Below are 55,347 nucleotides of genomic sequence, written 5' to 3'. Positions count from 1 at the left end.
ACCACCTTTTTGGCGCACGCTTCCGGCATGGCAACAACCACCAGATTGTCGTCGTCGTAGAAGTCGATGGCAGTATAAAACGTCGGGTCGTAGACGCCGAAATGAAGATCGCCGTCGAGCGCCAGCACCTCCGCCGGCCGGGATTCGAACACGATCATCAATTGCTGGTTTTCGAACATTGCGACGATGCTCTCGGGCGCGTTCATCGCGATGTCCTTGCCGTCCGCCGTGACGAACTGGAAATAACCGAACTCGGCGAGCGATTCGTGGATTACCGAACCGACCATTTCCAGCTCTTCGTGGTCGAGTTTCAGGTCGCGGTTCTGATCGAACTCGAACAGGACGGTCGAGGAAAACAGATCGTCGAAGCGCCAGACGTGGCGCAGCGCCTCGACGTTTCCATCCTTGACGGCCACTTCGAGACGCGCCTCGGCGAAGACATGCGGATGGGCATCAGCGTGCGAGGTCGCGGCCGCCAGCAGGCCGCCACCAAGCAGGAAAGATCTGAACCGGATCGCCATCGTGCCCCGCAATGATTTGCTCGCAAGGAGTCTAGCAGAAACGCGGCGAGATTGGGGAGGCGCGGTGACGCAGATTTCAGCCGGCGCGTTCATGCTCCTTGAACCAGCGTGCCAGAAAGTCGACGAACACGCGGATTTTCGCCGGCAGGTAACGCCGGTGCGGATAGACCGCGAAGATGCCGCCGCCCTGCGGCGCAAATTCGTCGAGAACCGCGACCAGTTCGCCGCTCTCCAAGGCGGACGCGGCAATGAAATCGGGCAGTATGGCGAAACCCAGTCCGACGCAGGCCGCTGCGCGTGTCGTCAGCGGACTGTTCGCCTCGATCGGTCCGGACACCGGAACGCTTACGATCTCGCCGCTTTCGCGCTGGAACTGCCAGTTGGAAAGCCAGCGGCCGTTGGTGTCGATGATGCAAGGCATCTTCGAAAGATCCTGCGGCTTTTTCGGGGTGCCGACGCGCGCGATCAGCTCGGGCGATCCGCAGACCCTGACGCGGAACGGCGCGAGGCGTCGTGCGATCATCGAGGAATCGGCCAGTCGCGTGATGCGGATCGCAAGGTCGAACCCCTCCTCGACAAGATCGACGAAGCGATCGTCGAGGTTGATTTCGAGCGTGATGTCCGGGTGTTCCTTGGCAAAATCCACCAGCGAGTGGCCGATTTGCGCATCCCCGAATGTGCGCGGCGCGGTCAGCTTGATGCGGCCCTTCACATCGCTTGCGGATTCGCGAACCGTCTCGGCGAGCGTATCGATCTCGCGCACGAGTTCGGTCGCGCGCTTGTAATAGGTGTGGCCGGTCTCGGTCAGCGAGAACTGCCGCGTCGTGCGGTTGAGAAGCAGCGCGCCGAGCTCGTCTTCCAGTTCGCGAACATATTTCGACAACAGCGCCTTGGAACGGCCGATCTTGCGCGCGGCGGCGGAAAAACCTTCCGCTTCGACCACATCGATAAAGGCGCGCATGCGGGTGAGGGTGTCCATTCACGCGTCTCCGAGAATGCGGGAGGCGAGCCTTACGAGGCTGCGGTCGCTGTTGCGCGGCCCGAGAAGCGAGATGCCGAACGGCGCGGCATGGACCGTGCCGAGCGGAACCGTGATCTGCGGCAGACCGGACAGGCCGGACAGGCACAGGAGACGCAAAGCGCGCTCGCGATATTGCTGCAACTCGTCGCCCGTCGAGCGGGCGAAGGGAGCTGCGCCCGGCATGGTCGGCAGGACGAGAACTCCGTCGTCGCCGAGCAGGTTTTCCATTTCGTCGCGGAACGCATTGCGCGTCTTCGTTTCATCGACGGCGACGCTGCATCCCATGTCGCGGCCGAACTCGAACCGGGCGCGAACCGCCGGGTCCATATTCGTTACGCTCGATACGAAATCGCCATGGACGGCCCATGCCTCATAGGCCTGGATTCGTCGGAAAATCCAGTAGAGGTCGTCGATGGACTGGCTGAACGGCCTGGCTTTCGTCGGCGCGCCGAGGACATTGGCGACCCGATCGGTCATGCGCGCATATTCGGCTGCCTCGTCGGGACCGAGGACGAGTTCGTCGAGTGCGGAGAGTGTGAGCGGGCGGAAAGACTTCTCAGCCGCGGAAGCTTCGCCAAAAAAGACATCCGCAACGTGTCCGTAAGCCGCCGCGTCCTTCGCGAACCAGCCGAACACGTCGAGGCTGGGCGCGAGCTTCATCGTGCCGGTCAGCGGTATGCGGCCGTGCGTTGCGCGAAGTCCGATCAGCCCGCAGAAGCTTGCCGGGCCACGGACCGAACCGCCCGTATCGGAGGCCGTTGCGATATCGCAAAGTCCGCCCGAGACGGCAGCCGCCGAGCCGGATGACGAGCCGCCGGTCACGCGGTCCGGCGCTTTCGGGTTCACCGGATGCTCGAAATGAACGTTCTGTCCCATCAGGGAAAATGCCAGTTCCTCCGTCTGCGTCTTGCCCACGAAACGCGCACCGGCGTCGAGAATTTTCTGGACGGACGGTGCAGTCTCTACGGCCGCGAACCTGGCCGTTGGATATTCGGGATTTCCGCAGCCGGTCGGGTATCCGGCGACATCGAAAATGTCCTTCACACCGAGTGTCTGCCCCGCGAGCGGGCCGGTTGGCGCGTTAGCAACGGGTGTTTCCAGGTAATCGAGAAATGCGTTCAGCTCGTCGCGCGTGGCAGGCATCGTTCATTCCCGTTTGACATTGGTCGCAACGTCGTTCAGCGGCAGCCGATTTTCAAGTGCGCTCGATTTTTTCGTTGATCGAATCTGCGAATATCCCTATATCGCGCTTGCCCAAAGTCGCACGTGCCTGTGGGTGTCCGCCGATCCCTCGTTTGGTGAGGGCTACGGTAAGGTACCTGGAACTAACCCCTCCAGTCGGTCTGACGGCCAACCGCCAGTCCGAGGACATCTTGAAGCAACGACGGTGCGGGCCTTTCTGGTGTTCTGCCGGTCGTCCAAAGACCGGGGTTACTGAAGAGGCACACCTTCCTTGCCGGCAGTGCGGAGGCATTCTCCAAAGCTGAGGCAGACAAAGCGAATTGACGCTTGAAAAGGCGTTGGTTCATCGCCGCGCAAGCGGGCCGCACGGTTCCGGTGTCTCCACCGGCTGGTTCCGTGTCGGCTGTCGCATGCGCCCTTTGTCCACCGCCCGTCCATGGCCGCGCGCCGAAGACGGGAGTTCAGCAGGCGGCCCCGGCCGTCAGGGAGCAGACCCATGGCAACGCAGCGCGTTCTCGATTTCCTCGCCACCCGCCGTCCGGCAGGCCCGTGCCTCGTCGTCGACCTCGATGTCGTCGCAGACAATTTCAACGCCTTTGAAAAGGCGCTGCCGAACTCGAAGATTTATTATGCCGTGAAGGCCAATCCGGCGCCGGAAATCCTGCGCCTGCTGGCCGGTCTCGGCTCGTCCTTCGACACCGCTTCGGTCGCCGAGATCGAGATGGCGATGGATGCCGGCGCGACCGCCGACCGGATTTCCTTCGGCAACACGATCAAGAAGGAGCGCGACATCGCGCGCGCCCACGAACTCGGCATCGACCTCTTCGCCGTCGATTGCGTCGAGGAAGTCGAGAAGATCGCGCGCGCGGCTCCCGGCAGCCGCGTGTTCTGCCGTGTCCTGACCGACGGCGAGGGCGCCGAATGGCCGCTGTCGCGCAAGTTCGGCTGCGTGCCGGCGATGGCCGTCGACGTTCTGCGCCACGCGCATGCGCTCGGCCTTGCCGCCTATGGCGTCTCGTTTCATGTCGGCTCGCAGCAGACCGATCTTGCCGCCTGGGACAGGGCGCTGGGCGATGCCAAGGGCGTGTTCGCGACGCTTGCCGGCGAAGGCATCGTCCTGAAGATGGTGAATATGGGCGGCGGTTTCCCGACCCGTTACCTCAAGGACGTGCCGACCGCGCAGGCATATGGCCAGGCGATCTTCCAGGCGCTGTCGAAGCATTTCGGCAATCGCATGCCAGAGACGATCATCGAGCCGGGCCGCGGCATGGTCGGCAATGCCGGCACTATCAAGTCGGAAGTCGTGCTGATCTCGAAGAAGTCGGCCAACGACAATGTGCGCTGGGTCTATCTCGACATCGGCAAGTTCGGCGGTCTCGCCGAGACGATGGACGAGGCGATCCGCTACCCGATCGTGACCGCGCGCGACGATGACGAGAAGGCGCCGTGCGTGCTGGCAGGCCCGACCTGCGATTCGGCTGACGTGATGTACGAGAAGACGCCCTATCCGCTGCCGCTGTCGCTCACCATCGGCGACGACGTGCTGATCGAGGGGACAGGCGCCTACACGACCACCTACGCCTCGGTCGCCTTCAACGGCTTCGAGCCGCTCCGATCGTATGTGATCTGACGCTCGAAAGAGTGCTCGGATCAATCTGTTGGCGGGGAACCGCCGGCAGGCTCGCTTGTGGAACAGACCTCCGCTTGTGAAGGATCGTGGAGATGGAATTTCGGAACGTTAAAGTCAGTGCGAATTTGTGCGATTGGCTGATCTCCCCCCTTGCGTGGGAGATGGGTGGCGACCCAGAGGGAGGCGCTGTCCCGGTGCGTGCGCAGATTGATCGCGCTTTCGAAAATGAAGGGTGCCGCTCGACGTTGCCCCCCTCTGCCCTGCCGGGCAGCTTCCCCGCAAGGGGGGAAATTAGTCAAGTCGAAATTGGTGCCGAAACGGCTGGTGACATCACGCCGCGCGATGCGTTGCTCGATCGTGCGATGGGATCGCGCTGGAAGGCGAAGTCGTCGGAAAAGCTGCGGCGCGGGCGCATGCCCGCGGCCGGTCTGGCGTTCGTTGCGAAGGATGAAGACGGAGCCGTGATCGGCACCGTGCGGCTCTGGAATGTTGCGGCAGGCGGTCGTCCTGCATTGCTGCTCGGCCCGCTCGCCGTCGACTCGGATGTGAAATCCGCCGGGATCGGCTCGGCCCTGATGCGCCATGCGATCACCGAAGCAAGGCGGCTTGGCCATGGCGCGATCATCCTTGTCGGCGATCCGGCCTATTACATCCGCTTCGGCTTTTCGGCAGACAAGACAGACGCGCTTGCGATGCCCGGCCCCTACGAGCGGCACCGTTTGCTCGCGCTCGAACTTCAGCCCGCTGCGCTCGACGGGGCGGCTGGCACGCTCGTCGCGACCGGCCGCAAGGTTGTCCGCTCGGCAAATCGGATCGCCGCCTGACGGTCTTCGGATCGCGAACTCTCAATTAAGAAAAGGCGGCCTCACGGCCGCCTTTTTGCGTCTTGGGAGGGACGCTTCATCCAGCCTTGCCGGATCAGATGAGTTGCGAAAGCTGCATGGCGACCGACATGTCGCCCTCGACCTTGATCTTGCCCGTCATGAAGGCAGCGGTCGGGTTCAATTCGCCTGCGATAAGCTGCTCGAAATTCTCCTTCGAGATCTTGATCGTGCAGTCGGCCGGAGCGTCGGTGGTCGTGACGGTCTTGCCGTCGATGACGATGAATTCGTCGCCCATGTCGAATTTCACCGAACTGCTGAAGTCCGCATCGGCAACTTTTTCCTGCATCTTGGCAGCAACGGCATTGATGTCCACGTCAAAACTCCTCTCGATACGGGGCCGGATCGTGACCGGCGTCGACAGGATTCGTAGCAGTCGATTGACGTTTACGTCAACGACAATCGCGCCGCGACAAGTGGGCTTGCGACAATTCGGCGTTATCGTTATCTATCATAACAATCTGCGCGATCGATCGCGCTGGGTGGATCGCAGGGAGGAGCCCGATGCCGATTCTTTCGATGCCGGGCATGCGCCCGGTGAACATGGGCGAACTCGCTGCCGATATCATGCGCGAAAGTGATGTCATTCGCGTCAAAGCAAGGGCGCCGCTGGATTCTTATCCGCGCTCGCTGATCGACCGGCTGCGGTACTGGTCCGAAATCGCGCCCGACCGCGTGTTTCTGGCAGATCGGGGACAAGACGGCGAATGGCGCAGGCTCACTTATGCCGATGCGCTGGACAAGGCCCGGTCGATCGGCGAAGCGCTGCTCGCGCGGAATTTAAGTGTCGAACGGCCCGTCGTCATTCTTTCTGGAAACTCGATCGAGCATGGCTTGATGGCGCTCGGCGCGATGATGGCCGGCATCGCCTATGCGCCCGTGTCGCCCGCCTATTCGCTCGTCTCCAGCGATTTCGCCAAGCTGAAGCACATCTTTTCGTTGCTGACGCCGGGTCTCGTTCTCACCGCCTATGGTGCGCCGTTTGCCGATGCGCTCGACGCGGTGCTGACGGATGACATGGAACTGGTCGTTGGCCGGAACGCGCCGGCCGGCCGAAAGACGACACCGTTCGATGATTTGCTCGCCGTCGAGCCCGATCGTGCGGTCGATGCAGCCGAAAAGACGCTGTCGGGCGATACGGTGGCCAAGTTTCTCTTTACCTCCGGTTCAACCGGCATGCCGAAGGCGGTCATCAACACGCATCGCATGATGGCCTGCAATCAGGTTATGATCGCCACCGCGCTCGCGTTCCTGAAGGACAAGCCGCCGGTGATGGTGGATTGGCTGCCGTGGAACCACACGGCCGGCGGCAACCATAATTTCGGCATCGCTCTTCACAATGGCGGTACGCTTTACATTGACGACGGCAACCCGACGCCGGCGGGGATCGAGCGCACCGTGCGCAACCTCGAGGAGGTCGCGCCGACGCTCTATTTCAACGTGCCCAAGGGTTTCGAAATGCTGGCGGATCACCTCGCACGCAATGAAAAATTGCGCCGGACCTTCTTTTCCAAAGTTGAGCTTTTGCAATATGCGGGGGCGGGGCTGGCCCAGCATGTTTGGGATGCGCTCGAACGGCTCGCCATTGAGACGGTCGGCGAAAAGATCATGATCGTTACCGGCTACGGTTCGACGGAGACGGCACCGTTCGCATCGACCACGACATGGCCTGTCACGCGGCCCGGGGAGGTGGGGCTTCCCGCTCCCGGTCTCGAACTCAAGCTCGTTCCGAATGCGGAGAAGTTGGAACTGCGGCTTAAAGGGCCGAGCATCACGCCGGGCTACTGGCGTCAGCCGGACAAGACCGCCGAATGCTTCGACGAGGACGGCTTCTATCGCATTGGCGATGCCTTGAAATTCGTGGACCCCGACGATGTCGACAAGGGGTTCCTGTTCGACGGGCGCGTATCAGAAGACTTCAAGCTTTCGACGGGGACGTGGGTCAACATGGCGGGCGTTCGCGGCTCTGTCATATCTGCCTGCGCGCCTCTCGTGCGCGACGTGGTGCTGACGGGGCTGGACCGCAACCATATCGGCGCGCTGCTCGTCCTCGATTTCGATGCCGCGCGGAAAGCCGATCCTGACCTTGCGAAGGCCAACGAGGAAACCATCGCGCGTCACCCTTGCGTGCGCGTCGAAATCCAGAAGTGTCTCGATATGCTGGCGGCGAAATCGACCGGCAGTTCCAATCTCGTGGCGCGCGCGATCATTCTCGACGCGCCGCCTTCGATCGACCGGCACGAGGTCACCGACAAGGGATCGATCAACCAACGTGCGGTGATGGCCGCGCGAGCCGATCAGGTCGACCACCTTTACGCCGAGCCATCGCCCACTCACGTTATCGTCGCCGACGGAAAGGCCGCTCTATGACCCAGCATCGCGGATTGCGCTATTCGTTCGAGGATGCGTGGCTTTACGACGGGATTCGCACGCCGTTCGTCGATTACACCGGCGCATTCGCGGAGATTTCGCCCATCGATCTGGGAATCAAGGCGGCGCGGGCGGTGATCGAGAAGGTGGGCATCGCCCCGGACGAGATCGATGCGACCATTGCAGGCTCGATGGCGCAGGCATCCTTCGACGCCTATATGACGCCGCGTCATATCGGGCTTTATGCCGGCATCCCCTATGACCGGCCGGCCCATCTCGTCCAGCGCATCTGCGGCACCGGTATCGAGGTGATCCTGCAGGCCGCCGATCTGGTGACGCAGGATCGTGCGGGCGTTGTTTTGTGTGCAGGCGCTGAATCGATGAGCCGCAACCCCGTCGCGGCCTACACCCATCGCAACGGCTTCAAAATGGGGCAGGTCGCGTTCAAGGACTTTCTTTGGGAAGCGCTGCTCGACCCGGCCTGCTCCTGCACGATGGGCGACACGGCCGAGAACCTTGCGAAGGATTACGGCATCACCCGCGAGGAGGTGGACCGTTTCGCCGAGCGCTCCTTCGCTCGCGCGGTCAAGGCGCAGGACGACGGGTTGCTCGGCGGCGAAATCGTGCAGGTGAGGAGCGAGACCTTCTCGATCGAAGGCTTCAACGACCGCTCGATCCGTTTGCCGCGAAAAGTCGAGGAGGTGTCCGTCGACAGCCATATCCGCCCGTCGCCCTATGGGGCGTTGGCGAAAATCCGGCCGGCCTTCGGCGGCGTGCAGACAGGCGGCAATTCCTCCGCCGTGGTCGATGGTGCTGCGGCTGCGCTGGTCGGTTCGAAACAGAAGGCGGCGGCGAGCGGTATCAACCCGCTGGCGCGTATCATCGCTGGAGCTTCCGTCGGCGTGCCGCCGCATATCATGGGCATCGGCCCTGTGCCTGCCATCCGCGCGGTTCTGGAAGAAACCGGTTTGCGCCTCGATGAGATCGACCGGATCGAGATCAACGAGGCCTTCGGCGCTCAGATCATGGCATGTATCCGCGAACTCGGCCTCGACGAGGCGAAGACAAACGTCAATGGCGGCGCGATCGCGATCGGCCATCCGCTGGCCGCGACCGGCATCCGCATCACGACGACGGTCGCGCGTGAGTTGCAGCGTTCGGGCGGGCGCTACGGAATCGCATCGGCATGTATCGGCGGCGGGCAGGGGATTGCGGTTCTGGTGGAGAATTTAAGCGCGACATGAAGGGGGCGGGAGGCGCGCTGCCTTGATGGGTAAGGCATGGATTCCTGTGACAAGCACAGGAATGACGGTAGTTCTGATAGCTTGTGCGATAGAAGGGGCTGGTCGGCGGTTAGAGCATTACCTAGCGGCCGTCATTCCTGTGCTTGTCACAGGAATCCATGCCTCGACGTTCCGACCTAGCGAAGGATTGAAAACAAGGAAGACCAATGCTGACCAACACGCGCAACGTCGAAATCGAATGGGGCGATTGCGATGCGGCCGGCATCGTTTTCTACCCGCGTTATTTCGCCATGTTCGACGCTTCGACCGCCTATCTGTTCGAAAAGGCGCTCGGATGCAAGAAAATCGCCTGGACGAAGAAATACGGGATCGTCGGCATTCCGATGGTCGACACCGGCGCGAAATTCTCGATCCCGTCGCGCTATGGCGACGTCATCACCATCGAAAGTCGGGCGATCGATATCCGCCGTTCGAGCTTCGATATCGAGCATCGTGTCCTGAAAGACGGCAAGCTGGCCATCGAGGGCCGCGAGACGCGGGTCTGGACGGGGCGCGACCCGGACGACGCATCCCGGATCAAGGCGGTAGCGATTCCCGACGAGGTCGTGGCGGCGCTATCGGGGCGCTGAATCCGGCGCGACGATCCTGTCGAGCAGTTGGATCAAGCGGTCACGTTCTTCTGCGCCACCAAGCTTGTCGACGAGACGCTTTTCGTGCTCGTTCCAGACCTCCATCATCTTGCGCACGAACTTGACCCCGTCGGGTGTCAGGTGCAGAGAATGGGAGCGCTTGTCGGTATCGGCCTTGCGGCGTTCGGCAAGGCCACGCGCCTCGAGCCCGTCCATGAGCGCCACGAAGTTGGCCCGCTTGATGCCCAGTTCCTCGGCGATCTCGGTCTGCTTGAGGCCGGGGCGGCGGGCCATGACGGATAGAACGGAAAATTCGGCCGGACGCAGCTTCATGCGCGCGAAGCTGTCGATGAAATCCTGGAAGACATAGAGCTGCGCACGCCGCAGCCGGTAGCCGACGATGGCCTCCAGAGCGGGAATCGCGGTGACGTCGGCTGCCGACAGCGCGTCGTGACGCGGTCGGCCCCGTTTCGCCGCAATACCGGATGATGCCGTGTCGGCTGTGCTCATACGATCCTCATAACGCAAAAATCCTAACATAAAGCCCAACGCCGTTGCCGGTGGTCAGCTTGAATGCCGATCAATTGTTATGGTACAAAACAATCCAGCTAAGTGAAAGATGCCAGGCATATGACGGCGCAAGAGGAAATCGGCATGAACGCGATGACGGGCACATCACAGGCGTCGGCTGACCAGGTCCTGCGCGTCACGTTCGAGGGCGCGATTGCGCGCCTTGCCTTCAACCGTCCCGCCAAGCGAAACGCGATCAACGACGCGACGCTGAACGCGCTGGATGCTTTCTTTTCGGACATTCCCAAGGACGTGCGCGCCATCGTTCTATCAGGCGAAGGCGGGCATTTTTCCGCTGGGCTCGACCTTTCCGAACAGAGCGAACGCGAGGCGCACGAGGTGCTGCGCCATTCTCGCGGCTGGCATGCGATCATGGACAAGATCCAGCTTTCCGGCGTGCCCGTCGTCTCCGTCCTGACCGGCGCGGTGATGGGCGGCGGACTGGAGATCGCCGCTGCGACGCATGTTCGCGTGACCGAGCCTTCCGTGAAATTCCAGTTGCCGGAAGGCAAGCGCGGCATTTTCGTGGGCGGTGGCGCAACGGTGCGTGTGGGACGCATCATCGGACCGGACCGCATGACGGAGATGATGCTGACGGGCCGCGTCTACGGCGCCGAGGAGGCGGAGCGGCTGGGTCTTGCCCATTATGTCGTCGGCGAGGGGGAGGGGATGGCCAAGGCGCTGGAACTGGCGCACGGCATCGCCGACAATTCCTCGCTGGTGAACTATCTCGTCATCCAGTCCATCGCGCATATCGGTGACATGTCGCGCGGTGACGGGCTTTACGCCGAGAGCCTCTCGGCGGCCCTGTCGCAGACCGGGCCCGACGCACGCGAGGGGCTGATGGCGTTTCTGGAAAAGCGTAAGCCGAACTTCAGGTAGCCGTAAGCGTCAGTGTTGGGCGGAAGCCGGGGCGCTTTCGACCGTTTCGGAACTGTCCCAGCCACGAAAGCTCGCACGGCGGATATCCGCCTTCGAGAGGAAATCGACCTGCTCGATAAGAACTTCGGTGATCAGGTTCTCGCCGATCTTTTCATTGACCGCATCGCGCAGGCCCGCGCGAAAGGCAGCGATGTCGAGTGTGTCGACACGCGAGAAATCGATCGAGGGATCGGCATAGAGCTTACCATAGACCGCGTCGGTGAGCATGGCGTCGGCGGGTACGACGAGTTGTTTCAAACGCTCGGTGGGCGCGGTGAAAACGAGCCGCGCAAGGAAGTAGCCATTGACCTCGCCGCCCTTCATCTGCGGGACGGAAACGACGTTCAGGCGAACGTAGTCGAGCCCGCCGAAAGCCGTCGGTTCGCTTGCCGGCGCAGCGGCCTCGACGGTGCTTGCCTGCTGGAAGGCATAGAAGACCGAACCTGCCGTCGCTGCGGCGATCCAGATTGCTGCTGCGGCAAGCTTCAACATGTCAGCGCTTCGAATCCGCGAACTCGGCCTGGCTGTAGGTCCCGTCGGCTTCTGCGTTCTGCAAGGCCGCCTGAACCAGTGTCGCGATCTCCTTGACCGCGTCGAGATGAGCGGTGATCGCGCCCTGGTTGATCGCGAGCTTGTCGCGCAGACGTTCGATCTCTGGGCGGTATGCGGCGACAAGCGCCTCGTCATCCTGCCCGCGCAAGGCGCGCGTCAAATCGTAGAGATGACGGCTCTTACGCGCATTCGACGCTGCGATATCGAACTGCATGTCGGTGCGGATCGCATTCGTCTCGGTATCGAGGGCCTCCTCTATACGGGAGAGCAGGATACCGAGATCGGCAGCTTTGCCGCCGGATCGTGAAACGGGTTTGGGAGAAATGAATGGCGTGGGCGAGAGCATGTTCATGTGGCGCAATCCTGCGTCTACGGGAAATGTCAGAAGTCGGAACGGTTCGATGCGGCCGCGTCGATGGTCGGCTGAAGTGCCATGCGCCGCGCTTCATGAAGGACGCTTTCGACAGCCAGCCCGTCGGTCTGGGCGTTCGGCAGGGAAGCATCTTCCATACGGCCGTAGTGGCCGGCGAGAATGCGGTCCGCGACGCCGATACCGCCGCGTTCGGCCATCACGCCCGCAATCTGCTCGGCCATCATCGAGCGCCACATATCGCCGGCCAGACCCTCGCCGTAAACCGCCTCGCTTTCGGTCGGCAACATCGACTGGAGGAAGCTTTGCAGCATCATCGCCTCGAATTTGCGGAATGCCGAAGGGGTGGCGTCCGCATCGTGCGCAGCGGGCGCCGATTGCGCCTTCGTCGATGCGGCGAATGCGGGCGCTGCCGCGTCGGGGGTCGATGACACGCGCTGTTCACGCGCGGCCGCTATCGCGGCGGCATCCGTCGGGCGCACGACGTTCAATACGACATCTGCGGGCAAGGTGAGACCCAAGGTGATCCTCCATGTTCTCGTCGACTATCGGCGAACAAGCTTGTGGCAGCCTTACTTCGCTGCCCGCCGCGATACGGCCTCCATCTGGTCCCGTTCTTCGGCGGCCCGCGCGTCGGCGCGTTTCGAGACGTTCAGTTCCCGGCCGACCGCGTCGGCGCGTGCGGACGCCTTGGCGACGCGCCCCGCCTCGACATGGGCGTTCGCCAGATGCTGCTGCCTCGCTGCAGAGGCCGACGCGACGCGCGCATGATAGAGTTCGGGAAAGATGCTCGAGAGCGAGCCTTCGGCATTGAAGGCCGCGACGATGTCTTCGGCTTCCGCCTGCGCCATTCGCGCATTGGAAGCGTGCGTCGCCTGCCGCGTCTCGTGCAGTTTCTTGAGCTTTTCCTGAAGGGTGAGAACCTTGGTCAGGCGATCCGTGCGGCGTGACATGGGCCTATCTCGCGATGGTGGTGGGAAGGAAGCCGTCGACCGCCAGCGACAGGAACGGCCCGATCGCGAAGTAGGCGAGGATCAGACCGCCCGCGATCACGAAGGGAAGCGAAACGAAGTAGATCGGAATCTGCGGCGTCAGCTTGTTGATCAGGCCGGTCGCCAGATTGACCAGGATCGCATAGGCGATGAAGGGCGAGCCGAGCCGCAGCATGATCAGAAACGCCTCCGACAACGTGTCGGAGACGTCGGCAAGGGCAGATGCGGGGTTGTAGAGCGTGTCGACGGGCGCCACCGTGTAGGAGCCGACCAGCGCCCGGATGATCTCGTGATGGAAGTTGAACACGAACAGGAGCAGCAGCACAGACAGCGAGATGATCGCCGCGAGCGCGCTTTGCGGATCGGGCTCCTCGATCGCGGTGCCGCCCATTGCATTGAACCCCGACATCATCGCCATGGCCGAGCCGATGAACTGGGCTGCCAGGAGATAGAGCCGGGCCACGGTGCCGATGAGCGCGCCGATCAGGACTTCGGAAACGACCAGCAGCAGGAGTGCATCCGGCCGCGAGGACACGAACGGCACGAGGAAGTCCCACAGATGCGCCAGAAGCGCGAAGGTGACCGCCACGGCGACGAACAGCCTGATCTGGACGGGAACGCGTATCGAGCCCAGGCCCGGCATGATCATGAAGCACGCGCCGATCCGGCAGAACGCCAGAAAGGCGGCGATCGCGATTGCGTCGAGAGAGGCCGGAAGGTCCATCAGGAAATCGAGCCGAGCACCTTGATCTCGACGCCGCGCGCGATCTCGACATGGGACAGAACCGGCAGCGTGGAGAACAGGCGCTCGATGATCATGCGGACATAGGGCCGCGCTTCGGGAGAGGCGACGACGACGAAACGTTCTCCTTTTTCCAGAAGTTCGCGAATCGCCTTCGACGCCTGCTCACCGAATTCCTCGAGCTGGCGCGGATCGATGTCGAATTCGCGCACCTCGCCCTTGGCGTCGCGCTTGAGGCTCTGGTGGAAGGCGAGGTCCCAGCGATTGCCGAGCCGCAGTACCTTGAGGAAACCACCTTCCGCAAGATCGCCGCAAATCTGCTGGGCCATGCGGATGCGCACATGCTCGACGATCTGCTCGGTGCGGCGCACATGCGGCGCGATCTCGGCGATCGCTTCGATGATCAGATGCAGGTTGCGGATGGAAATGCGCTCGGCGAGCAGCAGCTTCAAGACTGCCTGGAGGCCGGGATAGGTGATGTGCGTCGTGCAGATTTCCTCTGCGAGCTTCTTGTATTCGGGGTCCTGCCGTTCGAGCAGCGATTTCATGTCCTTGTAGGACAGAAGCTGGGGCAGATTGTTGCGGATCACTTCCGACAGATGCGTCAGAAGAACGGACATATTGTCGACGCCCGTCAGCTTCTCGCGTTTCACGTCCTCAGCGAACATTTCAGGCACGGAATAGGCTTTCATGCCGAAAGCGGGTTCGCGAACCTCCTCGCCGGGGAAGGTGGGCGTCTTGCCGTTGCCGACAAGCACCATCAGTTCGCCGACGCGCATCTCGTATTCGGCGACGACGGTGCCGTGAATCTTGATGCGGTAGCTTTTCGGCGGGATCGAGAAATCGTCCGTCAGCTTCACCTCGGGCACGACGAATCCGTACTGCGTGGCGAATTTCTTGCGCATCTTGCCCATGCGGAAGGCGAGCTCCTGATGCGATGTCAGGAGCTTGGCCGAAAGCTGCTTGCCGATCAGAAGCTCGATCTCGGCGGTACGCAGCGACGACTTGACGGATTGCCGCTCCTCTTCCTCTTTGTCGGCCTGCTTCGCCTTCTCGGCGGCGTCGACCTCGTCCTTGTCGCGCTGGCGCTGACGCGGAATGACGTAGGCCATCGTTGCCATGATGCCGCCGAGGATGGCGAAAGGCATGAGCGGCAGCCCCGGCATGAGGCCGAGCGTGAACAGGAGTATCGCGGCGACGAAGAGGGCGCGCGGATAGGCGCCGAGCTGGCCGAACACCGCCTGGTTCGCCGAGCCGCGTGTGCCGCCCTTCGAGACGAGAAGGCCGGCCGCGAGCGAGACGATCAAAGCGGGGATCTGCGAGACGAGGCCATCGCCGACGCACAGCTTGACGAAGACGTCCGCCGCTTCGCCGATCTCCATCCCGTGGCGCGAGTAGCCGATGGCGATGCCGCCGACGATGGTGACCGCAAGGATGATGAGGCCGGCGATCGCATCGCCGCGCACGAATTTCGAAGCGCCGTCCATCGAGCCGAAGAAGGAGGATTCCTCTTCCAGTTCGCGCCTGCGCGCCTGCGCTTCCTTCTCGTTGATCAGGCCGGCGGACAAGTCGGCGTCGATCGACATCTGCTTGCCGGGGATGGCGTCGAGGGTGAACCGTGCGCCGACTTCCGCGATGCGGGTCGCGCCTTTGGTGATGACGATGAAGTTGACGATGATGAGGATCAGGAAGACGATCAGGCCGATGACGAAGTCGCCGCCCATCACGAGGTTCGAGAACCCGCCGATGACGTAGCCGGCCGCGTTGTTTCCCTCATTGCCGTGGCTCAGGATGACGCGTGTCGTCGCGATGTTGAGCGACAGGCGCAGCATAGTGACGATGAGCAGAACCGTCGGGAACGCCGAAAATTCGAGGGGACGCTGAATCCACAGCGCGACCATGAGGATCAGCACCGAGACCGCGATCGAGAACGCCAGCCCGATATCGATCAGGAAGACGGGAATCGGCAGAAAGAGGATCGTCAGGATGACGACGATGCCGAGCGCGAACCCGATATCGCGCCCGCTGTTGCGGACCTGAGCCGTTCCGGCCGTCTCGTTCATCGCCATATATTGGACTTCCCGTGCGCATGCGGCCGCGAAGGCGACCGGAATGCGAGGAAGCTAGACGATGAAGCTTGCGCGAAGGGGGAGCGGTGTCAGAAACCGCTCTCGATGCGCTGGAAGATGACGGTTGCGAAACTGGAAATCTGCGCACCGACGAAGGGGCCGGATATCGCGACGGTCAACAAGATGGCGACGATCTTCGGCACGAAGGTCAAGGTGATTTCCTGCACCTGCGTCAATGCCTGGACGAGCGCGATGCCGACGCCGACCGCCATGCCGACGATGACGGCTGGGCTGGATGCGACCAGCACGACCCAGATCGCGTACTGGACGATGTCGAGTGCGTCGGCTTCGTTCATCGGGGTGTCAGCGGATCGTGACGCCGGGCAGGATCGGTACTTGCGCGCCCGATTCAAGGATCGCGATGACGCCGTCGGAGTAGAGCTTGATTTCCTTGACGATGCCGCTTTCCTTGCCAGTGTGATCGACGACTTCACGACCGATCAAACCGCTCGCCTGCGACAGGGCCGAAGCCTGAAGAATATCGTCGAGCTTGGCATTCATCTGCACCTGCTGCTCGACCTGGCTGAAGGTCGCGAGCTGGGCGACATATTCGGTCGATTCCATCGGCGCGGTCGGGTCCTGGTTTCTCATCTGCGCGACGAGAAGCTTCAGGAACGACTGATAGTCGACCGTCGCCGCGTTACCGACATCGGTGCGTCCGGTATTGGCTGTGTTTGTGATGGCGGGGACGTTCATCGCGTTATTCTCCGGCAAGCAGTTGCGGCAGATAGGCAGCCGGATGGGAGGCGGGCACCGGCGTCAGGATGGCGTCTTCCTGCACAAAGAGCGTGCGCAGGAGCCGCATCGCCTCGTAGACCTGTCCCTCGGCGACCATCCGGTCGATCTGTTTCAGGTCCGCCCTGATCGCATCGGATTCGAAGGATTCGATCAGTCGCGGAAGCGAACTGCGGAACATCGCGCGCGCATCGCCCGCTTCCTGCGGGCTCATCAGGATGATCTGCACGATGAAATAAAGCTGCCGCAAAGGCGTCGTGGCGGCTTCGGGCTGCATGACGTGATTTTCGAGCAGGAACTGAACGTCGTTGAGGAATTCGAGCGAAACCTTCCGGTCCGTCCGGATCACGGCGCCGTTGACGTAGATCTTCTCGCCCGGCTTCAGCGTGATCTTGAACGTGTTCTTCATTGCAATCCGTCCCGGATGATCTCCGAAACCTCGATCAGCCCTTCGAAATTGTCCGAACGGCCCTGCCGGATTTCCTCGCCTTCGCGCAGCACCCACAGCCCGATGGAAATCAGATTGGCACGCAGCTCCTTCGGCAGCGCGTTTTCGCTGCTGCCCAAATCCTCGATGAAGGTCGTCCAGACGCGATTCATGAAATAGATCGCTTCGATGGACTTTACCGAGGGGGTGCCGGCATCGCGCGCCTCGATCAGAAGGTCGATCGAACGCGCCAGCACCTGCTTCTCGCGATCGCGGGCGTCCGCGACGGAATCGGTCTGAATGTCAGCGTAGGCGAATTGGTACATCAGTTTGCCGATCTTTGTATGCGTTGGACTGCGTTCGGGGTCGTCATTACAGGTATTTGAGCAGCGATATCTGCTGGATTCTCGTGGTCAAAAGAAGTGCCGCGTCGGCCTGAGCGATGAGCGCGGTCAGCCGTGTTCCCGCTTCGTATTCATCGACGCCGATCATGTCGCGCTGCATGTTGGTGAACAGATCGGCCTGCATGGACAGGCGCTCGCTTGCCTGGCTGACGCGGCCTTCCACGATGCCGAGAGACGCGCGGCTGGCCGTCATCTGGTTCATGCCTGCTGCGGTCCAGGTAATGGCGCGTTCGTTCATGGCGCGCATGGCATCGGGGCCGATACCGGCTTCGGTCAGCGTCAACATGGCCGCTGCCGCCATAGAAAACTGGCGAAGCCCGATGTCGTTTACCGTCACCGAAGTCTGTGCGGTTTCATTCAGCGTAATCCGGCTCGTGATCTGCTGATCGCTTGCCTGCGACCATGCATCCTGCCAGCCGTCGCCGCTCATGTGCGTTTCAAGCTGATCGAGAAACTCGCCGACCTGATCCGGGGTCAGTGCCGACGGCTCGGGGTTTCCGATCGAAGCCAGAAAGTCGCCGAACCACTCGTCCATTGCGGCACGGGAGGAAGAATCGGGCGCAAGGAAGTCGTCGAACGGACGTATGTCGGTATTCGTGCCTGCGAAGATGAACTCCCCCGCGATGGTCGTGTTGGCGGCAGACGCCATCGTCGCAAGCATGGTCGATGCCTGGGTCTGAAGAACCTTGGGATCGAGCGTTCCGCCGATCGACGTGGTCAGCGTTTCCATGAATGTCTGCGCGTAGTCGTGGACCTGTCCCATCGCTTCCTGCGATGCGACCATCCGGGAGGATACGATTGCGTTCGTGTCCTTGATGTTTTGCAGGCGTGCGATATCGCGATCGAGCGACACCGACTGGCCCGTGCGGATACCGATATGCAGTCCCCGATCGGCAACCTGGCCAGTGACGACCTCTTTTTGCGCCTTGATCATCTCGGCCTGTGCGCGCGCCACCTGAAGGCGGAGTGCCTGGCTGATTGCGTTCGTGGATACGGACGTCATCTTCATGGAGCTTACCTTACCGTCGCCATCAGCGTCGCGAGCATTTCATTGACAACCTGGAGAAGCTTGGCCGATGCCGCGTAGGACTGCTCGAGATCGAGAAGCCGGGCGAGTTCCTCGTCCATATTGACGCCGGTCTTGTTCGACAAAGCTTCCGAGGTGCGTGCGAGCATCGCCGCCTTCTTCTCGGTTGCCACGGACGACAACTGGCGACCATCCTCCAGCCACGAGATCGAGCCCGTCGCGAAGGCGGACAGGCTGGTCGCGCCTTCGACCCCGGTCCCTGGAGCAAAGCTCCGCTCGGCGGCGAACGTGTCGATGAAACGTTGAACCTGCCCGGCATAGCCGGCATTGTTGTCGGGGTTGGCATCGATCGTCGCGCCGTCGCGCAGGGCGAGCGGATTGTCCCGATAGGCGGTATTGATCTGGACGAGCCCAGCCAATCCGACGGTCAGGTCGGTCGGTATTTCGCCTTCCGCCAGGGTCGCGTTGCCGGGCCATGTGAAAAGGCCGGCAATCTCGCTCGTGGCATCGAATTCCTTGAAGCCGTCGATGAGTCCGCGCGCGATTTCGTCCAGTTGCTCCTGCATCTTCGGGGCGATTTCGTCGCGCAACTGAATCAGAGCGCCAAGCGAACCGCCCGCATCGGTATCGCTGCCGGTGCCCGAGGCAAGCTGAACGCCCTCGATGAAGACCTGATTGCCGCCGGTGCCGGGTGCATGGATCGGCGTCGGCTCATAACTCGCCTGACGCGCGACGGTCTCGAACAAAGTGATGCCGTCGCGTGAAAAGACGACCATGTCGTTGTCGCCGTGCACATGTGTCGTGACGGGCACGATTTCCGCGATCTGTTTGACGATGGCGTCGCGCTGGTCGAGCGCTTCCGATGCATCGCGCTTGAGCCGCGTGGCCGTCACGACGTCGCCATTGACCTTTTCCAGATCGTTCAAAAGCGTGTTCAACCGATCGACGGACTGCTTGATCTCGAGATCGGCATCGCTGCGCAATTGCTGGACCGCTGCGCTGCCCTCGTTGAGCGAGCGGACGACGTCCTCAGCCGCATTGACGGCAGCCTGGGCAAGGCTCCTGTCTCCGGGCGAGGCAGAGTATGTCTGCAACGCTGTTTGCAGGGCGCCCATGCGCATGGCGGGTGACGTCGCGTTGTCGACCCCGTTGACCGTCACCGACAGGCGCTCGAAACCCGCCATCAGCGTGCTTTGCGCATGCCAGGCGGAAAGGGCGTTGGTGTTCTGGCGCATCAAGGCGGCATCTGCCGCCCGCGTGATCGATACGACGCGTGCGCCGGGTGCGGTGCTGATCAGCATCGCATCCCGCCGCGTGTAGTCGGTATTGTAGACGTTCGTAATGTTGCGGGAAACGACGCTCGTCTGCCGCGACGTGTTGGCCAGCGACGATTGAGCGGTATAAAGAACGGACGATAGCGACATTTCCCCACTTCCGCCGGGCGATTAGCCCGGTCCTAGCGCTTCAGGTTGACAAGAACGTCCAGCAATTCGGAGCCGGTCTGGAAGACTTTCGAATTGGCGGTGTAGTTGCGCTGCGATTCGATCATGCTCGTCAGTTCCTCGGCGATATCGACGTTGGAGCCTTCGAGCGCGCCGGAGACGATCTTTCCGTAGTTGCCGTTGTCGGCAAATCCGATCGTGCTTTCGCCCGACCGCTGGTTTTGCTGAAAGACGTTGCCTGCCAGAACGGCGAGATTGTCGGGACTGGCGACACGGGCAAGAGGTATCTGGAACAGGAACCGTGACGCGCCGCTGTCGCTCAACGCGGTGACGCGTCCGTCCACCCCGATCTCCAGCTCATCGGGCGTTCCCGCAGGAAAACCGTCGATGGATGCGGGAATGGCTTCATAGCCGGTGGCAAGCTGCGTCGTTCGTCCGAAGTCGAAGGTGACCTGCTGCCCGGTCGCTGCATCGACTTCGACCTGGATCGGGCCGACGGGCGGATCGAGGAAGCCGTTTTCGTCGAAAGAGAGCGTCAGCGTTTCATCGCCGACGTCCACTTCCCATTCATTCTCGCCGATCCGTCGGTATTCGATTTCTACCGGGATCTGCTGGCCCTGACCGCCGTAAGCGGTGACGGTGCGGGTAAAGCTCGTCGCGGTTCCCTGTGACGGCAGGTTGGCCGTGATGGTCGCCACGGTCGAAGCTTCGGCGCTCGGAGTCGTCCTGTCGACCTGCGCCCGTGCCATCGTCCCATCGGCATTGACCGCCATCAGGTAATAGCCTGCGGCATTGACCATATAGCCGTCCTTGTCCTCGACGAACGAGCCGGCGCGGGTCAGGAACTGGTTGACGCCACCTGCGTCGGTGACGACGAAGAAGCCATCGCCCTGAACGGCGAGATCGAGTCCGGAGTTGGTGAACTGGAGAAGGCCCTGATCGGCGATCGACGTGCGGATCGTAGTCTTGACCGCGCCCGAACTGTAGCTGCCCTGACCGCTCGGCAGGACCAGTGTGGAAAATTCGGTCGAGGAGCGCTTGTAGCCGGTTGTACCGGAATTCGCGATATTGTCGGCAACCGTGCCGAGCCTGTTCGACTGCGCATTCATGCCCGATACGCCGGTGCGCATCATTCCGTAAAGGCTCATTTCGATCTCTCCGATGTTCGCGGTCTGCCTTCGGCCATAATAGGGTGGACGACTTGCGCGAGCCTGACGGCGGGGAGCGGGCCTTTGTCAGCCGACGAGCTGGTAGCCTAGGAACCGCTTGGAATCGATCGGGTCTTCGCCAAGGCGCTCGCGCAGCTTCTTGCGCAGCTTCGAGATATGGCTTTCGACCACGTTCTCCTCGACGTCCTCGTCGAACACGCCATAGATCGCGTTGAAAATCTGCGTCTTGGTGACCCGGCGACCGTTGTTGCACGCCAGATATTCCAGGATGCGCCGCTCGCGGCGCGGCAGCGGCAGGGCCACGCCGGCCACCTGCGGGTCACGTCCATCGAGGAAGATGCGCAACTGGCCGATGTCGGTATGGGCGGCTTCGTCCTGCGCACGGCGGCGGATCGCGGCGATGCGGGCCAGGATTTCACGAATATGGATCGGCTTGCGAACGACGTCGTCGACGCCGGCCTCGAACAGCTTCAACGTGTTCTCAAGCGATGGCTGTTCCGAAAGAGCGATGACCGGTGCACTGGTGCGATCGCGGATACGGGTCGGCGAGGCGATCTCGGTGTCGCATTCGCCCAGAAGGACCGCGCGCACCGCGCCGATATCGTCATCGGCCGCGCTTTCGACCCAATCGCCGAATTCGCGTGCGCCGAAACCGACGCTTGCCACCCCTTCCCTGTTGAAAAGTGAGTGATAGCCGTCCTTTACCAGGTCGCGCTCGTCTACGATCACTATCATCGGCCCGCCTCCGAATCACTTATTAAATCTCGCACGTTATGGTTAACGCTTCGTGCGAATCAGGGCCAACCTCGAAATCTTATAGATAGGAATTGGGGATTCGGATTCGGGCGGGTTTCGGCCGCCCGACCGTGGCATGTCCTAGATGAAGACGCCCCGGCGGTCTGGCGTCGGTTGAACGTCGCCTTCCGTGCTGTGCCCGCCGCCGCCGCGGGCAGGCCCTTTGCCCTGTTCGCGCGCGCCTTCACGATTTGCGGCTTCATCGGCAAAGCGTTCGTTGCGATCGAAATTGCCGGCCTGCTGATCCGGCTGCTGGGCCGTAGGCGACGATGATTGCGTGACGGTCACGCGATCGACTTCGATGCCGAGCCCGCGCAGGGCCTTGACGATGTCATTGCTGTCGGTGGCCAGCCTGGCTGCGGCGTCCCGCGTCTCGGTCTGGAGTTCCACCGCCATCGCGCCCCCTTGCAGCGAGAGCTTGGCGGTCACCATGCCGAGTTCGAGCGGGTGCAGCTGTATCCGAAGAATCCGCATCGGCTCGATGGACTGCTGCTGCACGCCCGTCTGGGCGACTGGACGCGCCATTTCCGGCGCGTGCTCGCTCAAGACGGTCAGAACCGTACGTGCAGGTGTTTGCAACTCCATCGAAGGGGCGGGAACCGTCTGCACGGAAACCGAACCTATCTGCGTGGACGAAAGGCGCGCAACGCCGGTATCGGGGCGTTCGTCGAACCGCTCGACGGTTGCCTGCATCCTCGCGGTCGGGCGTTTGTCGTTAACCGTCCCGGCCGAGGTTTCTTGCGGCTCGGCGGGTTGAGGAGTTGCGGAATTTTGCGCCGAAACGGCCGCCTCGCGTATGGTCCGGATGTTGTGGGCGGCATCTGTGGAGCGTGCCTCGTTGCCGCTCGCCGTCCGGCCCGCATTTTCGTCGATTACCCGCGCGCCGCGTACCGGCTGAACGGCCGCCAGTTGACGATCTGCGTTCGTGCCTTCGTCGCCCTGCGGCAGCTCACTAGGTGCTGCGGGCAGCGCCACGATTTCCGTTTCTTCGACGGGGGCGATTTCTGCTGCCGCGCCAGTCTCTTCAGGGTTCTCCACTGTGTCGTGGCCTGGCATGCGCAGCGACAGCCAGTCGATGCTCATCCGATCGATCATTCGAAGAGCCTTCGAGCGCTCGTGGTCTTCCGGATCGATATTCCGATGCTCCTTCAGATCAATCTTCGGCATGTCGAACTCGAGAAGGCCAGAACGATCCGCAATCGCAATCTCGTCGCCTTCCCCGTCCGTGCTGATGATGCCCGATATCTCGGCCTCCAGAAGATCGCCGAAACCGCGTTCGCCGTCAGGTGCTGGTTTTGCGTGTCTCGTGTCGGCCTGCCGGTTGGGTGCGGGCATCGCGGCAATATCGTTGAGGCGCATCAATTCGAGTCCTCCAGAAGACGATCGATCGCGTCGAGCTTGGCGCGGGTCGAGGTGATGTAGGTTTCCGTATCGTCGGACGATTGCTCGCCTGAACCGATCGGCGTGTTGCTCGCGGACGCCGGCTCTACGACGCGGCGCGCGACGCCGGTTGCGGCATCCAGAAGGGCGCGATCGCCTTCCGACAACTGCGCGCGATCTATCGATTGAAGCGTCGAAAGCGTATCGACGACGCCCGGTTCGGTGACGCCGCCTAGATTGGAATAAAGAAGCGCACGGGGATCGTCGGCCGGCGCTTGGCCGGACAGGCGGGCGGCAAAGGCGATCATCGCCGGATCGTTGCTGATCGCGGCGGCGCGCGCCATGCGAAGCGCGATGGTCTCGGCCTGTTCGCGGCTCATCCAGGAGAGGATGTCCGCCATCCGGGAGGCGTCGAGTTCGGCGTACAGCACCGCCATTCCCGACACGAAGGTTTCGGCGAACTGACTGGCATAGGGAGAGCGCAGGAACCGGCGTACATAGGCCGACGCCACCTGTGCGAAGATATCGGCGTTTCCTGTGGTCACGCTGATCGGAAGAGAGCGGCGCAGCGCGGCCTCCTCGACCAGCGTGCCGGGTGCCAGAAGTCTCGCGGTCTCGAAATCGGCCAGTGCCGCATCCGGCCGCTCGCCGGTGCGAACCGTGCCGCGAACGAGCGAGACGAAAGGCGCATGATCGCCGAGCGCACGCGGCTCGAAGGTGTCGAGGCGCGCTTGCGCATCGGCGAAATCACCGCGCAGATACGCGCCTATCGCATCGGCGAGCGGTCTTGCAGGATGGTCCGGATCGAGCTTGGAAAACGTCATCGCCACGGTGACCGGATTTCCGCCGCTCATGGCGTAGATGAGCAAGGCCGACAGGTTTCGGGGTTCTTCGAAATCTTCGGACGTGGCGGAGCGCAGCCGCGCATCGGTCATTTCCAGAAGCTTGCGCTGCATGGGCAATGCGGCATGATCGCCATTGGCGATGCGATCCTGAACGAGCGCGAGCGAACGGATCATCTGAAACGGCTGCAACTCCGCATCCGCGCGGGCCGCGTGCAAGGGCAGCGCGACGACCGTAAGACCCAGCGTCAGAAGGATCAGCGCCCGTTTCATCCGTCGATCTCGAGAAGGATCTCGATACGCCGGTTGATGCCGTCATAAGGGTCTGCCGGGTTCTTCAACTGACGATCCGCGTAGCCCGAAACCTCGCCGATGCGCGTCTCGTCGAGACCGCCGCGCACGAGCATGTAGTAGGCGGAGTGCGCGCGGGCGCTCGACAGGCGCCAATTGTCGTATTCGGCATTGCGGAACGGGCGCCCGTCGGTATGGCCCATGACGGCGACCTTGCCGGGACGGGCGTCGAGGGCAGCCCCCACTTTTTCCATCGCCCGCACGAGTTCGCCCACCGGCACGGCCGAACCGACCTGGAACATGCCGTATTCCAGATCGTCGGTCAGCGAGATCAGGATGCCCTCGTCGATGGCGGTGACGCTGATCGTCTCGTTGAGACGGCTATCCTGGCCGAACGCATCGGCAAGGTCGGCGCGCAGGGATTGCGCGAGTTCGTCCGCGCGCTCTTGCGCGGAATCCTCGCCGACGTCATTTGCCTGATCATCGCTGACCGCATCGTTCGGTTCCGGCAAGGCAAGCTCGGCGACGTCCGTGCCGTCATTTTCCTCAGCAACCGGTACATCGACGAGTGGGGGTGTTTGCGGCAACGGCTCCTCGATCGCCAACGGTTCGGCGTCGGGTATTGGCGGAACGGCCACCTGTTCGGACCAGAAATCGGGCGCGAACGGATCGCGATAGGATTCGCCGCCCTGCGCGCCGGTCGCCGGTCCCGACGTCTGTGCGCCGCCGTCGCCGCGCGAGGACACGTTCTGCAACGTCGCTGTCTGCTTGGCGATTTCGGCGAGAACCGCGAAGGGATCGGCAAAAAGGTTCGCGTCGCTGGTATCGTCTTCATACTGGCCGGGTGCGCTGCCGTGCTGCGCGGGACCGGCATTCTGGTTTCGGTCGCCGGCGGGGTTCTCGTTCTGCCAGCCGGGGGTTCCCTGAACGGCATCGTTGTTGGGTTGACTTTCGCGCTGTGCGTTCGGAGTGGAACGTTGCGGCAACGGATCGGCCAGTCGCATCGGATTGAAGTAGCTCGCGACGGCGGCCTTGGTTTCCTCTGTGGTCGCGTTGACCAGCCACATGACGAGGAAGAAGCACATCATCGCGGTCATGAAATCGGCGAAGGCGATCTTCCAGACGCCGCCATGATGGCCGTCATCACCGTCGTCGCGGCGGCGCTTGACGATGATGATCTCGCGCTTGTTGTCGTCGCCGTCGGGCATACTCATGCGATGACCTCGGCCAGGGCGCCTGACCATTCGGCAAGCCGCGTTTCATAGACGGTCTCATCGACCGAAACCGAAAGATCGGCGTTCGGCGCATCGACGAAACGCATGCGCTCGGCATGATCGCCCATCGCCTTGCGCAGCGGCTCATAAAGTGAAGCGGGGCCGCGCACCGTGATCCTGACGGTCTCGCGATCCTCGATGGCCGCGCGCAGGACGGTTTCCATCCGCTCGATGGAGCGCTTGCGAAGATCGTCCGAAAGAACACCGGAAATGAGCCGCGCCGCTGCCGCCGTGGTCACGAGCGTCACCCGGTCTTCCAGTTCCTGAAAACGTGCGGATATCGCCGCGCCCATGGTTGCGGCGAAATCCTGTGAGACGGTTTCCAGTTCCAAGCGGTGTGCTTGCGCAAGGCGTTCCAAATCGATCTCGTGCTTTTCCTGAAGGCTGGCCGTCATGCGTGCCTCGGTGTCGGCGACGGCGTTGTCCAGCCGGACCTGCCATTCGACGTCGCCGGTCAGCGATCCGCGCGGCTCAGATGCCTGCTGCGTGCGAGGCGGCGTCCTGGCGGCAAACACCGCCACGGCGGGGCCGAAATCCGGCAGGGCCTCGGCGAGCGAGCGTGAACGCATCATGCGGCCTCCTTATGCGCCCATTTGCGGAGAATCTGCGCGGTGCGTTCCTCGTTGAGATCGACCATGCGCGCGAGACGCTCCTGCGGGTTCGGCCTCAGCTTGCGGCGCAGATCGTCGGAGACGTTCGAGGTCGCCGGGCCGGGCAGGGCCTGCGCGGCTTCGCTTTGGCCGTCTGCCGGCGCGGGCAGGCTGTTCTGTACGTCGTCGAAGGACGGTTCCGTGGCCGGCTGTTTCGTCAACGCCGCCGTCAGCGGGCGCAGGCCGAAGAAGGAGAGCAGGAACACTACGACGACGAAGGCGAGCGCGTTGATCATGGTGCCGGTGTGGCGGCCGGCCGCTTCCAGCCAGCTTTGCGTGATCGGTTCGACGCCAGCAAGCCCGTCCATGAACTCGACCGACGAGACGGTGAGGATATCGCCGCGCTCTTCGCTGAAACCGGTCGCCGACGCGACGACGTTGCGGATTTCGGCGACGCGGGCCTCGATCTGCTCGGCTGCCGCGCTCTCGCCCAGAACGGCCGCGATGCGCGCCTGGTTGACGACGACCGCGATCGACATCTTGGACACGGAATAGCCGTTCGAGACGGTGGCGATGCGCTTGGAATTGATCTCGTAATTCGTCGTTTCCTCGCGACGCTCGCGCTGTTCTGACGATTCGGGGCCGGCACCGGGCGAAGCCTGCTCTTCGGGCAGGTTCTGCTGGACCGAGGTCGAAGGCGAGGCTTCGCGCTGGTTCGACTGGTCGTTGGTGCGCACGACCTGCATGGAGCGCTCGACGCGGGATTCGGGATCGAAGATCGTCTCCTCGATCTGGCGCGCATCCGTGTTGACCTCCGCCTTGACCGAAGCGCGGAAATTGTCGTTGCCGAGATAGGGCGCGAGCGCGCGGCGGATATTGTCCTCGACCTGCGCTTCGACGGAACGCTCGATGCCCAGCGCACGCGTCAGCGCCATGTTGTTCGGATCGTCGCCGGCCGCCAGCAGCGTGCCGCCCGAATCAAGCACGGTCACGTCCTCGACCGAAAGGCCCGGCACGGCGGCCGAGACCATGTGGCGGATCGACATGGCAGCCTGCGTCGCGTTCGTGCCGGCAGTGCGGATGACGACGGAAGCGGACGGGCGCTGTTCCTCGCGGCGGAAATTGGCGCGCTCCGACATGACGATGTGGACGCGCGCCGCCTTGACGCCGGTGATCGACTGGATCGTGCGGGCGATTTCGCCTTCCAGCGCGCGCACGCGCGTCACCTGCTGCATGAAGGAGGTCAGGCCGAAGGAGCCGACATTGTCGAAGAGTTCGTAGCCCGCATTGGCAGAGGTCGGCAGGCCGCGCTCGGCGAGCAGCATGCGGGCCGGGCCGGTGCGGCCGACGGGAACGAGGACGGTGGTGCCGTCGCTGGCGACGTCGAAGTCGATGCCGTTCTCGCCCAGCACCATGCCGATCTGGTTGATGTCACCCCGGTCGAGGCCGACATAGAGCGTCTCGTAGGTCGGCTTGTTCAGATAGATCGAGGCGATGATGATCGTCGCGACGATGAACGCGCCGACGCCGCCCATGATGGCGAGCTTCTGCGGCCCGAAAGCCTTGAGATTGTCGAGAAGAGTATTGAGTTGTTGGGGCAAAGGTCTCGCGCTCCGGCAGTACGGGTTGCGAAGACCTTAGGGTTTCAAGCTTGTGCGAAAATGAAATCGGGCCGCGACAAGCGCGGCCCGATCCAAGGTCAGAAGTCGTGAAGCTCTTAGCGGAAGAGCGACAGGATGTTCTGCGACGACTGGTTGGCGATCGAGAGCGCCTGGATGCCGAGCTGCTGCTGCGTCTGCAGAGCCGAAAGGCGAGCCGATTCGGCGTTCATGTCGGCATCGACGAGCTGTCCGACGCCGCGTTCGATGGCGTCCGAGAGCTTCGAGGTGAAGTCGGCCTGCATATCGATGCGCTTCTTCGAAGCACCAAGCGTGGAGGCAGCTTCCGTCATCGACGTCAGAGCAGTCTCGACAGTGCTAAGGAAGGCTTCGATGGCAGCGTCATCTGCTGCTGCGCTGATGCCGGTATCGTCCATGGCATCGAAACCTGCCAGAAGGCCGGCGAAGGTGCCGTCTGCTGCCGTCAACTGTGAATCAGCGGCGACGACGGCAAGCTTTTCAACGGTAACGGTGCCGTCAGCGGCGCGGTTATACGAAGAAACGATGCTGAGGTCCGCCGTCGCGTCACCTGCGTTGGCGAGCAAGTTCGAACCGGCGTAGTTTGCGGACTGTGCGATGCCTGCGAGCTGACCGAGGAACTCCGAAACTTCCGTCTGGATTTTTTCGCGGTCGCCTGCACTCGCGCCGATTGCAGAGACAAGCTTCTGCTTGATTTCATCGACGACCTCGATCGCGGCATTCATGCCGGTATAGGCCGTGTCCACCTTGCCGGCGCCCAGACCAAGAGAGTCCTGGACGGACGAAATGGCTTTATTATCCGAGCGCATGGTGGTCGCGATGGACCAATAGGCGGCATTGTCCGACGCGCCCGAAACGCGCTCGCCGGTGGCGATGCGGTTCTGCGTGGTCGCCATGTTCTTGTTGGTCAGCGACAGCGTCTGGAGAGCGGTCATCGCCGAAGCGTTTGTGAGAAGGCTAGACATTTTCTAGTGCCCCTGTGTGTGAAAATACTACGGGACATACCGGGCTTTTACCGGTGCGACGGAAACGGCATCATGCCTCGCGATTCACCCCTCTAGGGATCGGTCCGTCGTGCTGGAGCGATTCATAGGGACGATATGTTAACGAGGTGTGACAGCAGGAAATAATATTCAGGAAATCGACCGCACCAGCGAGCCGACGAGCAGGTTCCAGCCGTCGATCAGAACGAAGAACAGGATCTTGAACGGCAATGCCACGACCGTCGGCGGCAGCATCATCATGCCCATGGCCATGGTGATGGTCGCGACGATCAGGTCGATGACCAGAAACGGCAGGACGATCAGAAAGCCGATCTCGAATCCGCGCCGGATTTCCGAGATTAGAAAGGCGGGAACGAGGATGCGCATGTCGACGACTTCGCCCTCCGCGATCGCCTGCCCGCGCTCGACGGCCAGGTCGGCGAAAAGAGCCAGATCCTGCTCGCGCACGTTGCGCAGCATGAACTCGCGGAACGGCTCGGCGATTTCCGAAACGGCTTCCTCTTCCGAAATCTCGTTGGCGATCAGCGGCTGGAGGCCGTTCTGCCATGCCTGATCGAAGGTCGGCGACATGACGTAGAAGGTCATGAACAGCGACAGTGAGATCAGGATCAGGTTCGCAGGCGTGGAGGGCAGCCCCATGCCGGCGCGCAGGATCGACAGCGCGATGACGAAGCGGGTGAAGCTCGTCACCATGATCAGGATGCCGGGCGCGAGCGACAGGACCGTCAATATCCCGAAAAGCTGGATGATCGTGCCGACCGTCGAACCATCGGTCTGGCCGGTCAGCGCGCCGAGATCGAGCGTCTGGGCTTCGGCCGGGCCGGCGAGCCAGAAAAAGGCGAATGCAAAGGCGAGAAACTTCATTCGAACATCAGCGTCCGGATGAGAACGCCCTTCACCTTGCCCTCGGACCGGATGCGCGCGATGTCTTCCAGGTCTGTCTTGAAATGGCGATAGCCCGAAGCGCCCTCGATCTGGTGCGGCTTGACGGTCCGCAGGAATGCGAAGACGTCCTGATGCACCTGTTCGCCCACCAATTCGTCCACTGCCTCGTCAAAGAGCAGCGTCGCCTCCAGCCGTACCCAGACATCCGACGGGGCCGCAAGGCCGGTCGACATGACGGGCATCGGGTAGAGCGCCAGCGCGGATTCGAATTCGCCTGACTCGGCATTCGCGGCGGCTTCGGCAGCGCTTGCGCGCGCTTCTCCGGCTTCGGCGCCGAGCATATTGCCCAGGAACCAGCCGCCGCCGGCTGCGCCGGCCGTCAGGACGAGCAGGACAGCGCCAGTGAGGAGGAGCGAGCCGCCTTTTTTTGCACCGGGCGTCTGGTCGTCGATTGCAAGGGTCACGGCTGTCTTTCCTAGAACGGCAATATGACGTCGGAGACCTGCTGGCCCCATGCCGGCTGCTGGACTTCCGACAGGCGTCCGCGCCCGCCATAGGAGACGCGCGCCTCGGCGATGCGGTCATAGGCGATGGTGTTTCCGGCGCTGATGTCGGACGGGCGCACGATGCCGGCGATGGTCAGGATGCGCAGTTCGGCGTTCACGCGCACTTCCTGCGATCCCATGATCATGAGGTTGCCGTTGGGCAGAACGTCGGTGACGACGGCCGCCACGCGCATGTCGATCCGTTCGGAGCGCTCCGTCGTCCCGCGCCCGACGCTCTGGCTGTTGCCGGCTGCGGTAAGGTCGAGCCCGCCGCCGGTTCCAACGCCGTCCCACTCCGCGCTGCCCGACAAGCCCATCGAACGCGCAGAGGTGCGGCGGCGGTCGGATTCGTTGTTGAGCGCGGCGCGGTCGTTGATCGAGATCATGACGGTCAGGATGTCGCCATTGTCGAGCGCGCGCGCATCGGTGAAGAGGCGGCTTTGACGGTCGTCCCACAGCGAGGAACGGCGCACTTCCGGCGCGGCCGGGTTCGGATAGGTCATGGTCTGGCGCGTGCCGGACACCATACCGTAGCCGACGGGCGTCAGCTTCGGCTCCCGGCCGAGTTCGGCCGTCTGCGCGCAGCCGGCGAGGATGAGGACGGAGAGAACGGCGGCGCCGTGACGCAGGCTCATGAGGGATCCTTCGGGCGCGCGGCGCTCGCCATGACGCTGGTGACGCCGGCGGCTGCCTTGGTTTCCATTTCGTTCATGATGATGCCGGCGCGGCGCGCATCGAGCTTCATCAGGATGCCGGCGGCAAGCTCGGGACCGAGCTCGGTCAGCCGCTCGGCGGCGGCGTCGGGGCGCATGCGGCCATAGATGTCGACGACATTGTCCTGCGCCCTGGCGAGGAACGTCTCGCGACGGCGCAGCCATTCCTCGTATTCGGCGCGTTTTTCCTCGAGCGCGTCGATGCGCGAATCGATCTCCGCCTGGAGCTTGCGAAGTTCCTCGGCCTGAAGCGCATGGCGCTGGTCTCGCGCGGCATCGGCGATATTGGTGCAGAAGCGTTCGACGTCGTTGGACACGGGCGGCGCTTCCTGCGTCGCGGCGGGGCCGGTCAGGACGAGAAGGCCGAGGAAAACAGTCGTGAGGGGGAGATGTTTCATCGCTCGGCCTATTGCACGACCAGTTCGGCCTGCAACGCGCCGGCCGACTTGATGCCCTGAAGGATGGAAATGATGCCGTCCGGCCTGACGCCGAGGCGGTTGAGGCCGGCGACCAGCGTTTCAAGGTTCGGACCGTCGAGAAGCGCGACCTGCGAATCCGGCTGCTCGGCCTCGATCTGCGTGAAGTCCTCGATCGCAGTCCGGCCGTCCGTGAAGGGGTCGGGCTGGACGACCTGCGGCATTTCCGTGATCCGTACCGTCAAGGTGCCGTGGCTGATCGCGACGCGCGCGATCTTCACGTCCTGGCCGATGACGATGGTGCCGGTGCGCTCGTCGATCACCACGCGTGCGGGCGTATCGGTCTGAATGGCGAGGTTCTCGATCTCGGCATAAAAGCGCGCGGTCGAAACGTTCTGCGGGCGGGTGATCGTGACCGTGCGCGCATCCTGCTCGGCGGCGACGGCGGTGCCGAAGCGCTGGCGCGTATAGGCGTTGATCGCGTCGGTGATGCGAACGGCGGTGGAGAAGTCGGGATTGCGAAGCTGCAAGGTCAGCGTCGCGTCGGCGTTGAATGCGCCGGGAACCTCGCGCTCGACGATTGCGCCGTTCGGCACGCGGCCGGCGGTGGGGACGCCTTGCGTCAGCGTTTCTGCTGCGCCCTGCGCGGTAAAGCCGGAGACGATCACGCCGCCCTGCGCCACGGCGTAGATGTCGCCATCGGGTGCGCGCAGCGGCGTCATGACGAGTGTTCCGCCTTGCAGCGAGGCGGCATCGCCCATCGAGGACACGTTCACGTCGATGCGCGAGCCGGACTGGACGAAGGCCGGCAGGTTCGCCGTCACAATGACCGCCGCGACGTTGCGCGAGCGCGCCGATGTGCCCTGCGAAGCGATGCCGAGATTTTCCAGCATCGCGCGGATCGATTGTTCGGTGAAGGGCGAGTTGCGCAGGGAATCGCCCGAACCCTGAAGGCCGATGACAAGGCCGTAGCCGACGAGCTGGTTGTCGCGCGCGCTTTGCAGGGTCGCCACATCCTTGATGCGCGAATTCGCGCCTGCCGGCAGCGTGAGAGCGGCGAAAACGGCGAGCGCGGCGATGAGGAACCGCATCATGATGCCGATATCCGCACGGTGCCGTCCGCCATCACCACGCCGGAGACGATTTGGCCGGAATCGAGATTGCGGATGCGCACGACATCGCCGGCCGAGCCGGGTTGCAGCGGCACGCCCGTTGCCGAAATCGTCAGCGGGCCTTGCACGAAGCGCATTTCGACGGGCTTGCCGGCTTCCACGACATAGGCGTCGCGCAAGGCGGCGTTGAAGACCATGCGGCCGGGCAGGAGCGTGTTGCGCGCCACCTTGCCCGCGACCTGCTCGAGGTCGAGCGCATAGACCGAGGGGTTTGGAAGATTGCGACGCAGGGGTACGATTTCGAGTGCGTCGGCGCCGACCTCCTGTCCCGGATAGATGACGCGCGTCGGCACCACGACCGTCTCTTGCGCGGCGGCGAGCGCCGGGGCGAGAAGGGCGAGGGTAGCGATTGCGATGCCTGTGACGCGACGCGGCATGACGCCTTACCTCATGTTCTGGGAAACGGTCGCCGCCATCTGGTCGGCGGCCTGAATGACCTTCGAGTTCATCTCGTAGCCGCGCTGGGCGCTGATCAGTTCGGTGATCTCGCGAACCGGATCGACGTTCGAGCTTTCGAGATAGCCCTGCTCGATCTTGCCCATGCCCAGTTCGCCGGCCGTGCCTTCCTCGGCTTCGCCGGACGCAGCCGTCTGGCGAAAGAGATTGTCGCCGAGCGGCATCAGGCCGGCATTGTTGGCGAAGCGAACCATGTTGAGCGTGCCTGCCGATTGCATCTCGGCGTTCGCGCCTGCGTCCGCAGGGCGGTAGAAGACTTCACCGGACTGATTGATCTCGATATCAAGCGCGCCGATCGGCAGGTTGAGGCCCGGCATGACGCGATAGCCCTGGATGGTGACGAGTTCACCTTCCGCGTTGAGATTGAACGCACCGGCGCGGGTGTAGACGTTCTCGCCGTTCGGGCCTTCAACCTGGAACCAACCCTCGCCGTTGATGGCGACGTCGAACGTGTTGCCGGTCGTGGCGAACGAGCCTTGCATGTGGACGTTGCGAACGGCGGCCAGCTTCACGCCGAGACCGAAGCTTGCGCCTTCGGGGACGAGGCCGGTATCGGCCCGGTTCGGTACGCCCTGAAGCTTGTCGACCGTATAGAGCAGGTCGGTGAACTCGGCGCGGGCGCGCTTGTAGCCGGTCGTGTTGATGTTGGCGATGTTGTTGGCGATGACTTCCAGATTGGACTGTTGGGCCGTCATGCCGGTAGCCGCGATTGCGAGCGCTTTCATGATGTCGTCTCCGTCAGATCTGCATGCGGCTGATTTCGAGGTAGGAACTCACGATCTTGTCACGGATCGCGATGGCGGCCTGAAGCGACTGCTCGGCGCTCATCACCGCGTCCACCACTTCGCGTGTTTCGAGCCCGCCCTGCATGCCCTTGAAGGACGCCTGCTCGGCGGCCTGCAACTTGCCGATCGTCGCCATGGCGGTGTCGCCAAGCGCATCGGCGAAGTTCTGGCCGATGGTCGGAGCCTGCGCGGGCTGTGCGAAATTCGGTTCCAGCGCCCGCTGCGCGCCCTGAATATTCTGGAAGGCGGGAATGGCAGTCAGCATCAGGTGCTCCGCATCAGGTCGATGGTCATGGAAATCATTTCACGCGCCTGCTTGATGACCTGCAGATTGGCGTCGTAGCCGCGATTGGCCTCGCGCATGTCGGCCATCTCGATCAGCATGTTCACATTCGGCATCTTCACGTAGCCGGCCTCGTCGGCGGCCTCGTGACCCGGCAGGTGTTCCAGCGGGAAGGCCGTGCGATCGTTGGAGATCGAGGAGACGTTGACGAAGGAGCCGCCGGATGCGCGGTCGAGTTCGGCGGCAAAGGTGATCGTCTTGCGCTGGAAGGGATCGGAGCCGGGGACGTTGCCCGTCGACTGCGCGTTCGCCATGTTTTCCGAAACGATGCGCAGCCGCTCGGACTGTGCTCCAAGCCCGGAGGCGGCAACCTTCATCGAAGTGAGAAGCGGGTCCATGCTCAGCCTCTTGTCGTCATCAGATACATGCGGTGGAATGCCTTCACGATGCCCGTGTTGAGTTCGATCCCTCGACGGACTTCGCCGGCCTTCATCAGTTCCTGTTCGATCGTCACCGAATTGCGTCCCGGCAGTTCAGGGCCGGACGGCTCGATCTCGCGAACCTGAAAATTTTGTTCCGTCGCTCCCAGCGACACATGATTGACGTGCGTCTTGTTCAGCCCGACGCGCGTGTTGGCCAGAACCTGCTCGAACGGCTCGACATCCTTGGCGGCGTAGCCGGGCGTGTGCACGTTCGCGATATTGCCCGATACCGCCGCCTGGCGGACGGAAAGCCATTTGGCCTGTTCGGAGGCTAAAGAGAACAGGTTGACTGGTTGCATGACGGTCCCTCGATCTTGACGATGAACCTAGCCATCCAGTCTTGCGTCAGCCTTGCGCGCTTCACCGCGCCGAAACGACGCCGCCGTTCGAGTTCACGAGTACCCATTCGCCGTCGCGCTGCTCGATGGACATGGCCCGGGTCGCGTCGGGCAGGGTCGAACCCGGCTGAACGACGAAATAGCCGCCTTCGTCCTCGATCATCGCCCGACCGTTGGCGATATGGACGATCCGGTAGGGGACGGCGGCGGGCTTGGGAAACGGCTGGTCGACCACGACCGGGCGCGGCGCATCGACGACGGCGGAAGCCGTCGTGAAGAGGTCGAGCTCCATGATCGGGAAATCGTCGGGGGTCATCGGCTCCGCCGCGATGGGCTGGCTCTCATCCATGCTCGCGACGCCGCCGGGCGTCATGTTGCCCGAAAAGCGCATTTCCTGAACGCCGAACTGTTCCTGATTGTAGAACACGTACCAGGGAAAGGCCGCGCAGGCGAAAGCGAGGCCAAGGCCGCCGAACGTGATGGCGATATCGCCTTTCGACAATCCGCGACGGTGCATGAAGCTCTTCCAGGCTGTTGCCTGATTGTCAGTTGGCGGCGTTGGCACCGGCTTGCTCCCTGGGTTTCAGGCCGATGGCGAGATCGGCGAACGGGTCCATCGATGGCCCGTCATGCGGCGTCTGGGCGAGCGCGGCGTAAACCAGCGGCACCTGCCTGACGGCCTGGTCGAGTTCATGGTCGGCACCGGGCTGGTAGCCGCCGAGAAGGCGGATGTCGCGCGTATCCTCGAAGCGGGCGATCAGCGCTTTCAGCATCGTCACCAGCTTGCGCTCCTCCGGATTCCACGCCTTCGGCGCAAGCCGCGAGATGGAGGCCAGCGGATCGACCGGCGGATAGCGGCCCTGTTCGGCGATGGAACGGTCGAGCACGACATGGCCGTCGAGAATGCCGCGCGTCGCATCGGCGACCGGGTCGTTGTGGTCGTCTCCGTCGATCAGGACCGACAGGATCGCGGTGATCGAGCCTTCGCCCACAGGTCCGGGACCGGCGCGTTCCAGAAGTTTCGGCAGATCGGTGAAGACGGATGCGGGATAGCCGCGCGCGACCGGCGGCTCGCCGGCGGCGATGGCAACTTCGCGCAGCGCATGCGCGTAGCGGGTGATCGAATCCAGAACCAGAAGCACACGGTCGCCGCGCGCGCGGAAATATTCGGCGACGCTCATCGCGGTTTCGGGCGCACGGCGGCGCATCATGGCGCTCTCGTCGCTGGTCGAGACGACCGCGACGGTCTTCTTCATGGCCGCGCCGATCGTGTCTTCCAGAAATTCGCGCACTTCGCGTCCGCGCTCGCCGATCAGCCCGACGACGACCGTGTCGAACGCGTCGGCATTGGCGAGCATGGCGAGCAGCGTCGACTTGCCGACGCCCGAGCCGGCGAAAACGCCCATGCGCTGGCCGAAGCAGAGCGGGGTGAAGATGTCGATCACCTTCACGCCGGTGCGAAACCCCTTGTCGACACGCTGGCGCGACATGGCGGCCGGCGCGGCCCTTGCCGTCGCGTCGGTGCCGGGTGCGACAGGGCCGAGCCCGTCGATGGGTCGGCACAGCGCATCGATCGCGCGTCCGCGCCAGGAGGTGTCAGGTGCAAGGCCGAGCGCGCCGACGATCGTGACCGTCTCGCCGACGCCCGCATCGGCTGAACGATCGAAGGGCGAGACCATCACCCGGTTCGCGCTGATCTGAACGACTTCACCGAGGCGCAAGCCTGTACGCGAGCGATGCTCGACCACGTCCCCGAGCCGCGCCGTGCGCGTCAGTCCCTCGACCATGATATGGGTCGCCGTGACGTCCGATACGCGCCCGCCGGTCCGAACGAGATTGCCTGTGTCCGCAAAGCGCATATGGATGCGTTCCAGCGCTTCAAGCGGCGAAACAAGAGGATGTGCGTTCATTTACGCGCCCAGCGCCTTGATCGCCTCGTTGAGCGAGGATTCGGAGTTGCGCGTCAGCGCCGCCATGTTCTCGAAGGCGCGCTGCACCTGGATCAGCCGCGTCATTTCGAGCACCGGATCGACGTTGGAGTTCTCCACAAAGCCCTGCATGATCCCAACATCGGGATCGTCGAGGATCGGCTGTGGCTGGGTGGGTGGCACGACCCCTGAATTGCCGTAGCGGACGAAATCGACGCCGGGCGTGAACTGGAACAGACCGACGCCGCCGACGAGGTTCCCGTTCTGGCGGATCGTGCCGTCGCTTGCCACGACGGGCGGCCCGGCCTGCGGGTCGAGGAGAAGTTCAGCGCCGCCGGCATCGACGACCGGATAGCCTTCGATCGAGACGAGCATGCCGTCGGGCTGGATCGTGAAACGGCCGTCCCGCGTCATCACCATGCCCTGCGGCGTCTGGATGCCGAACCATGCATCGCCCTTGATCGCCATGTCGAGCGGATTGCCGGTTTCCTTCATGCCGCCGCTCTTGGTCGACAGGTAGGTTTCCCCGGTCGAAACGAACGACATCGATCCCTTGCCCATTCCGGTGACAAGATCCTCGAACTTTACGCCCGTCGCGCGAAAGCCGACCGTGCCGGCATTGGCGACATTGTCGGCGATGGTGGTCAGGCGGCGTTCGAGCGCGACCTGCGAGGAAAGGGAGACGTAAAGTCCTGGCTGCAACGGGTCGTCCTCAGCTTTTCATGCGGGCGATGGTGAGAAGAATGTCGCCGGAAATGCCGAACTCCGGCGGCTGGCCGAAGAGAACCGCAGTCGGGCTCAAAGCCGCAGATGACGGGTTGTTCACTTCCCACATAGCGGCGAAGCGGGTCAGGAAACGCCCGAGCTTTTCGGGGTCCTTGAAGTCCTCGATGTCGAGGCGGCTTTCGAAGAACTTGACCTGCTTGTCGATGTCGGCCTGCGCGAACGCATCGGGAAGGCCGAGCGCGGCGCGCACGACCTGACCTAAAGCACGGTCGCCCAGCACTTCGTACCAGCTGGTGATCTCGCTCGCCTTGCGTTCGAAGTAGAGCGCAAGGCGCACGCCCTCGTTCTGGTTGCCGGCGTCTTCTTCCAGCGTCTGGCGCATATAGGCGCCGACGGCGCCGTTTCCGGCTTTCGTGTAGGTGGTCGCCTCGGCTCCGCGTTCGGCGAAGTTGTAGGCGCGCGCGAAGGCGATGAGTTTGGCTTCCTCGTCTTCGTCGGCAGCAAGTGCTGCCGCGTTTTCGGGGCCTGCCTCGAGGACTTTTTTCAGAAATTCCTTATCGTCGGCGCGCTCTTCCAGCCCGTGCGCCAACAGCGCGTAATCAAGCAGCCGATCGTTCGCCAGAAGGCCGTCGATCGATGTGATCGTCGGGATCGTCTTCAGGTAATAGGCAGTCTCTTCCTTCTGCGTTTCGGCTGGGATTTCGCCGGCAGCAGCAGCAAGCGCATAAAGCCCGACCGCACCGTTCTGGGCAGGGTTGTAGCTGGTGGCGGCTTCGCCGTGGCGGGCAAAGTCGAAGACCTTGGCGAATTCGGCGTAGCGCTTGTCAGTGAGCTTGTTGGCGAAGGAATCGGGATCTTCGGTTCCCTCTTCGAGGACCTTGACCATAAAGGCCTTGGCGTAGGCCATGTCCTGCAGGCCGAAGGCCTTCATCGCATAGTTGAAGAGCCGGTAGTCGCCGACGAACTCCTCGATCGACGTGACCTTCGAGATGTTGGCGAGGTAGTGCTCGGTTTCGCGCTTCACCAGAGGCTGCGTCTCGATGCGCGAAAGCGAGCGGTCAAGATTGCGCGTGATGTTCTGATAGCTCGCAAGCGTTCCGATCACGGCCCAAATCCTCGCTGTTCAATGTCTCCCATGAACTGATAGCGGCAACGCCTTGCGCGAAACTGGCAGGCCGGATCGGACGTCGTTCAAGCCTCGCGCAAGGCGGGCTGTTTAGAACGTCGATGCCGGGTACTGCACGGGAAGGATCGTCGTGGGCATTCTTATTGGTTTCATCGTCATTTTCGGTTGCGTGCTGGGCGGATACATGGCCATGGGCGGCCATCTGGGCGTGCTCTATCAGCCATGGGAACTCGTCATCATCGGCGGCGCCGGCGTCGGCACGTTCCTCATCGCCAATCCGCTGTCCACCGTAAAGGATGCGGGACGGGCGACGGTCGAGGCCATCAAGGGGGCGGTTCCGAAGGAACAGGACTATCTGGAAGTCCTCGGCGTCCTGCACAGCCTGATGCGCGAACTGAAGACCAAGTCGCGCAACGAGGTCGAAGCGCATATCGACAATCCGCAAGAATCCGTGATCTTTCAGGCGTATCCGAGCGTTCTGAAAAACCGCGACCTGACCAATTTCATCTGCGACTATTGCCGCATCATCATCATCGGCAATGCCCGTCCGTTCGAGATCGAGGCGCTGATGGACGAAGAAATCCACACCATCCGCCATGACAAGCTGAAATCTTATCATGCGCTGACGACGGTGGGCGATGCGTTCCCGGCGCTCGGCATCGTCGCCGCCGTGCTCGGCGTCATCAAGGCGATGGGCGCGATCGACCAGTCGCCCGAAATCCTCGGCGGTCTGGTGGGCGCGGCGCTCGTCGGCACCTTTCTCGGCATCTTCCTGAACTATGCCGTCGTCGCGCCGATCGCGGCCAAGATCAAGGTCGTGCGCGAGAAGAAGAACCGCCTCTACATCATCGTCAAGCAAACACTGCTCGCCTACATGAACGGGTCTCTGCCGCAGGTGGCGCTCGAGTTCGGCCGCAAGACGATTTCCGCCTATGATCGCCCGTCGATCGATGCAGTGGAACAAAGCACTTTGAATATGGGTGGCGAAGGGGTCAAAAAGGCTGCCTAATCGTCAGGTGATTCTCATCAAGGTTCTGTAATGCCGTCGATGCCGCACACATCAGTGCCCGAGCGCAGCCCGATCGTCGAACGCCTCGTGGGCGAAACCGGCGAGCCGCAGCGCGTCGCCGATACCGCGCGGGCGCTGGCGACGCGGGTGATCCCCCAGATCATGGTCGATCTGGAGGAGCTTGTGTCGTTTCCGCTGGAAATGGAGGTCGAGACGGTCGACGTCGTGCGGTTCGGAGAGGCGCGTCCCAAGCGGCCGCACTTTGAGGCGATGACCATCGTGCCGTCCAAATCCTCGCCCGACGCGCTGGCAATCCTGGCCGATGCCGACCTCGTCGGCCTGCTCGTCGGGGCCGTGTTCGGCGGCGATCCGGACCAGCGTTTCGATCCGATCGACCGCAAGCCCTCGCCGATCGAGCTCGATCTGGTCTCGGTGCTGTTCACCAGCGTGGCGAAAGCGTTCAACGGGTCGGGCGATCGCGCCCTCGATCTGAATTTCCCGCTTGCCGCGCCGGTCAGCGGGGCGGAATTGTCCAAGCTGGCCATGCGCGACGGGCCGGGCGTCAAGATCGCCTTTCGCATTTCGTCAGCCGCAGGGTTCGGAACCTTGTCGGTGACCATGCCGCAGCGCGTGCTTTTGACCCATCGCGCCGACGGCGTTCAGGCGAGCGCCGCGGCGACGCCGACTGCCTGGCGCACGCGCTTCGGCGAAGAGGTGATGCGCGCCAACGTCGCGCTGGAGGCGACGATCCCGCTTTCGAAGATGACGCTCGGCGAACTGACTCAGCTCAGGGTCGGGCAGGTCATCGAGATGCCGAAGGAGGCGCAGGTCAATACGCGCCTGTCAGCCCGGCGCAAGACAATTTTCGTATGTGAGTTCGGCAAGCTGGGGAATCATTTCACGGTTCGTGTCCGTGATCCCTATGATGCGGGCAAGGACTTCATCGACGGTCTGATTTCAGGCTGAACAGGACTGGGGACAAAATGACCAAGGCTCAGGCCGGTACGCCGGAAGACATCGAGGAAGACCAGCTCAACCAGGCAATCGAGGAGTTGCGCGGTGTGCTGAACGAAAGTGAGGATGGCGAAGGGCTTGCCGCGACGACCGCTGCCGCGCCGCGTTCTGCCGCGGCCGCCGCTGCACCGGCCGGCAATTCCGTCATCATGAACATTCCTGTCGACGTGCAGATCGTGCTCGGCTCCACCGAGATGCCGGTCTCCGAACTGATGGCGTTGCAAAAGGGATCGACCGTGGCGCTCGATCGCCGCATCGGCGAGCCTGTCGACATCGTCGTCAACGGCCGCAAGATCGCATCGGGCGAGATCACCGTTCTGGAGGACGATCCGTCCCGCTTCGGCGTCAAGCTGACCCAGATCGTGGACACGACCAGGCAGGGCTGATGAAACACGCCAACGCCACGTCCGAGGATATGCGCACGCCGGCCGATCCGGCGATGCGCGGCCTTTCCAAAGCCCAGAAAGCGGCCGCCATCCTCGTTGCGATGGGCAAGCCCTCGGCGGGCAAGCTTTTGAAGTTCTTCAAGCAGGAGGAACTGAAGGCGCTGATCGACGCGGCGCGCCTGCTTCAGACGATTTCGCAAAGCGAACTGGAGCGGATCGTCGCCGAGTTCGAAAGCGAGTTCACCGAAGGCGCCGGACTTCTCGATTCCAGCGACCAGATGGACAGCCTCCTCAGCGACACGTTCTCGCCCGACGAGGTGGACGTGATCATGGGGCGCGGCAAGCCGGGTGCGAGCGTCGACACGGCCCCGACGATCTGGTCGAAGCTCGATACGATGGAGCCCGCGCGCGTCAACCAGCTTCTTGCCGAAGAGCATCCGCAGACCATCGCGCTCATCTTGACGAATATGAAGCCGCCGGTCGCGGCCAAGGTGATCTTGACTTTCGAGAAGGCGGCGCGAAGCGGGATCATCAACCGCATGCTTTCGCTCAATACGATTCAGCCGGCCGCGCGCAAGCTGATCGAAGGCCAGTTGCAAAGCCGGATCACCGAGCAGTCGAAGAGCAAGAATATCGGAGCGGCGCAGGCACGCGTCGCAAGCCTTTTGAACGAGCTCGACAAGTCCGAACTGGACGAAGTCATGTCCGACCTTGAGGCATCGGGCCAGACGGACGTTGCCGCACTGCGCTCGCGGCTTTTCGCATTCGAGGACATCGTCCGGCTCGACCAGAAGTCGCGCGTCGTGCTGTTCGACGGATTGTCGACCGAAGTCGTCACGCTGGCCTTGAGGGAATGCGACGGCGAATTGCGTGAGGCCGTGCTGTCGGCCATCGGCGCACGGTCCCGGCGCATGATTGAATCGGAACTGGCGACGCCATCGGATGTCGGACTCGGTTCCATCATGGACGCGCGCAAGTCGATCGCCTCCACGGCATTGCGCCTTTCGGGGCAGGGCGTCGTCGAACTGCCGTCACTCGACGCGGCTGCGTGATCGCGGTTAGGGCATTTCCGGTGAAAAGGATCACCTCCAATGCTCTGTCTTTTTGCTTTTACGCAATTCCGGACGCAAAACCGCTCTTCACTTTTGCTGGAATTGCTTAGGCCATGAGCGACGACGCCGACAAGGACAGCAAGACAGAAGAAGCGACCGAGAAGAAGATCCAGGACAGCCTCGAGAAGGGCCAGGTCCCGGTCGCCAAGGAATTCGCGTCGGTCGCCTCCTTTCTCGCGATCCTGACCTTCTTCGTGTTCTTCGCGCAGCAAAGCGCCACGGAACTCGGCGTCTTCCTCTCCATGTTTCTGGAACGTCCCGACGAGTGGTCGCTGGCGACCCAACCCGACGCCGTCAGTCTCTACAGGGTGGTCGCGATCGAGATCGCGAAGGTGCTCGGCGCGTTGCTCGCGCTCCTGATGTTCGCAGGCATCGCGGCCTCGGTGCTCCAGAACATGCCGCGCATGGTGCTCGACCGGATCCAGCCCAAGCTCTCGCGCCTGTCGCTGGTGAAAGGCTGGGACCGGCTTTTCGGACAGCAGGGCTGGGTCGAATTCGGCAAGTCGATCGGCAAGATTTTGATCGTCGGCGGTTTCGTCGTCTTCGCCCTGCGTCAGGCCCAGTACCGCCTTCTGGAAGGCATGCTGACCCCGCCCGACGTCTTTGTCGGCACCATCCGGGAGATCGCGATCGAGATCGTCGTGGCGATCGTGCTCATCATGGCGCTGATCGCGGCGGCCGACCTCTTGTGGTCGCGGTACCACTGGCGGCAGGAACTGCGCATGACCCGCCAGGAGGTCAAGGACGAGATCAAGCAGTCGGACGGCGATCCCATCGTGAAATCGCGGATGCGCTCCTTGCAGCGCGACCGGGCGCGTCACCGGATGATGGCAGCGGTGCCGACGGCTACGCTCGTGATCGCCAACCCGACCCACTTCGCCATCGCGCTGCGCTATGTGCGCGACGAGATGGCCGCGCCCGTCGTCATCGCCAAGGGTCAGGATCTGGTCGCGCTGAAGATTCGCGAGATCGCGGAGGATAATGGCGTTCCGGTCTTCGAAAATGTCGACCTCGCACGCTCCATGTATAAGCAAGTTTCGGTCGATAGAGTCATCCCGTCTGAGTTTTACCAGGCCGTCGCAGAGCTCGTCCGTATTGTTTACGGAAAGACTGCCAAGCCGGTCGGAGGGAGTTGAGTATAATGATCAAGCAGCCTCATACCGAAACGCGCGAAGTCATCGTTGCGAGCGCGATCAGCGAGGTCGTCAGCGAGCTGCGCATGATCGACGTCGCCGATTATATAGCCTTCATTCGCATGGAGCGGTTTTCGTCGATCGCCGATCTCGTGGATTCCGCTGCAGAACTCTATTTCATGCCGGGTACGCTGCGTCTGGGACATGGCGGGGAGGCCCATTCGGCGTGGGAAATGCCGCCGCGCATCGCGCTCGATCTCGAACTGCATCCGAGCGGCGCGAAGGTCTATTTCACGCTGACGCTCGCTGCCGAAACGGCATCGATCGACCTCAATTACGTGTCGTTCGAAAACGCCTCCGAAGATGCGGATTTGAATACGATGCGCCTGAAGACGAGCCTCGACGCGGCGCGGATTCGCGCGAGCGAACCGATGCTCAAGGCAGGATGAAAGGCTTCATATTTTGCGCAATTCCGGACGCAAAACCGCTGCGTACTTTTGCTGGAATTGCTTATGAAATAATTCCAGCGCGCAGCGCCTTGGCGACGGCATGCATGCGATTGACCGCGTCGAGTTTCTCGACCACCGCCGAAACATACTGATTGGCGGTGTGGACGGACAGGCCGAGACGCTCCGCCAATTGCTCGCTGGTCAGCCCGTCGGCGGTCAGCCGCAGGCACTCGATATCGCGCTTGGTCAGATTGGTGCGTGCAGCAGGTTCGGGAGTGCGCAACGCGCAGGCTGAACGAAAAAGCGCGAAGGCGCGCAGATGCGCGCGTGTCAGGGCGTCGTCGTCGAGCCTCGGTGCCGTGCCGCTGACAGCGACAAGTCCGCGCCGGCCGCAGGACGAATGGACCGGGAAGACGATGGCGATCTCACCGGGTACGAGCGTCGTCTCATGACTATAGGCACCGGACGGCGCATCCTGTGGCGGCAGACCGAAAATGGTTGGCGCGGCGCGCCGCGCGGCATCCGCACGCTCGTCGATGCCGCCGGGCGCGGTCAGCACGCGCGACAGCGAGGACAGGCCCGGATAGCTCGTGTCGATGAAGGGAAGAATCGTGGTGCCGCCATCGCGGTGCGAGACGAGGATCAGTGAAAACCGCTTGGCCGAAAGGGTCGCAGCCAACGCCTGCCCGCGCTCGGTCAGCGCCTGAAATGCGGGGGAAATCTCGCCTGCGCCCTGATCGGAAAAGGAATTCTGGTCGAGACCGTCCTGAAACATCGTCAGATCATGCCCGTGCGGATCGCGGTGGCGATCGCCATGGCGCGGTTCGTGGCGGCGACCTTCTGGATGGCCTTGGCGACATAGGCGTTGATGGTGTTGGCCGAAACGCCCAGGATCAAGGCGACCTCTTCGGTCGTCTTGCCCTCGGCGACCCAACTCAGGCATTCGCGCTCGCGCACCGAAAGGGGAGAGATTACGGCCTGTCTGGTTCTCAGCCTTTGACCAAGCGCATAGATGGCGCGCATTTGCGCAAGCTCGGCTTCCTCGATGGACATGGGAACGTCGTCTGACGCGCAGTAAACGGCGATGAAGATCGCGTCCCCGACCGGCAGGTTCTGGCAGATGATTTTGCCATAGCCGTGCTCGCGCATGGATGCCGCCATGTTGCATGGGAGGGAAACGTCGACCGGCAGGATGCTGGCCGCGTCGCCGGGCGCGACCGCCAGACCGGAATCGGCCAGGCATTTCATTCCGCCATTGCCGATTTCCGCCAGCATGTCGAACGGCCAGTTGCAGGCGATCAACCCTATGTCGCCGGTTCCGGGGCGATGTTCGAAAAGAAGATAGGCATCCGCGCCGATGCGGCGGGAAAAGCCGCGCATCAGGGCGGCCAGTTCACGCAATCCGCCTTCGGCGATGCGGTCGGTTCGGAAAGTTGGAAAAGCCTCGGTCATCGCTTTTTCGATCGCCCATTCGTCCGTATCGGGTCGGTATCCGCGCACGCGAACCCGTCGCCGCCATGTCGCCATGACAGTCGCAAAACGCATTGAACTCTCGACAAAGCGAAGTCGCCCCCGCGGGACCGCTGCGATCGGCACCAATGCCCCAAGTGCCGGAAGACTGATCGCGAAGCACCACTCGTCCCTGTGAGCATTGGTACGTAACAGCTTGATTCGCGTCAAGATTCGGCACGCGAAGTTTCAGCCGTTCATCGGGCGCGAGGTCATGTGAGTCTTTTCCGCAACACATGAAAAAGCGCCGGCTGATAGCCGGCGCTTCAAAAAAGTGAGTCCTAGAAAGGGCTTAGCGCAGAAGTTCGGTCCATATCTGCGTGTATAGCCGCTGGACGTCTTCCGGGCAGGTCACGCTGAAATAACCGGCCGCCTCGTGCTCCGCAGGCACGACGATCTCCGGTGCGGTGCGCATGTCTTCGGGCATGAACTCATCGGACCCCTCGACGCCATTGGCGTAGCGCGCGAATTCCGAGATCATGGCGGCGTTTTCGGGTTCGAGAACGAAATTCAGGAAGGTCTTGGCGTTCTCCGAATTTTGCGCGTCGGTGAGGATGCCCGCCGAATCCATCCAGACCGGGTATCCCTCCTTCGGGTAGCCGTAGGCGAGGTCGTCGTTCTGGAGACGTGCGCGCATCGAGGCGCCGTTCCAGTTGACGCCTGCATCCATGTCGCCGGCGACATACTGGTCGACCGTGCCGTAATCCATGGCGATCCAGTGCTGCTTGGCTTCGACGAGCTTGTCGCGCGCCTGGCGCAGGACATCGCGGTCGTCCGTGCATTGCTGGCCGCCGACATAGCGCACCGTCATGTTGATGATGTCGGTCATTTCCGGAACGATGTTGACCCGGCCCTTCAGTTCGTCCGGCGGGTCGAGGAAGATGGCCGATGTGTTGATGTCGCCTTCATAGAGCGAGGTGTTTACGATGACGCCCGTGGTGCCCCACTGCCATGGCACGGTATGCGTGCGGCCGGGATCCCAGTCCACGTCACGCCAGCGCTCGGCGATATTGGCGATGTTGGGGATTTCCGCCGGGTCGAGTTCCTGCAAGAGACCGGCCTCGACCCAGATCGGGACGTAATTGTTGGACGGGACGACGATGTCGAAGCCATGGCCGCCGGCGCGGATGCGCGTCAGTGCCGTGTCGTTCGAATCGTAGTCGGTAACGGTGACGTCGATGCCCGTTTCCTGCTCGAACTTCTCGATCAGTTCGGGGCTCGTATAGTTGCCCCAATTGTAGATGTTGAGCGAGCCGGCGTTCTGGGCAAGACCCGCAGAGGTCGACGCCGCGAGCGTTGCCGCCGCAAGCGCCCATCGTGTGATTTTCATGGTGTGTGCTCCCATTCGGTTCGGTTCCGTTTCAGGCTTTCTTGCGTGACAGAAGGAAAAACACGGTCACGGCGATCAGGGACAGGAGAAGAAACAGCGTCGAGATGGCGTTCATCTCGGGCGTGACCACGCGGCGCAACTGGCCGAGCATGTAGGTCGGCAGGGTGTCCTGTCCGGCTGACTTGACGAATTCGGTGATGACGACGGTGTCGAGCGAGGTGACGAAGCCGAGCATGAAGCCGGCAAGGATGCCCGGCACCAGTAGGGGCAGCGTCACATGCCGGAACGCCTGCAATGGCGTTGCGTAGAGGTCGGCGGCGGCGCGCTCCAGCGTCAAATCCATCGTCTCCAGTCGTGCGCGGATCGGCAGATAGGCGAAGGGGATGCAAAAGGCGGTATGCGCCGCAATCAGGTAGCCGAGGCCCTGATAGCCGGTTGCGATCTTGATCATGGCGAAGAAGATCAGCAGCGCCACGCCGGTCACGATCTCCGGCACCATCAGGGGCTGGTTGATCAGCGCGTAGATCATCGTCTGGCCGGGGAAACGGCGCTCGTTCCTTGTCGTGGCGAGTGCGGCCATCGTGGCGAGGATCGTGGCGAGCGTCGCCGCCCATCCGGCGATCACCAGCGAGCGGATCGACACGTCCTGCACCTGCCGGTTGGCGAGGGCCGCCTCGTACCAGCGCAGCGAAAAGCCTTCCCAGCGCGACATGGAGGCCGCTTCGTTGAAGGAATAGACGACCAGCGTGACGATCGGCAGATAGAGGAAAATGAAGGTGATGATCGCGATCGTGCCGAAGCCGGGCAGGCTGGCGACGGAGAAGTTCCGCTTACCCATGACGCCGGCCCTCCTCGCGCGAAGTGGCGCGGATATAGACCATCAGCGCGGCGACCACGATCACGAGCAGGGTCAAGGCAAGCGCCGAGCCGAGCGGCCAGTTGCGGCCCTGTCCGAATTGCAGTTCGATAAGGTTGCCGAGCATCAAATTGCGGCCGCCGCCGAGGATGCGCGGCGTCACATAGGCCCCGATGGCCGGGATGAAGACGAGGATCGAGCCGGCGATGAAGCCCGGCTTCACCAGCGGCAGGACGATGTGCCAGAGCACTTTCAGCCGCGTGGCGTAAAGGTCGTAGCCGGCTTCCAGCAGCTTGAAATCGAGCTTCTCCATGCTGGCATAGAGCGGCAGCACCATCAGCGGCAGGAACACATAGGCCATGCCGAGCATGATGGCGAAGTCCGTATAGAGCATCTGGATCGGTGCCGAGATGATGCCGAGCGAACGCAGGATCGTGTTGACCAGTCCTTCGTTGCGGATCACCTCCTGAATGGCGAAGGTGCGGATGACGAGGTTGGTCCAGAATGGGATCGTCACCAGAAAGAGCCAGATCGGCCGCACGTCCGGCGCACGGGTCGCGATGAACCATGCGGTCGGGAAGCCCAGAACGGCGGCGAAGACGGTCGTATAGAGAGCGAGCGTGATCGACCGGCGGAAAATGTCGAGATGCGCCGTCGCCGGTCCGACCGTCTCGTCGAAGATATCGCGAGTGAAGAAGACCTGGAACCAGCCGTCGGTCGAAAACTCGCGGATCACGCCGCCGAAATTGCCCGGCGTCAGAAACGAATAGACCAGAACGATCAGCAGCGGACCGGAGGCGGCCAGAAGAAGCACGATGAGGGCAGGGGCCACCAGCCCCCAGCGCCAGGCGATGTCGCCGCGCGGCGCTTTCGGCTTGTCGGTGTCCGCCCCATGCGGCGCCATTTCCACCGCACTCATGTCACGACCTCACGATCCGGACGGCACCGTCCGGAATGGCGATCGCGACCGGATCGCCTTTTTCGGGCAAAGCGGCGGCGCTGGTCGTGTTCTGGTTGCGCAGGATGAAAAGATCGCCGGTATCGAGGCGCACATGGATATGCGTGTCGGTGCCGAAATAGACGGCGTTCTCCACCGTTCCCTTGAGAGGTCCTTCGGTAGCCAGCCGCGCATGTTCGGGGCGTGTGACGAGCGTCACCTCGTCGCCGGAGACGGGAGACAGGCCGGTCGGCAAGCCGGCATCGAGCTGGTGCCCGGACGGCAGCCGCACGCGGGCGGTTGCGCCGTTCGCCTTTTCGACGGTCGCCGTCAGGAAGTTCGTATCGCCGATGAAATCGGCGACGAAGCGGTCGGCGGGATGGTTGTAGATTTCGCGCGGCGTTCCGACCTGGCGCACCTTGCCCGCGCTCATCACCGCGATGCGGTCGGACATGGTCAGTGCCTCTTCCTGATCGTGGGTGACGAAGACGAAGGTGATGCCGGTTTCCCCCTGAAGACGCTTCAGCTCGACCTGCATTTCCTTGCGCAGCTTCAGGTCGAGCGCGGACAGCGGCTCGTCGAGAAGGAGCACGCGCGGCCGTGGCGCAAGGGCGCGCGCGAGCGCGACACGCTGTTGCTGTCCGCCGGAAATCTGCGACGGCTTGCGGTTCGCCATCGGCTCCATTTTCACCAGCTTGAGCATCTCGGCAACCGTCGCCTCGATCTCGGCTTTCGGCCTGCCGAGCATCTTCAGGGCAAAGCCGATATTCTGCGCGACCGTCATATGCGGGAACAGCGCGTAGCTCTGGAAGACCGTGTTCACCGGCCGCTTGTTCGGCGGCAGGTCCGCAATGTCCGATCCGCCGAGCCTGATGGCGCCCGAACTCGGCTGCTCGAAGCCCGCGATCATCCGCAACAAAGTTGTCTTGCCGCAGCCCGACGGACCGAGAAGCGTGAAGAACTCGTTTTCGGGAATAGTGAGGCTGACTGCGTCGAGCGCGCGCACTGCGTCGTCGCCGCTTCCGAACACCTTGCTCAGTTGATCGATTTCGATATCCGACCGGGTCGTCGAGGAAGGCAAGCGCGCATCTCCGTATCCGTTGGGCAAGTTAGACTAGCCGCGTTTTCGTGCCGAATTCACCCTGAAAATGAGGATGATAGGAAGTTTCTGTGGTTTTCAGCCGGAGGTTGCGGCGTCGTACGAAACCTTCCCGCCGCAAACGGTCATCGCAACGTCGAGCGTATCGATTTCATGGGGCGTGACGGCCTCGATATCTGAGGACAGGATGACGAAATCGGCGAGGTAGCCGGGTTTCAGGCTACCGAGCCGGTCATCGGCGAAGCCGGCATAAGCACCTTTGGCGGTGTAGGCTTCGATGGCCTCGTGCAGCGTGAAGGACTGGCCGGGCATGTCGTCGGCCCACGGCTTGCGCGTCAGCGCCGCCTTGATGCCGCGCAGGACCGAAATGTCCGCCACCGGCCAGTCGGACGAGAACGAAACCAGTGCGCCTGCCTCCTTCAGCGTGCGCCAGGGATAGGACCATGGCCAGCGTTCGCGGCCGATCATCGATGCCGTCGGCTCGACCGGGAAATCCATCGCACCGGGCGGATGAGGCGGCTGCATGGACGCCACGACGCCAAGTTCTGCGAAACGGGGAATGTCGGCCGCCGTCGTGACCTCGATATGCTCGATGCGATGGCGGCTGTCCCGTTCGCCGTTCGCCTCGCGCGCCCTCTCGTAGGCGTCGAGCACGGCCCGCACCGCGCCGTCGCCGATCGCGTGCACGGCGATCTGCAAGCCGCGCCGGTCGATCTCGCACGCCAGATCGTCAAAGCGCTCGGGCGCGAAGAGCGGCTCGCCGCGCCAGTCGGACTTGTCGGCGTACGGATCGATCATCAAAGCGGTCCAGCCGTCGAGAACGCCGTCGTAGAACAATTTGACGAAGCCGGAAGAAATCCAGTCGGACCGATAGGTCTCGGCCATAAGCGACGCTTTATCGAGGTCGGCGGTCTCCATGAAAGCCTTGAAGTGGAACGGCACCTTGGCGCGTACGGTCAGCGCGCCTTCCGCCTCGATCTCCGTCAGGAGTTCGAGCGTGTAGAAATTGCCGTCCATGTTGTGCAGCGACGTGATGCCGTGGCGGGCCGCATAGGCGAGGCCCTTGCGCAATATGGCGCGGTCGGCTTCCCGCTCTTCGGGTGAGGGCAGCGGATCAGGCTCGCCGCCCGTCGACAGGCCGAGGCCCGCGCGACCTTTTCCAGTCAGCATCAGGACGGATGCAAAGGCTTCGAACTCGCGCAATTCACCCAGAGCAAGGCTGTCGTCGCCCATGACGATCTCGTTGCCGGGGCCGAGCCTGCGACCATGAAGAATGCCGGCGGCTTCGAGCGCGAGCGTGTTCGCCCAAACCGTGTGATGGTCGGCCGCCATCATTGCGAATGGGCGGTCGGGCAGGATCGCGTCGAGGTGATGGCGGGTGACACGCTCGCTTTGCGAAATCACGGCATAATCGGCGTGCTGTGCCATCAGGAAGGGCGCGTCGGGATGAGCGGCGGCGTAATTTCGCACTTCCCTCGTCAGGGCGTCGAGGCCATGCACATGGGTCAGGTGAAGATCGTCGAGTTCGGCGGCTCCCGAAAACAGGTGCAGGTGGCTTTCGACGAAACCGGGCAGAAGCGAACGGCCTTCGCCTGCGATGCGCCGTGTTTCAGGGCCGGCGAGCGGCTCGATCTCGGCATCACTGCCGACTGCGAGTATCCTGCCGTTCGCGACGGCTATCGCGCTGGCAGTCGGCTGGTCGGCATCCATGGTGAGGATATTTGCGCCTGTAACGATGAGATCGGCGAGTGCTGCCAAGATTTGCCCCTGAAGCTGTTGGTCTCCCACCGATCGTAGGCCGGAGAGCGTGACGGGGGCAATCCCTATTGCCGGTGAGGCGAGCAGATTGTGGGCATGCACACAAAGGATGCAATAATGCCGGGTTGGAACGCCCGGCCTGCCTGCGAGTTCTATGCTTGCAGCGTTTTGGTATCGAGGTGGCTGTGGCTCCGCGCGCAATCTGGAAAGGTCATTTGAAGGTCGGCGAACTCGCTTGCGGGATCGCGCTCTATTCGGCCGCGACGACGTCCGAGCGTATTTCCTTCCATATCCTCAACCGCAAGACCGGCAATCGCGTGAAGCGGGAATATGTGGATTCCGACACCGGCAAGCCGGTCGATAGCGCCGATCAGGTCAAGGGCTACGAGACGTCCAAAGGCGGCTATGTTCTGCTCGATCCCGAAGAGATTGCCGCCGCCACGCCGCAAAGCGACAAGATGCTGTCCGTCGAGCATTTCATCGCCTGTCCGGACGTCGATACCGTCTATTTCGACAAGCCCTATTATCTCGCGCCGTCGGACGACGCCTCGCAGGAGGTTTTCGGCCTGATCCGCGAGGGGATGAAGGCGAAGGGCGTCGCCGCGCTCGCCACCGCCGTTCTGTTCCGCCGCGTGCGCACGCTCCTGATCCACGCGCAAGGGCGTGGGCTCGTCGCCGACACGCTCAATTTCGACTACGAGGTGCGCGCCGCCGAAAAGGCGTTCAACCGCATTCCGGAACTCGCTATCAAGGGCGAGATGCTGGATCTGGCCAAACATATCATCAGCACCAAGAGCGGCAGCTTCGATCCTGCCGGGTTCGATGACCGTTACGACGCCGCGCTCGCCAAGCTGGTGAAGGCGAAGCTCGAGGGCAAGACCATCGAGAAGCCCAAACGCGAGGCGAAGGGCAAGGTCATCGATCTGATGGAGGCTTTGCGCGAAAGCGCGGGCAAGAAGGCACCCGCCGCCAAGCCGAAGGCCGAGACGCCGAAGCGCAAGGCAAGCTGAGATGGCGGCGCTCGACACCTATCGCAAGAAGCGCGACTTCAAGAAGACGCCTGAACCGTCGGGCTCTGCCCGCAGGAAACAAGCCGCAGGCAACAGCTTCGTGGTGCAAAAGCACGACGCCACGCGGCTCCACTACGATTTCCGCATGGAGGTCGACGGCACCTTGATGAGCTGGGCAGTCACGCGAGGGCCGAGCCTCGTTCCAGGCGAAAAGCGGCTTGCCGTCCATGTCGAGGACCATCCGCTCGACTATGGCGATTTCGAAGGCACGATCCCGAAGGGCGAATATGGCGGCGGCACCGTCATCGTCTGGGATCGCGGCACATGGAAGCCGGTTTATGATTTTCAGAAAGGTCTGAAGAAGGGCCATATCGAATTCGAGCTCGACGGCGAGAAGCTGACCGGCCGCTGGCATCTGGTGCGACTTGCCCGCAAGCCGCGCGAAAAACGCGACAACTGGCTGCTGATCAAGGCGGACGACGAATTCGCGCGCGACCAGGACGATCCCGACATTCTGGAGGAGCGGCCGGAATCGGTGAAGACCGGCCGCCTGATCGCAGATGTCGAAAACGAAGCGCCCGGATGGTCGTCGAAGACGGGCAAGATCGAACCCGATGCACCGCGCCCGCAGCCGGCAAAGTTGAAGAAAGCGAAGAAGGCGGGATTTCCGGGTTTCATCGAGCCGCAACTGGCAACCTTGAAACCCACTGCGCCGGACGGTGCGCGATGGCTGCACGAGATCAAGTTCGATGGCTACCGGCTTCAGGTTCATCGGCGCGGCCGCGAGGTGTCGATGCTGACCCGCAGCGGGCTCGACTGGACGGAGAAGTTCGGCGATGAAGTGCCCGACGCCTTTCGTAAGCTCTCACTAAAGGATGCAATCATCGACGGCGAACTCGTGGTCGAGACCAGTGCCGGCGCATCCGACTTTTCCGCGTTGCAGGCCGACCTTTCCGAGGGGCGCTCGGATCGCTTCACCTTCTACGGCTTCGATCTTTTATATCTCGACGGGATGGACCTTCGCGCGACGCCGCTGATCGACCGAAAGTCCGCTCTCGAGGCGCTTTTGACCGATGCACCGGCCGCGCTGCGCTATTCCGCCCATTTCGAGGAAGACGGCGAGATGATCCTGCGTCACGCCTGTCGGCTCAGCCTCGAAGGGGTGATCTCCAAGGTGCGCGACGGCGCGTATAAATCGGGGCGCGGCCGCAATTGGGTAAAGTCGAAATGCGCGCATCGGCAGGAGTTCGTCGTCGGCGGCTATGTGCCGTCCTCGACCTCGAAAAAGGCGATCGGCTCCCTGCTTCTGGGCTATCACGACGGCAGGAAGCTGATCCATGCCGGGCGGGTCGGTACGGGTTTTTCGCGAAAGATCGCCGAAGATCTGTTCACGCAACTGAGCGCGATCGACGCCGACGAGGCGCCCTTCGACGGCAAGCTTTCAGCCGAGGCGAAACGCGGCGCGCATTTCGTGGAACCGAAGCTGGTCGCAGAGGTCGAATTCCGCTCGTGGACCGCGGACGGCAATGTGCGCCACGCCTCGTTTCGAGGCATGCGCGAAGACAAGAAAGCGAGCGAGATCGTGCGTGAAGGCGGCAAGACGGGCGGGAGCGAGGACAAGCCGAAGAGCGCGGTCAAGCTGACCCATCCCGATCGCGTCTACTGGAAAGATGCGGGCGTCACCAAGGAGGGGCTGGCCGATTATTACAGCCAGGTCTGGCCGTTCATGGCGCCGTTCATCGTCAATCGGCCTTTGGCGCTTTTACGCTGCCCGACCGGAACGTCGGGCCAGTGCTTTTTCCAGAAGCATGCCTGGAAAGGCCAGAGCAAGGAAATCTTGACCGTCCATGAGAAACTGGACGATTCCGACGAGCCGGGTATCGCAATCGACGATCTCGACGGCCTGATCGGACTGGTGCAGGGCGGAACGCTCGAAATCCATCCCTGGGGCGCGTCGCTGGCCGATATCGAAAAGCCCGACATGATCATCATGGACCTCGACCCCGGCGAGGGCGTCTCTTGGGAGCGGGTGATCGAGGCGGCCGGCGAGGTTCGCAAGCGGCTGGAGGCCGAGGGCCTGACCGCTTTCGTCAAGACGTCGGGCGGTAAGGGGTTACACGTCGTCGCGCCGGTCAAGCCCAAGGCCGATTGGGACACGGTGAAGGCGTTCACCAAACAGATTGCGGACGACATGGCGGAAGATGCGCCGGACGATTACGTCGCGACGATCACCAAGTCGAAGCGGAAGGGCAAGATCCTGATCGACTATCTGCGTAACGGTCGCGGCATGACCGCCGTCGCGCCCTATTCGAGCCGCGCGCGCGACGGTGCGACGGTTTCGATGCCGCTTGCCTGGGACGAACTGACAGCGGAGATCGGCCCCGATCATTTCACGGTAGCGAACGCACTAGCCCGGCTCGACAATCTCGATGCGGACCCGTGGGCGGGTTTTCGCAAGAAGGAGGCGGTGATCTCGGCGGGCCGGAAATAGGTCTCCAGCGAGATTTTTTCGTGATGCGAAGACAGGCGGGTCGAGGCATGGACCTCTGTGACGTGCACAGAGGTGACGGCATCGAGGGTTCCGCCAGTTTCTTCCTCGCTTGAGCGCTCAACCTCGCGGCCGTCATTTCTGTGCTCGTCACAGAAATGACGGCCGCGAGGTTCGATCAAAGCGTGCCGGTTCCAGCCAGCTACTTCCCCGCTTTTTCCTTCGCGATGCTTTTCTTCAGCGCGTCCATGATGGACACCACATTCGAGGGCGTTTCCGGTTCGGGTTGCGCGTTGGTTTTCGCCGCGACGGGCTTCTTCTTTTTCTTCTTTGCCGCGATAATCTTTTTCAGCTTGTCCTGAACCGGGTCCTCGACGAGTTTCGTGTCCCACTCCGCAGTTCGCTCGTCGATCAGCGATTTGACGAGCTTGATGACTTTCGGATCGGGCTTGTCCTTCTCGATATCGGCAAAATAGTCGGCGTCGTCGCGCACCTCGTCGCCATAGCGCAATGTCCACAGGACGATGCCCTTTCCGCGCGCTTCCAGCATCACGGCCCGCTCGCGACGGTAGAGGACGACGCGCGAGATGCCGACTGTCTTCGTGGCGCGCATGGCGTCGCGGATGACGGC

At 62.7% G+C, this 55,347-nt stretch carries 61 protein-coding genes (2 of these 61 running past the window's edge); 14 read left to right on the top strand and 47 right to left on the bottom strand.

The genetic code is table 11. The features are described 5' to 3' along the window. The 3 genes from GTW25_RS18045 to GTW25_RS18035 form a co-directional block, all read right to left on the bottom strand. Positions 1-521: the 5' portion of a DUF1007 family protein gene (locus tag GTW25_RS18045; RefSeq protein WP_252913644.1), read on the bottom strand. The gene continues 136 nt to the left of window position 1, outside the view; the window shows 521 of its 657 coding nt (coding positions 1-521); it begins with the start codon at positions 519-521; the stop codon falls past the left edge of the window. A 76-nt stretch (positions 522-597) separates the two neighbouring features. Next, on the bottom strand, positions 598-1,500 hold the full coding sequence (locus GTW25_RS18040; RefSeq protein ID WP_252913643.1) for a LysR family transcriptional regulator: 903 nt from the start codon (positions 1,498-1,500) through the stop codon (positions 598-600). Further along, positions 1,501-2,685, bottom strand: coding sequence for an amidase (locus GTW25_RS18035; protein WP_252913641.1), 1,185 nt, complete (start codon positions 2,683-2,685; stop codon positions 1,501-1,503). A gap of 535 nt (positions 2,686-3,220) precedes the next feature. On the opposite strand from GTW25_RS18035, the gene odc2 reads away from it, so the two are divergent. Together odc2 and GTW25_RS18025 are read left to right on the top strand one after the other, a co-directional pair. Further along, the gene (gene odc2, locus GTW25_RS18030) at positions 3,221-4,354 is read left to right on the top strand and encodes an ornithine/lysine decarboxylase (RefSeq protein WP_252913640.1); all 1,134 of its coding nucleotides are present in this window, start codon (positions 3,221-3,223) and stop codon (positions 4,352-4,354) included. Between the two features lie 260 nt (positions 4,355-4,614). Next, positions 4,615-5,178: a GNAT family N-acetyltransferase gene (locus GTW25_RS18025; RefSeq protein ID WP_290128115.1), complete on the top strand. Its 564-nt coding sequence runs from the start codon at positions 4,615-4,617 to the stop codon at positions 5,176-5,178. 94 nt (positions 5,179-5,272) lie between these two features. Here the strand turns inward: GTW25_RS18025 and GTW25_RS18020 are convergent, their stop codons facing one another. Next, a complete protein-coding gene (locus GTW25_RS18020; RefSeq protein ID WP_290128114.1) occupies positions 5,273-5,524 on the bottom strand; it encodes an SCP2 sterol-binding domain-containing protein in 252 nt (83 codons plus the stop codon). Positions 5,525-5,739: 215 nt separating this feature from the next. Between GTW25_RS18020 and GTW25_RS18015 the strand changes: the two genes are divergently transcribed. The 3 genes from GTW25_RS18015 to GTW25_RS18005 all read left to right on the top strand — a co-directional run bounded on the left by GTW25_RS18015 (position 5,740) and on the right by GTW25_RS18005 (position 9,478). Then, complete coding sequence (locus GTW25_RS18015; RefSeq protein ID WP_252913638.1) at positions 5,740-7,605, top strand: feruloyl-CoA synthase; 1,866 nt, start codon at positions 5,740-5,742, stop codon at positions 7,603-7,605. Then, entirely contained in the window at positions 7,602-8,849 is a 1,248-nt protein-coding gene (locus GTW25_RS18010; RefSeq protein WP_252913637.1) for a thiolase family protein, read from the top strand. Before GTW25_RS18015 ends, GTW25_RS18010 begins: the two co-directional genes overlap by 4 nt. 206 nt (positions 8,850-9,055) lie before the next feature. Then, positions 9,056-9,478, top strand: coding sequence for an acyl-CoA thioesterase (locus GTW25_RS18005; RefSeq protein WP_252913635.1), 423 nt, complete (start codon positions 9,056-9,058; stop codon positions 9,476-9,478). On the opposite strand, the gene GTW25_RS18000 is transcribed toward GTW25_RS18005, so the two are convergent. Further along, the gene (locus GTW25_RS18000) at positions 9,464-9,988 is read right to left on the bottom strand and encodes a MarR family winged helix-turn-helix transcriptional regulator (RefSeq protein WP_252913633.1); all 525 of its coding nucleotides are present in this window, start codon (positions 9,986-9,988) and stop codon (positions 9,464-9,466) included. The genes GTW25_RS18005 and GTW25_RS18000 overlap by 15 nt on opposite strands. Positions 9,989-10,132: 144 nt before the next feature. On the opposite strand from GTW25_RS18000, the gene GTW25_RS17995 reads away from it, so the two are divergent. Continuing rightward, positions 10,133-10,930, top strand: coding sequence for a crotonase/enoyl-CoA hydratase family protein (locus GTW25_RS17995; RefSeq protein ID WP_308206270.1), 798 nt, complete (start codon positions 10,133-10,135; stop codon positions 10,928-10,930). 9 nt (positions 10,931-10,939) lie between these two features. On the opposite strand, the gene GTW25_RS17990 is transcribed toward GTW25_RS17995, so the two are convergent. The 34 genes from GTW25_RS17990 to GTW25_RS17825 all read right to left on the bottom strand — a co-directional run bounded on the left by GTW25_RS17990 (position 10,940) and on the right by GTW25_RS17825 (position 38,605). Next, a complete protein-coding gene (locus GTW25_RS17990) occupies positions 10,940-11,461 on the bottom strand; it encodes a hypothetical protein (RefSeq protein WP_252913632.1) in 522 nt (173 codons plus the stop codon). Position 11,462: 1 nt separating this feature from the next. Then, the gene (locus tag GTW25_RS17985; protein WP_252913630.1) at positions 11,463-11,873 is read right to left on the bottom strand and encodes a hypothetical protein; all 411 of its coding nucleotides are present in this window, start codon (positions 11,871-11,873) and stop codon (positions 11,463-11,465) included. A gap of 29 nt (positions 11,874-11,902) precedes the next feature. Beyond that, the gene (locus GTW25_RS17980; protein WP_252913628.1) at positions 11,903-12,412 is read right to left on the bottom strand and encodes a rod-binding protein; all 510 of its coding nucleotides are present in this window, start codon (positions 12,410-12,412) and stop codon (positions 11,903-11,905) included. Positions 12,413-12,463: 51 nt separating this feature from the next. After that, complete coding sequence (locus tag GTW25_RS17975) at positions 12,464-12,844, bottom strand: hypothetical protein (protein ID WP_252913626.1); 381 nt, start codon at positions 12,842-12,844, stop codon at positions 12,464-12,466. 4 nt (positions 12,845-12,848) lie between these two features. Continuing rightward, positions 12,849-13,607 (bottom strand): flagellar biosynthetic protein FliR, encoded by a 759-nt coding sequence (fliR, locus tag GTW25_RS17970; protein ID WP_252913624.1) that lies wholly within the window; start codon positions 13,605-13,607, stop codon positions 12,849-12,851. Further along, positions 13,607-15,694 carry a flagellar biosynthesis protein FlhA gene (gene flhA, locus GTW25_RS17965; protein ID WP_252913623.1) on the bottom strand — a complete coding sequence of 696 codons (2,088 nt, stop codon included), beginning with the start codon at positions 15,692-15,694 and terminating at the stop codon, positions 13,607-13,609. Before flhA ends, fliR begins: the two co-directional genes overlap by 1 nt. Before the next feature lie 89 nt (positions 15,695-15,783). Continuing rightward, entirely contained in the window at positions 15,784-16,050 is a 267-nt protein-coding gene (fliQ, locus tag GTW25_RS17960; RefSeq protein ID WP_252913621.1) for a flagellar biosynthesis protein FliQ, read from the bottom strand. A gap of 7 nt (positions 16,051-16,057) precedes the next feature. Beyond that, positions 16,058-16,450, bottom strand: coding sequence for a flagellar hook assembly protein FlgD (gene flgD / locus GTW25_RS17955; protein WP_252913620.1), 393 nt, complete (start codon positions 16,448-16,450; stop codon positions 16,058-16,060). A 4-nt stretch (positions 16,451-16,454) separates the two neighbouring features. After that, positions 16,455-16,898, bottom strand: a complete 444-nt coding sequence (gene flbT, locus GTW25_RS17950) for a flagellar biosynthesis repressor FlbT (protein WP_252913619.1) — start codon at positions 16,896-16,898, stop codon at positions 16,455-16,457. After that, on the bottom strand, positions 16,895-17,242 hold the full coding sequence (gene flaF, locus GTW25_RS17945) for a flagellar biosynthesis regulator FlaF (protein ID WP_252913617.1): 348 nt from the start codon (positions 17,240-17,242) through the stop codon (positions 16,895-16,897). Before flaF ends, flbT begins: the two co-directional genes overlap by 4 nt. A 46-nt stretch (positions 17,243-17,288) precedes the next feature. Continuing rightward, positions 17,289-18,329: a flagellar hook-associated family protein gene (locus tag GTW25_RS17940; protein ID WP_252913616.1), complete on the bottom strand. Its 1,041-nt coding sequence runs from the start codon at positions 18,327-18,329 to the stop codon at positions 17,289-17,291. 5 nt (positions 18,330-18,334) lie between these two features. Further along, a complete protein-coding gene (gene flgK / locus GTW25_RS17935; RefSeq protein WP_252913614.1) occupies positions 18,335-19,771 on the bottom strand; it encodes a flagellar hook-associated protein FlgK in 1,437 nt (478 codons plus the stop codon). Between the two features lie 32 nt (positions 19,772-19,803). Next, the gene (locus GTW25_RS17930) at positions 19,804-20,937 is read right to left on the bottom strand and encodes a flagellar hook protein FlgE (RefSeq protein ID WP_252913613.1); all 1,134 of its coding nucleotides are present in this window, start codon (positions 20,935-20,937) and stop codon (positions 19,804-19,806) included. 87 nt (positions 20,938-21,024) lie between these two features. Continuing rightward, positions 21,025-21,693: a response regulator transcription factor gene (locus GTW25_RS17925; RefSeq protein WP_252913611.1), complete on the bottom strand. Its 669-nt coding sequence runs from the start codon at positions 21,691-21,693 to the stop codon at positions 21,025-21,027. Positions 21,694-21,834: 141 nt separating this feature from the next. Beyond that, positions 21,835-22,848 (bottom strand): flagellar hook-length control protein FliK, encoded by a 1,014-nt coding sequence (gene fliK, locus GTW25_RS17920; protein WP_252913609.1) that lies wholly within the window; start codon positions 22,846-22,848, stop codon positions 21,835-21,837. Between the two features lie 263 nt (positions 22,849-23,111). Then, a complete protein-coding gene (locus GTW25_RS17915) occupies positions 23,112-24,248 on the bottom strand; it encodes a MotC family chemotaxis protein (RefSeq protein WP_252913608.1) in 1,137 nt (378 codons plus the stop codon). Beyond that, the gene (locus tag GTW25_RS17910) at positions 24,245-25,480 is read right to left on the bottom strand and encodes a MotB family protein (RefSeq protein WP_252913606.1); all 1,236 of its coding nucleotides are present in this window, start codon (positions 25,478-25,480) and stop codon (positions 24,245-24,247) included. The genes GTW25_RS17915 and GTW25_RS17910 overlap by 4 nt, the downstream gene beginning before the upstream one ends. Next, complete coding sequence (locus GTW25_RS17905) at positions 25,477-26,112, bottom strand: hypothetical protein (protein ID WP_252913604.1); 636 nt, start codon at positions 26,110-26,112, stop codon at positions 25,477-25,479. Before GTW25_RS17905 ends, GTW25_RS17910 begins: the two co-directional genes overlap by 4 nt. Beyond that, a complete protein-coding gene (gene fliF, locus GTW25_RS17900; RefSeq protein WP_252913602.1) occupies positions 26,109-27,731 on the bottom strand; it encodes a flagellar basal-body MS-ring/collar protein FliF in 1,623 nt (540 codons plus the stop codon). Before fliF ends, GTW25_RS17905 begins: the two co-directional genes overlap by 4 nt. Before the next feature lie 116 nt (positions 27,732-27,847). Continuing rightward, positions 27,848-28,732, bottom strand: coding sequence for a flagellin N-terminal helical domain-containing protein (locus GTW25_RS17895; protein WP_252913600.1), 885 nt, complete (start codon positions 28,730-28,732; stop codon positions 27,848-27,850). A gap of 168 nt (positions 28,733-28,900) precedes the next feature. Continuing rightward, a complete protein-coding gene (gene fliP, locus GTW25_RS17890; RefSeq protein WP_252913599.1) occupies positions 28,901-29,635 on the bottom strand; it encodes a flagellar type III secretion system pore protein FliP in 735 nt (244 codons plus the stop codon). Continuing rightward, positions 29,632-30,120, bottom strand: a complete 489-nt coding sequence (locus GTW25_RS17885) for a flagellar basal body protein FliL (protein WP_252913597.1) — start codon at positions 30,118-30,120, stop codon at positions 29,632-29,634. The genes fliP and GTW25_RS17885 overlap by 4 nt, the downstream gene beginning before the upstream one ends. An 11-nt stretch (positions 30,121-30,131) precedes the next feature. After that, a complete protein-coding gene (flgH, locus tag GTW25_RS17880) occupies positions 30,132-30,836 on the bottom strand; it encodes a flagellar basal body L-ring protein FlgH (RefSeq protein WP_252913596.1) in 705 nt (234 codons plus the stop codon). After that, positions 30,833-31,312: a MotE family protein gene (locus GTW25_RS17875; RefSeq protein WP_252913595.1), complete on the bottom strand. Its 480-nt coding sequence runs from the start codon at positions 31,310-31,312 to the stop codon at positions 30,833-30,835. Before GTW25_RS17875 ends, flgH begins: the two co-directional genes overlap by 4 nt. Positions 31,313-31,320: 8 nt before the next feature. Next, complete coding sequence (locus GTW25_RS17870) at positions 31,321-32,433, bottom strand: flagellar basal body P-ring protein FlgI (protein ID WP_252913661.1); 1,113 nt, start codon at positions 32,431-32,433, stop codon at positions 31,321-31,323. Beyond that, positions 32,421-32,879 carry a flagellar basal body P-ring formation chaperone FlgA gene (gene flgA, locus GTW25_RS17865; protein ID WP_252913593.1) on the bottom strand — a complete coding sequence of 153 codons (459 nt, stop codon included), beginning with the start codon at positions 32,877-32,879 and terminating at the stop codon, positions 32,421-32,423. Before flgA ends, GTW25_RS17870 begins: the two co-directional genes overlap by 13 nt. Before the next feature lie 6 nt (positions 32,880-32,885). After that, positions 32,886-33,683: a flagellar basal-body rod protein FlgG gene (gene flgG / locus GTW25_RS17860; protein ID WP_252913591.1), complete on the bottom strand. Its 798-nt coding sequence runs from the start codon at positions 33,681-33,683 to the stop codon at positions 32,886-32,888. Between the two features lie 13 nt (positions 33,684-33,696). After that, entirely contained in the window at positions 33,697-34,008 is a 312-nt protein-coding gene (gene fliE / locus GTW25_RS17855) for a flagellar hook-basal body complex protein FliE (RefSeq protein WP_252913589.1), read from the bottom strand. Then, a complete protein-coding gene (gene flgC, locus GTW25_RS17850; RefSeq protein ID WP_252913588.1) occupies positions 34,008-34,424 on the bottom strand; it encodes a flagellar basal body rod protein FlgC in 417 nt (138 codons plus the stop codon). The genes fliE and flgC overlap by 1 nt, the downstream gene beginning before the upstream one ends. Positions 34,425-34,426: 2 nt before the next feature. Then, entirely contained in the window at positions 34,427-34,807 is a 381-nt protein-coding gene (gene flgB, locus GTW25_RS17845) for a flagellar basal body rod protein FlgB (protein ID WP_252913586.1), read from the bottom strand. A 61-nt stretch (positions 34,808-34,868) separates the two neighbouring features. Next, positions 34,869-35,363, bottom strand: a complete 495-nt coding sequence (locus GTW25_RS17840; RefSeq protein ID WP_252913584.1) for a hypothetical protein — start codon at positions 35,361-35,363, stop codon at positions 34,869-34,871. Between the two features lie 28 nt (positions 35,364-35,391). After that, positions 35,392-36,756, bottom strand: coding sequence for a flagellar protein export ATPase FliI (fliI, locus tag GTW25_RS17835; RefSeq protein ID WP_252913582.1), 1,365 nt, complete (start codon positions 36,754-36,756; stop codon positions 35,392-35,394). Next, entirely contained in the window at positions 36,757-37,476 is a 720-nt protein-coding gene (flgF, locus tag GTW25_RS17830) for a flagellar basal-body rod protein FlgF (RefSeq protein WP_252913580.1), read from the bottom strand. A gap of 10 nt (positions 37,477-37,486) precedes the next feature. After that, positions 37,487-38,605, bottom strand: coding sequence for a DUF1217 domain-containing protein (locus GTW25_RS17825; RefSeq protein ID WP_252913579.1), 1,119 nt, complete (start codon positions 38,603-38,605; stop codon positions 37,487-37,489). Positions 38,606-38,756: 151 nt separating this feature from the next. Between GTW25_RS17825 and motA the strand changes: the two genes are divergently transcribed. From motA to GTW25_RS17795, 6 genes are all read left to right on the top strand, one after another. Next, complete coding sequence (gene motA / locus GTW25_RS17820) at positions 38,757-39,635, top strand: flagellar motor stator protein MotA (RefSeq protein WP_252913578.1); 879 nt, start codon at positions 38,757-38,759, stop codon at positions 39,633-39,635. Positions 39,636-39,674: 39 nt separating this feature from the next. Next, positions 39,675-40,601 (top strand): FliM/FliN family flagellar motor switch protein, encoded by a 927-nt coding sequence (locus tag GTW25_RS17815; RefSeq protein WP_252913576.1) that lies wholly within the window; start codon positions 39,675-39,677, stop codon positions 40,599-40,601. Positions 40,602-40,618: 17 nt separating this feature from the next. Further along, the gene (gene fliN / locus GTW25_RS17810) at positions 40,619-41,035 is read left to right on the top strand and encodes a flagellar motor switch protein FliN (RefSeq protein ID WP_252913575.1); all 417 of its coding nucleotides are present in this window, start codon (positions 40,619-40,621) and stop codon (positions 41,033-41,035) included. Between the two features lie 29 nt (positions 41,036-41,064). Further along, positions 41,065-42,087, top strand: coding sequence for a flagellar motor switch protein FliG (locus GTW25_RS17805; RefSeq protein WP_372493243.1), 1,023 nt, complete (start codon positions 41,065-41,067; stop codon positions 42,085-42,087). 113 nt (positions 42,088-42,200) lie between these two features. Further along, entirely contained in the window at positions 42,201-43,283 is a 1,083-nt protein-coding gene (gene flhB / locus GTW25_RS17800; RefSeq protein WP_252913573.1) for a flagellar biosynthesis protein FlhB, read from the top strand. A 5-nt stretch (positions 43,284-43,288) separates the two neighbouring features. After that, positions 43,289-43,729 (top strand): BspJ family T4SS effector nucleomodulin, encoded by a 441-nt coding sequence (locus GTW25_RS17795; RefSeq protein WP_252913572.1) that lies wholly within the window; start codon positions 43,289-43,291, stop codon positions 43,727-43,729. Positions 43,730-43,790: 61 nt separating this feature from the next. Here the strand turns inward: GTW25_RS17795 and GTW25_RS17790 are convergent, their stop codons facing one another. The 7 genes from GTW25_RS17790 to GTW25_RS17760 all read right to left on the bottom strand — a co-directional run bounded on the left by GTW25_RS17790 (position 43,791) and on the right by GTW25_RS17760 (position 51,170). Further along, positions 43,791-44,504 (bottom strand): response regulator transcription factor, encoded by a 714-nt coding sequence (locus GTW25_RS17790; protein ID WP_252913571.1) that lies wholly within the window; start codon positions 44,502-44,504, stop codon positions 43,791-43,793. Positions 44,505-44,506: 2 nt separating this feature from the next. Further along, complete coding sequence (locus tag GTW25_RS17785; RefSeq protein ID WP_252913570.1) at positions 44,507-45,274, bottom strand: helix-turn-helix transcriptional regulator; 768 nt, start codon at positions 45,272-45,274, stop codon at positions 44,507-44,509. A 256-nt stretch (positions 45,275-45,530) separates the two neighbouring features. Continuing rightward, complete coding sequence (locus GTW25_RS17780; RefSeq protein WP_252913569.1) at positions 45,531-46,568, bottom strand: ABC transporter substrate-binding protein; 1,038 nt, start codon at positions 46,566-46,568, stop codon at positions 45,531-45,533. Positions 46,569-46,599: 31 nt separating this feature from the next. Then, positions 46,600-47,406 (bottom strand): ABC transporter permease, encoded by an 807-nt coding sequence (locus GTW25_RS17775; protein ID WP_252913567.1) that lies wholly within the window; start codon positions 47,404-47,406, stop codon positions 46,600-46,602. Further along, positions 47,399-48,343, bottom strand: a complete 945-nt coding sequence (locus GTW25_RS17770; RefSeq protein ID WP_252913565.1) for an ABC transporter permease — start codon at positions 48,341-48,343, stop codon at positions 47,399-47,401. Before GTW25_RS17770 ends, GTW25_RS17775 begins: the two co-directional genes overlap by 8 nt. A 1-nt stretch (position 48,344) precedes the next feature. Next, positions 48,345-49,442, bottom strand: coding sequence for an ABC transporter ATP-binding protein (locus GTW25_RS17765; protein ID WP_290128110.1), 1,098 nt, complete (start codon positions 49,440-49,442; stop codon positions 48,345-48,347). Positions 49,443-49,538: 96 nt separating this feature from the next. Further along, positions 49,539-51,170, bottom strand: coding sequence for an amidohydrolase (locus GTW25_RS17760; protein ID WP_252913656.1), 1,632 nt, complete (start codon positions 51,168-51,170; stop codon positions 49,539-49,541). A 233-nt stretch (positions 51,171-51,403) separates the two neighbouring features. Between GTW25_RS17760 and ku (GTW25_RS17755) the strand changes: the two genes are divergently transcribed. Next, on the top strand, positions 51,404-52,228 hold the full coding sequence (gene ku, locus GTW25_RS17755; protein WP_252913564.1) for a non-homologous end joining protein Ku: 825 nt from the start codon (positions 51,404-51,406) through the stop codon (positions 52,226-52,228). 1 nt (position 52,229) lies between these two features. Beyond that, the gene (gene ligD / locus GTW25_RS17750) at positions 52,230-54,719 is read left to right on the top strand and encodes a DNA ligase D (protein WP_252913563.1); all 2,490 of its coding nucleotides are present in this window, start codon (positions 52,230-52,232) and stop codon (positions 54,717-54,719) included. Positions 54,720-54,918: 199 nt separating this feature from the next. Here the strand turns inward: ligD and ku (GTW25_RS17745) are convergent, their stop codons facing one another. Further along, positions 54,919-55,347, bottom strand: partial view of a non-homologous end joining protein Ku gene (gene ku / locus GTW25_RS17745; RefSeq protein WP_252913562.1) — the 3' portion only. It continues 378 nt past the right edge of the window; only the last 429 of its 807 coding nucleotides appear in the window; its start codon lies beyond the right edge, outside the window — the gene reads right to left on this strand; it ends in the stop codon at positions 54,919-54,921.

It is taken from the genome of Aliihoeflea aestuarii, assembly GCF_024105665.1.
Lineage (GTDB): Bacteria > Pseudomonadota > Alphaproteobacteria > Rhizobiales > Rhizobiaceae > Aliihoeflea > Aliihoeflea aestuarii.
This window is presented reverse-complemented; position numbering and strand designations above follow the sequence as displayed.

Coding starts and splice junctions, on each gene's coding strand:
- GTW25_RS18040 (WP_252913643.1), bottom strand. CDS start 1,500: ATGGACACCCTCACCCGCATGCGCGCCTTTATCGATGTGGTCGAAGCG.
- fliP (WP_252913599.1), bottom strand. CDS start 29,635: ATGAAGTTTCTCGCCTTTGCATTCGCCTTTTTCTGGCTCGCCGGCCCG.
- flhA (WP_252913623.1), bottom strand. CDS start 15,694: ATGGCGATGAACGAGACGGCCGGAACGGCTCAGGTCCGCAACAGCGGG.
- GTW25_RS17805 (WP_372493243.1), top strand. CDS start 41,065: ATGCGCACGCCGGCCGATCCGGCGATGCGCGGCCTTTCCAAAGCCCAG.
- fliE (WP_252913589.1), bottom strand. CDS start 34,008: ATGCTGACTGCCATTCCCGCCTTCCAGAATATTCAGGGCGCGCAGCGG.
- flgH (WP_252913596.1), bottom strand. CDS start 30,836: ATGAGCCTGCGTCACGGCGCCGCCGTTCTCTCCGTCCTCATCCTCGCC.
- GTW25_RS18010 (WP_252913637.1), top strand. CDS start 7,602: ATGACCCAGCATCGCGGATTGCGCTATTCGTTCGAGGATGCGTGGCTT.
- flbT (WP_252913619.1), bottom strand. CDS start 16,898: ATGAAGAACACGTTCAAGATCACGCTGAAGCCGGGCGAGAAGATCTAC.
- odc2 (WP_252913640.1), top strand. CDS start 3,221: ATGGCAACGCAGCGCGTTCTCGATTTCCTCGCCACCCGCCGTCCGGCA.
- ligD (WP_252913563.1), top strand. CDS start 52,230: ATGGCGGCGCTCGACACCTATCGCAAGAAGCGCGACTTCAAGAAGACG.
- fliK (WP_252913609.1), bottom strand. CDS start 22,848: ATGATCGATCGGATGAGCATCGACTGGCTGTCGCTGCGCATGCCAGGC.
- fliR (WP_252913624.1), bottom strand. CDS start 13,607: ATGGACCTTCCGGCCTCTCTCGACGCAATCGCGATCGCCGCCTTTCTG.
- flaF (WP_252913617.1), bottom strand. CDS start 17,242: ATGTACCAATTCGCCTACGCTGACATTCAGACCGATTCCGTCGCGGAC.
- flgK (WP_252913614.1), bottom strand. CDS start 19,771: ATGTCGCTATCGTCCGTTCTTTATACCGCTCAATCGTCGCTGGCCAAC.
- GTW25_RS18020 (WP_290128114.1), bottom strand. CDS start 5,524: ATGCAGGAAAAAGTTGCCGATGCGGACTTCAGCAGTTCGGTGAAATTC.
- GTW25_RS17990 (WP_252913632.1), bottom strand. CDS start 11,461: ATGTTGAAGCTTGCCGCAGCAGCAATCTGGATCGCCGCAGCGACGGCA.
- GTW25_RS17785 (WP_252913570.1), bottom strand. CDS start 45,274: ATGCGTTTTGCGACTGTCATGGCGACATGGCGGCGACGGGTTCGCGTG.
- GTW25_RS17995 (WP_308206270.1), top strand. CDS start 10,133: ATGAACGCGATGACGGGCACATCACAGGCGTCGGCTGACCAGGTCCTG.
- flgD (WP_252913620.1), bottom strand. CDS start 16,450: ATGAACGTCCCCGCCATCACAAACACAGCCAATACCGGACGCACCGAT.
- GTW25_RS17985 (WP_252913630.1), bottom strand. CDS start 11,873: ATGAACATGCTCTCGCCCACGCCATTCATTTCTCCCAAACCCGTTTCA.
- flgB (WP_252913586.1), bottom strand. CDS start 34,807: ATGCAACCAGTCAACCTGTTCTCTTTAGCCTCCGAACAGGCCAAATGG.
- GTW25_RS17925 (WP_252913611.1), bottom strand. CDS start 21,693: ATGATAGTGATCGTAGACGAGCGCGACCTGGTAAAGGACGGCTATCAC.
- GTW25_RS17795 (WP_252913572.1), top strand. CDS start 43,289: ATGATCAAGCAGCCTCATACCGAAACGCGCGAAGTCATCGTTGCGAGC.
- GTW25_RS18005 (WP_252913635.1), top strand. CDS start 9,056: ATGCTGACCAACACGCGCAACGTCGAAATCGAATGGGGCGATTGCGAT.
- flgA (WP_252913593.1), bottom strand. CDS start 32,879: ATGCCGCGTCGCGTCACAGGCATCGCAATCGCTACCCTCGCCCTTCTC.
- GTW25_RS17790 (WP_252913571.1), bottom strand. CDS start 44,504: ATGTTTCAGGACGGTCTCGACCAGAATTCCTTTTCCGATCAGGGCGCA.
- GTW25_RS17770 (WP_252913565.1), bottom strand. CDS start 48,343: ATGAGTGCGGTGGAAATGGCGCCGCATGGGGCGGACACCGACAAGCCG.
- GTW25_RS17775 (WP_252913567.1), bottom strand. CDS start 47,406: ATGGGTAAGCGGAACTTCTCCGTCGCCAGCCTGCCCGGCTTCGGCACG.
- GTW25_RS17895 (WP_252913600.1), bottom strand. CDS start 28,732: ATGTCTAGCCTTCTCACAAACGCTTCGGCGATGACCGCTCTCCAGACG.
- GTW25_RS17815 (WP_252913576.1), top strand. CDS start 39,675: ATGCCGCACACATCAGTGCCCGAGCGCAGCCCGATCGTCGAACGCCTC.
- flgC (WP_252913588.1), bottom strand. CDS start 34,424: ATGGACCCGCTTCTCACTTCGATGAAGGTTGCCGCCTCCGGGCTTGGA.
- GTW25_RS17940 (WP_252913616.1), bottom strand. CDS start 18,329: ATGAAGATGACGTCCGTATCCACGAACGCAATCAGCCAGGCACTCCGC.
- GTW25_RS17975 (WP_252913626.1), bottom strand. CDS start 12,844: ATGTCACGCCGCACGGATCGCCTGACCAAGGTTCTCACCCTTCAGGAA.
- GTW25_RS17930 (WP_252913613.1), bottom strand. CDS start 20,937: ATGAGCCTTTACGGAATGATGCGCACCGGCGTATCGGGCATGAATGCG.
- fliI (WP_252913582.1), bottom strand. CDS start 36,756: ATGAACGCACATCCTCTTGTTTCGCCGCTTGAAGCGCTGGAACGCATC.
- GTW25_RS18015 (WP_252913638.1), top strand. CDS start 5,740: ATGCCGATTCTTTCGATGCCGGGCATGCGCCCGGTGAACATGGGCGAA.
- GTW25_RS17840 (WP_252913584.1), bottom strand. CDS start 35,363: ATGCACCGTCGCGGATTGTCGAAAGGCGATATCGCCATCACGTTCGGC.
- GTW25_RS18000 (WP_252913633.1), bottom strand. CDS start 9,988: ATGAGCACAGCCGACACGGCATCATCCGGTATTGCGGCGAAACGGGGC.
- flhB (WP_252913573.1), top strand. CDS start 42,201: ATGAGCGACGACGCCGACAAGGACAGCAAGACAGAAGAAGCGACCGAG.
- GTW25_RS17915 (WP_252913608.1), bottom strand. CDS start 24,248: ATGAAACGGGCGCTGATCCTTCTGACGCTGGGTCTTACGGTCGTCGCG.
- GTW25_RS17760 (WP_252913656.1), bottom strand. CDS start 51,170: ATGGATGCCGACCAGCCGACTGCCAGCGCGATAGCCGTCGCGAACGGC.
- fliN (WP_252913575.1), top strand. CDS start 40,619: ATGACCAAGGCTCAGGCCGGTACGCCGGAAGACATCGAGGAAGACCAG.
- flgG (WP_252913591.1), bottom strand. CDS start 33,683: ATGAAAGCGCTCGCAATCGCGGCTACCGGCATGACGGCCCAACAGTCC.
- fliQ (WP_252913621.1), bottom strand. CDS start 16,050: ATGAACGAAGCCGACGCACTCGACATCGTCCAGTACGCGATCTGGGTC.
- GTW25_RS17875 (WP_252913595.1), bottom strand. CDS start 31,312: ATGAAACATCTCCCCCTCACGACTGTTTTCCTCGGCCTTCTCGTCCTG.
- GTW25_RS17780 (WP_252913569.1), bottom strand. CDS start 46,568: ATGAAAATCACACGATGGGCGCTTGCGGCGGCAACGCTCGCGGCGTCG.
- GTW25_RS17905 (WP_252913604.1), bottom strand. CDS start 26,112: ATGATGCGTTCACGCTCGCTCGCCGAGGCCCTGCCGGATTTCGGCCCC.
- GTW25_RS18035 (WP_252913641.1), bottom strand. CDS start 2,685: ATGCCTGCCACGCGCGACGAGCTGAACGCATTTCTCGATTACCTGGAA.
- GTW25_RS17910 (WP_252913606.1), bottom strand. CDS start 25,480: ATGAGTATGCCCGACGGCGACGACAACAAGCGCGAGATCATCATCGTC.